This is a genomic window from Streptomyces sp. NPDC055013, assembly GCF_053608645.1.
Genome location: NZ_JBSGVW010000028.1, coordinates 55,599 through 111,984, shown reverse-complemented (window position 1 = coordinate 111,984; position 56,386 = coordinate 55,599). Strand labels below are relative to the sequence as shown.

Annotated in this window: 53 protein-coding genes and 1 riboswitch (2 of these 54 only partly in view); of the genes, 31 read left to right on the top strand and 22 right to left on the bottom strand. The window is 71.8% G+C overall.

Translation table 11 applies throughout. The features are described 5' to 3' along the window. The 3 genes from moaA to ACWGDB_RS29480 all read right to left on the bottom strand — a co-directional run. On the bottom strand, window positions 1–696 hold the 5' portion of the coding sequence (gene moaA / locus ACWGDB_RS29490) for a GTP 3',8-cyclase MoaA (protein ID WP_453825238.1). 294 nt of this gene lie to the left of the window's left edge; 696 of the gene's 990 nt are visible here — the first part of the coding sequence; its start codon is at window positions 694–696; its stop codon lies off the left edge, out of view. A 160-nt stretch (window positions 697–856) separates the two neighbouring features. Beyond that, entirely contained in the window at window positions 857–2,476 is a 1,620-nt protein-coding gene (locus tag ACWGDB_RS29485; RefSeq protein ID WP_453825214.1) for a solute symporter family protein, read from the bottom strand. Further along, the gene (locus ACWGDB_RS29480) at window positions 2,473–2,829 is read right to left on the bottom strand and encodes a DUF485 domain-containing protein (RefSeq protein ID WP_383597487.1); all 357 of its coding nucleotides are present in this window, start codon (window positions 2,827–2,829) and stop codon (window positions 2,473–2,475) included. Before ACWGDB_RS29480 ends, ACWGDB_RS29485 begins: the two co-directional genes overlap by 4 nt. A 384-nt stretch (window positions 2,830–3,213) precedes the next feature. Here ACWGDB_RS29480 and ACWGDB_RS29475 point away from each other — a divergent pair, with 384 nt between their 5' ends. The 3 genes from ACWGDB_RS29475 to ACWGDB_RS29465 all read left to right on the top strand — a co-directional run bounded on the left by ACWGDB_RS29475 (window position 3,214) and on the right by ACWGDB_RS29465 (window position 7,326). Next, window positions 3,214–4,743, top strand: a complete 1,530-nt coding sequence (locus ACWGDB_RS29475) for a S8 family peptidase (RefSeq protein WP_453825213.1) — start codon at window positions 3,214–3,216, stop codon at window positions 4,741–4,743. A gap of 47 nt (window positions 4,744–4,790) precedes the next feature. After that, window positions 4,791–6,218 carry a CoA transferase gene (locus ACWGDB_RS29470; protein ID WP_453825212.1) on the top strand — a complete coding sequence of 476 codons (1,428 nt, stop codon included), beginning with the start codon at window positions 4,791–4,793 and terminating at the stop codon, window positions 6,216–6,218. A gap of 100 nt (window positions 6,219–6,318) precedes the next feature. Continuing rightward, window positions 6,319–7,326, top strand: coding sequence for a CopD family protein (locus tag ACWGDB_RS29465; protein ID WP_453825211.1), 1,008 nt, complete (start codon window positions 6,319–6,321; stop codon window positions 7,324–7,326). A 140-nt stretch (window positions 7,327–7,466) separates the two neighbouring features. On the opposite strand, the gene ACWGDB_RS29460 is transcribed toward ACWGDB_RS29465, so the two are convergent. Beyond that, window positions 7,467–8,177: a VIT1/CCC1 transporter family protein gene (locus ACWGDB_RS29460; protein WP_453825210.1), complete on the bottom strand. Its 711-nt coding sequence runs from the start codon at window positions 8,175–8,177 to the stop codon at window positions 7,467–7,469. Window positions 8,178–8,384: 207 nt separating this feature from the next. On the opposite strand from ACWGDB_RS29460, the gene ACWGDB_RS29455 reads away from it, so the two are divergent. The 3 genes from ACWGDB_RS29455 to ACWGDB_RS29445 all read left to right on the top strand — a co-directional run bounded on the left by ACWGDB_RS29455 (window position 8,385) and on the right by ACWGDB_RS29445 (window position 10,576). Continuing rightward, window positions 8,385–9,419, top strand: a complete 1,035-nt coding sequence (locus tag ACWGDB_RS29455) for a DEDDh family exonuclease (protein ID WP_453825209.1) — start codon at window positions 8,385–8,387, stop codon at window positions 9,417–9,419. Window positions 9,420–9,498: 79 nt separating this feature from the next. After that, window positions 9,499–9,732 carry a hypothetical protein gene (locus tag ACWGDB_RS29450; protein WP_369270173.1) on the top strand — a complete coding sequence of 78 codons (234 nt, stop codon included), beginning with the start codon at window positions 9,499–9,501 and terminating at the stop codon, window positions 9,730–9,732. A gap of 49 nt (window positions 9,733–9,781) precedes the next feature. Next, window positions 9,782–10,576, top strand: coding sequence for an SURF1 family cytochrome oxidase biogenesis protein (locus ACWGDB_RS29445; RefSeq protein WP_453825208.1), 795 nt, complete (start codon window positions 9,782–9,784; stop codon window positions 10,574–10,576). Window positions 10,577–10,784: 208 nt separating this feature from the next. Here the strand turns inward: ACWGDB_RS29445 and ACWGDB_RS29440 are convergent, their stop codons facing one another. Continuing rightward, on the bottom strand, window positions 10,785–12,938 hold the full coding sequence (locus ACWGDB_RS29440) for a carbon starvation CstA family protein (protein WP_453825207.1): 2,154 nt from the start codon (window positions 12,936–12,938) through the stop codon (window positions 10,785–10,787). Between the two features lie 171 nt (window positions 12,939–13,109). On the opposite strand from ACWGDB_RS29440, the gene ACWGDB_RS29435 reads away from it, so the two are divergent. Genes ACWGDB_RS29435 through ACWGDB_RS29415 form a run of 5 tightly spaced genes read left to right on the top strand, consistent with a single transcriptional unit; the run spans window position 13,110 to window position 18,129 of the window. Beyond that, window positions 13,110–14,648, top strand: coding sequence for a sodium:solute symporter family protein (locus tag ACWGDB_RS29435; RefSeq protein ID WP_453825206.1), 1,539 nt, complete (start codon window positions 13,110–13,112; stop codon window positions 14,646–14,648). Further along, a complete protein-coding gene (locus ACWGDB_RS29430; RefSeq protein WP_453825205.1) occupies window positions 14,645–15,238 on the top strand; it encodes a sigma-70 family RNA polymerase sigma factor in 594 nt (197 codons plus the stop codon). Before ACWGDB_RS29435 ends, ACWGDB_RS29430 begins: the two co-directional genes overlap by 4 nt. Then, window positions 15,235–15,546 carry a hypothetical protein gene (locus tag ACWGDB_RS29425; protein ID WP_453825204.1) on the top strand — a complete coding sequence of 104 codons (312 nt, stop codon included), beginning with the start codon at window positions 15,235–15,237 and terminating at the stop codon, window positions 15,544–15,546. Before ACWGDB_RS29430 ends, ACWGDB_RS29425 begins: the two co-directional genes overlap by 4 nt. Window positions 15,547–15,580: 34 nt before the next feature. After that, the gene (locus ACWGDB_RS29420; protein WP_453825203.1) at window positions 15,581–17,368 is read left to right on the top strand and encodes a glycoside hydrolase family 15 protein; all 1,788 of its coding nucleotides are present in this window, start codon (window positions 15,581–15,583) and stop codon (window positions 17,366–17,368) included. Between the two features lie 5 nt (window positions 17,369–17,373). Further along, window positions 17,374–18,129, top strand: coding sequence for an SDR family oxidoreductase (locus ACWGDB_RS29415; RefSeq protein WP_453825202.1), 756 nt, complete (start codon window positions 17,374–17,376; stop codon window positions 18,127–18,129). Here ACWGDB_RS29415 and amaP read toward each other — a convergent pair. Genes amaP through ACWGDB_RS29390 form a run of 5 tightly spaced genes read right to left on the bottom strand, consistent with a single transcriptional unit; the run spans window position 18,126 to window position 20,492 of the window. After that, window positions 18,126–18,713, bottom strand: a complete 588-nt coding sequence (amaP, locus tag ACWGDB_RS29410) for an alkaline shock response membrane anchor protein AmaP (protein ID WP_453825201.1) — start codon at window positions 18,711–18,713, stop codon at window positions 18,126–18,128. The genes ACWGDB_RS29415 and amaP overlap by 4 nt on opposite strands. Continuing rightward, window positions 18,710–19,390, bottom strand: a complete 681-nt coding sequence (locus ACWGDB_RS29405) for a DUF6286 domain-containing protein (protein WP_453825200.1) — start codon at window positions 19,388–19,390, stop codon at window positions 18,710–18,712. Before ACWGDB_RS29405 ends, amaP begins: the two co-directional genes overlap by 4 nt. Next, window positions 19,387–19,770 (bottom strand): Asp23/Gls24 family envelope stress response protein, encoded by a 384-nt coding sequence (locus ACWGDB_RS29400; RefSeq protein WP_453825199.1) that lies wholly within the window; start codon window positions 19,768–19,770, stop codon window positions 19,387–19,389. Before ACWGDB_RS29400 ends, ACWGDB_RS29405 begins: the two co-directional genes overlap by 4 nt. Then, entirely contained in the window at window positions 19,767–19,952 is a 186-nt protein-coding gene (locus ACWGDB_RS29395; RefSeq protein WP_453825198.1) for a hypothetical protein, read from the bottom strand. Before ACWGDB_RS29395 ends, ACWGDB_RS29400 begins: the two co-directional genes overlap by 4 nt. A 60-nt stretch (window positions 19,953–20,012) precedes the next feature. After that, entirely contained in the window at window positions 20,013–20,492 is a 480-nt protein-coding gene (locus tag ACWGDB_RS29390) for an Asp23/Gls24 family envelope stress response protein (protein WP_453825197.1), read from the bottom strand. A gap of 87 nt (window positions 20,493–20,579) precedes the next feature. On the opposite strand from ACWGDB_RS29390, the gene ACWGDB_RS29385 reads away from it, so the two are divergent. Further along, window positions 20,580–21,302, top strand: a complete 723-nt coding sequence (locus ACWGDB_RS29385) for a nucleopolyhedrovirus P10 family protein (protein ID WP_453825196.1) — start codon at window positions 20,580–20,582, stop codon at window positions 21,300–21,302. A 27-nt stretch (window positions 21,303–21,329) separates the two neighbouring features. Here the strand turns inward: ACWGDB_RS29385 and ACWGDB_RS29380 are convergent, their stop codons facing one another. From ACWGDB_RS29380 to ACWGDB_RS29365, 4 genes are all read right to left on the bottom strand, one after another. Beyond that, window positions 21,330–22,133 (bottom strand): enoyl-CoA hydratase/isomerase family protein, encoded by an 804-nt coding sequence (locus ACWGDB_RS29380; protein WP_383597431.1) that lies wholly within the window; start codon window positions 22,131–22,133, stop codon window positions 21,330–21,332. A 132-nt stretch (window positions 22,134–22,265) separates the two neighbouring features. Beyond that, entirely contained in the window at window positions 22,266–22,484 is a 219-nt protein-coding gene (locus ACWGDB_RS29375) for a helix-turn-helix domain-containing protein (RefSeq protein ID WP_019758351.1), read from the bottom strand. 335 nt (window positions 22,485–22,819) lie between these two features. Continuing rightward, a complete protein-coding gene (locus tag ACWGDB_RS29370; protein WP_427841702.1) occupies window positions 22,820–24,418 on the bottom strand; it encodes an ABC-F family ATP-binding cassette domain-containing protein in 1,599 nt (532 codons plus the stop codon). Between the two features lie 91 nt (window positions 24,419–24,509). Further along, window positions 24,510–25,328 (bottom strand): hypothetical protein, encoded by an 819-nt coding sequence (locus ACWGDB_RS29365; RefSeq protein WP_453825195.1) that lies wholly within the window; start codon window positions 25,326–25,328, stop codon window positions 24,510–24,512. Between the two features lie 292 nt (window positions 25,329–25,620). Here ACWGDB_RS29365 and ACWGDB_RS29360 point away from each other — a divergent pair, with 292 nt between their 5' ends. After that, window positions 25,621–26,034: a VOC family protein gene (locus ACWGDB_RS29360; protein WP_453825194.1), complete on the top strand. Its 414-nt coding sequence runs from the start codon at window positions 25,621–25,623 to the stop codon at window positions 26,032–26,034. Between the two features lie 13 nt (window positions 26,035–26,047). Here the strand turns inward: ACWGDB_RS29360 and ACWGDB_RS29355 are convergent, their stop codons facing one another. The 3 genes from ACWGDB_RS29355 to ACWGDB_RS29345 all read right to left on the bottom strand — a co-directional run bounded on the left by ACWGDB_RS29355 (window position 26,048) and on the right by ACWGDB_RS29345 (window position 29,734). Next, complete coding sequence (locus ACWGDB_RS29355; RefSeq protein WP_453825193.1) at window positions 26,048–27,457, bottom strand: hypothetical protein; 1,410 nt, start codon at window positions 27,455–27,457, stop codon at window positions 26,048–26,050. Between the two features lie 182 nt (window positions 27,458–27,639). Beyond that, window positions 27,640–28,767, bottom strand: coding sequence for an alpha/beta hydrolase (locus ACWGDB_RS29350; RefSeq protein ID WP_453825192.1), 1,128 nt, complete (start codon window positions 28,765–28,767; stop codon window positions 27,640–27,642). A gap of 235 nt (window positions 28,768–29,002) precedes the next feature. After that, complete coding sequence (locus tag ACWGDB_RS29345) at window positions 29,003–29,734, bottom strand: class II aldolase/adducin family protein (RefSeq protein WP_453825191.1); 732 nt, start codon at window positions 29,732–29,734, stop codon at window positions 29,003–29,005. A 208-nt stretch (window positions 29,735–29,942) separates the two neighbouring features. On the opposite strand from ACWGDB_RS29345, the gene ACWGDB_RS29340 reads away from it, so the two are divergent. The 16 genes from ACWGDB_RS29340 (at window position 29,943) to cobC (ending at window position 50,081) form a co-directional block, all read left to right on the top strand. Next, entirely contained in the window at window positions 29,943–30,692 is a 750-nt protein-coding gene (locus ACWGDB_RS29340) for a lysozyme (protein ID WP_453825190.1), read from the top strand. Window positions 30,693–30,856: 164 nt separating this feature from the next. Beyond that, the gene (locus ACWGDB_RS29335; RefSeq protein ID WP_453825189.1) at window positions 30,857–32,089 is read left to right on the top strand and encodes an anion permease; all 1,233 of its coding nucleotides are present in this window, start codon (window positions 30,857–30,859) and stop codon (window positions 32,087–32,089) included. A 52-nt stretch (window positions 32,090–32,141) separates the two neighbouring features. Further along, window positions 32,142–32,363 (top strand): hypothetical protein, encoded by a 222-nt coding sequence (locus ACWGDB_RS29330; protein ID WP_328428633.1) that lies wholly within the window; start codon window positions 32,142–32,144, stop codon window positions 32,361–32,363. A gap of 116 nt (window positions 32,364–32,479) precedes the next feature. After that, window positions 32,480–32,620: riboswitch (cobalamin riboswitch) on the top strand. Between the two features lie 102 nt (window positions 32,621–32,722). Continuing rightward, on the top strand, window positions 32,723–33,664 hold the full coding sequence (locus ACWGDB_RS29325; protein WP_453825188.1) for a cobalamin biosynthesis protein: 942 nt from the start codon (window positions 32,723–32,725) through the stop codon (window positions 33,662–33,664). Then, window positions 33,661–35,172 carry a cobyric acid synthase gene (locus ACWGDB_RS29320; RefSeq protein ID WP_453825187.1) on the top strand — a complete coding sequence of 504 codons (1,512 nt, stop codon included), beginning with the start codon at window positions 33,661–33,663 and terminating at the stop codon, window positions 35,170–35,172. The genes ACWGDB_RS29325 and ACWGDB_RS29320 overlap by 4 nt, the downstream gene beginning before the upstream one ends. Next, complete coding sequence (gene cobN, locus ACWGDB_RS29315; protein WP_453825186.1) at window positions 35,169–38,825, top strand: cobaltochelatase subunit CobN; 3,657 nt, start codon at window positions 35,169–35,171, stop codon at window positions 38,823–38,825. Before ACWGDB_RS29320 ends, cobN begins: the two co-directional genes overlap by 4 nt. Further along, on the top strand, window positions 38,822–40,822 hold the full coding sequence (locus ACWGDB_RS29310) for a putative cobaltochelatase (RefSeq protein WP_453825185.1): 2,001 nt from the start codon (window positions 38,822–38,824) through the stop codon (window positions 40,820–40,822). The genes cobN and ACWGDB_RS29310 overlap by 4 nt, the downstream gene beginning before the upstream one ends. After that, complete coding sequence (cobO, locus tag ACWGDB_RS29305) at window positions 40,822–41,421, top strand: cob(I)yrinic acid a,c-diamide adenosyltransferase (RefSeq protein ID WP_453825184.1); 600 nt, start codon at window positions 40,822–40,824, stop codon at window positions 41,419–41,421. Before ACWGDB_RS29310 ends, cobO begins: the two co-directional genes overlap by 1 nt. Window positions 41,422–41,428: 7 nt before the next feature. After that, window positions 41,429–42,925: a cobyrinate a,c-diamide synthase gene (locus tag ACWGDB_RS29300; protein ID WP_453825183.1), complete on the top strand. Its 1,497-nt coding sequence runs from the start codon at window positions 41,429–41,431 to the stop codon at window positions 42,923–42,925. Then, complete coding sequence (gene cobI, locus ACWGDB_RS29295) at window positions 42,910–43,656, top strand: precorrin-2 C(20)-methyltransferase (protein WP_453825182.1); 747 nt, start codon at window positions 42,910–42,912, stop codon at window positions 43,654–43,656. Before ACWGDB_RS29300 ends, cobI begins: the two co-directional genes overlap by 16 nt. 62 nt (window positions 43,657–43,718) lie before the next feature. Further along, on the top strand, window positions 43,719–44,537 hold the full coding sequence (cobM, locus tag ACWGDB_RS29290) for a precorrin-4 C(11)-methyltransferase (protein ID WP_383597386.1): 819 nt from the start codon (window positions 43,719–43,721) through the stop codon (window positions 44,535–44,537). Then, entirely contained in the window at window positions 44,534–45,769 is a 1,236-nt protein-coding gene (gene cbiE / locus ACWGDB_RS29285) for a precorrin-6y C5,15-methyltransferase (decarboxylating) subunit CbiE (RefSeq protein WP_453825181.1), read from the top strand. The genes cobM and cbiE overlap by 4 nt, the downstream gene beginning before the upstream one ends. Further along, on the top strand, window positions 45,766–47,469 hold the full coding sequence (cobJ, locus tag ACWGDB_RS29280; RefSeq protein WP_453825180.1) for a precorrin-3B C(17)-methyltransferase: 1,704 nt from the start codon (window positions 45,766–45,768) through the stop codon (window positions 47,467–47,469). The genes cbiE and cobJ overlap by 4 nt, the downstream gene beginning before the upstream one ends. Next, complete coding sequence (locus tag ACWGDB_RS29275) at window positions 47,466–48,092, top strand: precorrin-8X methylmutase (protein ID WP_453825179.1); 627 nt, start codon at window positions 47,466–47,468, stop codon at window positions 48,090–48,092. The genes cobJ and ACWGDB_RS29275 overlap by 4 nt, the downstream gene beginning before the upstream one ends. Further along, window positions 48,089–49,018, top strand: a complete 930-nt coding sequence (locus ACWGDB_RS29270; RefSeq protein ID WP_453825178.1) for a sirohydrochlorin chelatase — start codon at window positions 48,089–48,091, stop codon at window positions 49,016–49,018. The genes ACWGDB_RS29275 and ACWGDB_RS29270 overlap by 4 nt, the downstream gene beginning before the upstream one ends. Beyond that, on the top strand, window positions 49,008–50,081 hold the full coding sequence (gene cobC, locus ACWGDB_RS29265) for an Rv2231c family pyridoxal phosphate-dependent protein CobC (RefSeq protein WP_453825177.1): 1,074 nt from the start codon (window positions 49,008–49,010) through the stop codon (window positions 50,079–50,081). Before ACWGDB_RS29270 ends, cobC begins: the two co-directional genes overlap by 11 nt. A gap of 36 nt (window positions 50,082–50,117) precedes the next feature. Here cobC and ACWGDB_RS29260 read toward each other — a convergent pair whose 3' ends face one another. Continuing rightward, window positions 50,118–51,035 (bottom strand): SCO1860 family LAETG-anchored protein, encoded by a 918-nt coding sequence (locus ACWGDB_RS29260; RefSeq protein WP_453825176.1) that lies wholly within the window; start codon window positions 51,033–51,035, stop codon window positions 50,118–50,120. 277 nt (window positions 51,036–51,312) lie between these two features. On the opposite strand from ACWGDB_RS29260, the gene ACWGDB_RS29255 reads away from it, so the two are divergent. Next, complete coding sequence (locus ACWGDB_RS29255) at window positions 51,313–51,714, top strand: carboxymuconolactone decarboxylase family protein (RefSeq protein ID WP_453825175.1); 402 nt, start codon at window positions 51,313–51,315, stop codon at window positions 51,712–51,714. On the opposite strand, the gene ACWGDB_RS29250 is transcribed toward ACWGDB_RS29255, so the two are convergent. Genes ACWGDB_RS29250 through ACWGDB_RS29235 form a run of 4 tightly spaced genes read right to left on the bottom strand, consistent with a single transcriptional unit; the run spans window position 51,711 to window position 55,325 of the window. Continuing rightward, the gene (locus ACWGDB_RS29250; protein ID WP_453825174.1) at window positions 51,711–52,802 is read right to left on the bottom strand and encodes an amidohydrolase family protein; all 1,092 of its coding nucleotides are present in this window, start codon (window positions 52,800–52,802) and stop codon (window positions 51,711–51,713) included. The genes ACWGDB_RS29255 and ACWGDB_RS29250 overlap by 4 nt on opposite strands. A gap of 21 nt (window positions 52,803–52,823) precedes the next feature. Next, complete coding sequence (locus tag ACWGDB_RS29245; protein WP_453825173.1) at window positions 52,824–53,633, bottom strand: amino acid ABC transporter ATP-binding protein; 810 nt, start codon at window positions 53,631–53,633, stop codon at window positions 52,824–52,826. Beyond that, a complete protein-coding gene (locus tag ACWGDB_RS29240; protein WP_362378573.1) occupies window positions 53,630–54,472 on the bottom strand; it encodes an amino acid ABC transporter permease in 843 nt (280 codons plus the stop codon). The genes ACWGDB_RS29245 and ACWGDB_RS29240 overlap by 4 nt, the downstream gene beginning before the upstream one ends. A gap of 4 nt (window positions 54,473–54,476) precedes the next feature. Then, the gene (locus tag ACWGDB_RS29235) at window positions 54,477–55,325 is read right to left on the bottom strand and encodes a transporter substrate-binding domain-containing protein (protein ID WP_453825172.1); all 849 of its coding nucleotides are present in this window, start codon (window positions 55,323–55,325) and stop codon (window positions 54,477–54,479) included. A 191-nt stretch (window positions 55,326–55,516) separates the two neighbouring features. Between ACWGDB_RS29235 and ACWGDB_RS29230 the strand changes: the two genes are divergently transcribed. Then, window positions 55,517–56,386 carry the 5' portion of a pyridoxal-phosphate-dependent aminotransferase family protein gene (locus ACWGDB_RS29230; protein WP_453825237.1) on the top strand. The gene runs 231 nt beyond the window's last position, so the window shows 870 of its 1,101 coding nt (coding positions 1–870); it begins with the start codon at window positions 55,517–55,519; the stop codon falls past the right edge of the window.

Genomic DNA, 56,386 nt, shown 5'->3' with positions numbered 1-56,386 from the left:
CGGGGCCGAGCCGCGCTTCGCCTCGCCCTCGGGGGTCAGCTCGAAGCGGGTGCGCAGGGACGTCAGGATGTCCCCGGCGGTGATCATGCCGTCGCGCTTCCAGCCGTGCTGGGCGTCCAGGGGCATCTGCTCGATGAAGCGCAGTTCGTAGTCGTGCTCCACCGCCCAGGCCAGCAGGTCGGGGGCCTCGCCGCCGTTCAGGCCCGGCATCAGGACCGAGTTGACCTTGACGGGGGTCAGGCCCTCCTCGCGGGCGGCGTGCAGGCCCTCGATGACGTCCTTGTGGCGGTCGCGGCGGGTCAGGGTCTTGAAGACGTCCGGGCGGAGGGTGTCCAGGGAGACGTTGACCCGGTCCAGGCCTGCGGTCTTCAGGGCGGCGGCGGTGCGCTTGAGGCCGATGCCGTTGGTGGTCAGCGACATCTGTGGGCGGGGCTCCAGGGCCCCGACCCGCTCGACTATGCCGACCAGTCCGGGGCGCAGCAGGGGCTCGCCGCCGGTGAAGCGGACTTCCTCGATGCCGAGAGAGGTGACGGCGATGTCGATCAGGCGGACGATCTCGTCGTCCGTGAGCAGGTCGGGCTTGGCCAGCCACTGCAGGCCCTCCTCGGGCATGCAGTAGGTGCACCGCAGGTTGCAGCGGTCGGTCAGCGAAACCCTCAGGTCGGTGGCCACTCGGCCGTAGGTGTCGATGAGCACGTGGGCCCCCTCCCTCGTCACGACCAGATTCAACTTCCTTCACCTGCGAGCCTACGTGACCGCACCGACAGCGACACCGGCCCGATCCCACGACGTACGACGCGGCCGCGTCGTAGGGATCTACGACGCGGCCGCTCGCAAGGCGCTCCCGGAGGGCTCGCTAGTGGGCGCCGGTGCCGGTCAGGGACCGGACCTCCAGCTCCGCGTACTTGCCGGCGTCGGGCTCCTCCTTGGACAGGACCGTGCCGAGCCAGCCCATGAGGAAGCCGAACGGGATGGAGATGATGCCCGGGTTCTTCAGCGGGAACCAGGCGAAGTCGACCTCGGGGAACATCGCCTTGGGGTCGCCGGAGACGACGGGCGAGAACAGCACCAGGCCGACGGCGACGATCAGACCGCCGTAGATCGACCACAGCGCGCCCTGGGTGGTGAACCGCTTCCAGAACAGGCTGTAGAGGATCGTCGGCAGGTTGGCGGAGGCCGCGACCGCGAAGGCCAGGGCGACCAGGCCGGCGACGTTCAGGTCGCGGGCGAGGGCGCCGAGCAGGATGGAGACGGCGCCGATGCCGATGGTGGCCAGGCGGGCGGCCCGGATCTCCTCCTTCTCGGTGGCCTGGCCCTTCTTGATCACGTTCGCGTAGATGTCGTGGGCGAACGACGAGGACGAGGCCAGGGTCAGGCCCGCGACGACCGCGAGGATGGTCGCGAAGGCCACCGCCGAGATGGTGGCGAGCAGGATCGCGCCCCAGGCCGAGTCCACGCCGCCGAGATGCAGGGCGAGCAGTGGTGCGGCCGTGTTGCCTGATGGGTTGGACGCGATGATCTCGTCCTGCGAGATGAGCGCGGCGGCGCCGAAGCCGAGGGCGATGGTCATCAGGTAGAAGCCGCCGATGATGCCGATGGCCCAGTTCACGGACTTACGGGCGGCCTTGGCGTTGGGCACCGTGTAGAAGCGGATCAGGATGTGCGGCAGGCCGGCCGTGCCGAGGACCAGGGCGATGCCGAGGGAGATGAAGTCCAGCTTGGAGGTGCCGGTGGCGCCGTACTGCAGGCCGGGCTCCAGGAAGGCGGCGCCCTTGCCGCTGTTCTCGGCGGCCTTGCCCAGCAGGTCCGAGATGTTGAAGTTGAACTTCAGCAGCACCAGGAACGTAATCAGGATCGTGCCACCGATCAGAAGCACGGCCTTGACCATCTGGACCCAGGTGGTGCCCTTCATGCCGCCGATGGAGACGTACACGATCATCAGGACGCCGACGAGACCGACGATGAGGATCTTGCCCGCGTCGGAGGTGATGCCGAGCAGCAGCGAGACCAGGACACCGGCACCGGCCATCTGGGCCAGCAGGTAGAAGATCGACACGACGATCGTGGAGGTGCCGGCCGCCGTGCGCACCGGACGCTGGCGCATGCGGTAGGCGAGGACGTCACCCATCGTGTAGCGGCCGGAGTTCCTGAGCGGTTCGGCCACCAGGAGCAGCGCGACCAGCCAGGCGACCAGGAAGCCGATGGAGTACAGGAAACCGTCGTAGCCGAAGAGGGCGATGGCGCCCGCGATGCCGAGGAAGGACGCGGCGGACATGTAGTCGCCGGAGACGGCGAGGCCGTTCTGGAAGGCGCTGAACGACCGTCCGCCCGCATAGAAGTCGGCGGCGTCCTTGGTCTGGCGGCCCGCCCACACGGTGATGAAAAGGGTCGCGACCACGAAGAGCGCGAACAGGGTGATGATCAGCGGCCGGTGCTCGCTGGCCTCGTTGGCCGCAAGGGTCATCGCGGGGCTCATGCGCCGCCCTCCATACGGGTCTTGATGGCCTCGGCCTTGGGGTCGAGCTTGGCGCTTGCGTGCCGCGCGTACCACCAGGCGATGAGGAACGTGGTGACGAACTGGGCGATACCGAAGACGAACGCGATGTTGATGTTGCCGAACAGCTTGGTGCCCATGAAGTCGCCCGCGTAGTTGGACAGCAGGACGTACAGCAGGTACCAGGCGATGAAGGCGACGGTCAGCGGAAAGGCGAAGGAGCGGTAGGAGCGGCGCAGTTCACCGAACTCCGCGCTCTCGTGCACCTCGACGAACTCCTCGGTGGAAGGGAGTTTGTGTTGCTCTTTCGAGGGGGGCGGTGCGTCGGTGGCCACGGAGTCTCCTCGCGTTGCGGGCGCTGTTGCGACGGTGGACGGGGACGGTTCGGGGATCGGGGACGGATCAGGAGTGGGGGACGGGTCGGGTACGGGCATGACGGCTGTTCCTCGCAGTGACGCGGATCACTTGAACCGGCTGGCGATGCTAGGGCCCCGGCGCGTGATCCAACAGGGGGCTCGATCGTGCTCGCGCCTCCTGTCCAAGGTCACGGCGCCACGCGAGGACCGGTTCAACTCCCCGCACTTCTTTCCGAAGTCGATCGGTCGGATTGCTGGCCAGCAGGTTCGGGGATAGCTTCGCCTCTGCACCACTCGTCATGTACCTGCCTGAGCGCCAACCGGTGTCTCGGGTGGTCTCGTTCCGGATGATGTGGAGATCCCATGGCTCATCTGCGGTCCAGACGCCGACTCGGCCTCGCCGCCCCGCTCGCCCTGTCCCTGACGGCTTCGCTCGGCTTCCTGCCGACGGCGGCATCGGCCGCGGCCGCGCCTCCCGCGCAGCCCGTCGCGCAGGTCACGGACGCGCCCGCGCTGGCCTACGTCGTCAACACCCGCCAGGACCGCCGCACGATCGAGTCGGTGAAGAAGGCGATCGCCACGGCCGGCGGAACGGTCGTGATCGCGTACGAGAAGATCGGCGTGATCGTCGTCCACTCGGCGAACCCCGACTTCGCGAAGGCGATGCGCAAGGTGCGGGGCGTCCAGTCGGCGGGTGCCTCGCGTACGGCCCCCCTGACGGCCGCCGGGACCACGGACGAGGGCCCCGCCCAGCTCATGACGGAGCAGCAGGCGGCGCGGACGCAGAGCGCCGCGGCGGGCGCCGACGAGCCCCTCGAGGCCGACCAGTGGAACCTGCGCGCCATCGGCGCCGACCGGGCGGCGAAGATCAACCCCGGCAGTCGCAGGGTGACCGTCGCCGTGATCGACAACGGCGTCGACGACACCCACCCCGACCTCGCGCCGAACTTCTCCGCCGACCAGTCCGCGAACTGCGCGGGCGGCAAGGCGGACACCAGCCCCGGCGCGTGGCGGCCGTACACCACCACCGACGCCCACGGCACCCATGTGGCGGGCGAGATCGCCGCGCCCCGCAACGGCATCGGCATCGCCGGCGTGGCCCCCGGCGTCAAGGTCTCCGCCATCCAGGTGAGCGACCCGGTCAACGGCCTCTACTACCCCGAAAGCGTCGTCTGCGCCTTCGTGTTCGCCGCCGATCACGGCGTCGAGATCACCAACAACAGCTACTACGTCGACCCGTGGCTCTACAACTGCATGGACGATCCCGACCAGCGGGCCATCGTCGACGCGGTCAACAGGGCCCAGCAGTACGCCCAGAGGAAGGGCACGCTCAACCTGGCGTCGGCGGGCAACTCCAACCACGACCTCGCCTCCGACGCGATCGTCGACAACAGCAGCCCCGACGACTCGACGCCGGTCGAGCGCACCGTCGACCCGCAGGAGTGCTTCGACGTACCGACGCAGCTGCCGGGCATGGTCACGGTCAGCGCGACGGGTGTGCAGAACGTCAAGTCGTACTACTCCACGTACGGTTACGGCGTCATCGACATCGCGGCGCCGGGCGGCGACCGGCTCTACCAGATCCCGGACACCCCGTCGAAGAACGGGCGCATCCTGGCCACCCTCCCGGACGGCAAGTACGGCTTCCTGCAGGGCACGTCGATGGCCTCCCCGCACGCCGCGGGCGTGGCCGCGCTGCTGAAGTCCCGGTACCCGCACGCGAGCGGCGCCCAGTTGCACGCGCTGCTGAAGGCCCAGGCGGACAACCCGGGTTGCCCCGAGTCGTACGACCAGGACGGCGACGGCAAGCAGGACGCGGTGTGCGAGGGCGGCAAGCGGGTCAACGGCTTCTACGGGTTCGGCATCGTCAACGCGCTGGACGCCGTCGACTGAGTCGAAAACGACTCCGTTGACTGAGTCAAATACTGCATAGTGCAGTCATGACTCCGATCAACACTCCGATAAGTTCCGCCTGGTCCGCGGTGGGCGGCGATCCCGCCCTTCTTCCGCGACTGTCGACCGTGGTGCGGGAAGGCGCGTTGCGTGCGCGCCTTCCCGTACGGGAGTTGGCGCGCGCGTGCGTGGGCGCGTGTGCGCTGGCCGCCGCCGAGCTGGCGGCACGGCGGGCCGGGCTCTCCGAGGTGCCCGGGGTGCGGCTGGACGACGGGGCGATCGCCACCGCGTTCGTGAGCGAACGGCATCTGCTGGTCGACGGGCGTGCACCGGTCAACTTCGCCCCGCTGTCACGGTTCTGGCGCACGTCGGACGGCTGGCTCCGCACCCACGCCAACTATCCGCACCACCGGGCCCGGCTGCTGGCCGCGCTCGGGGTGACGCAGGAGGATCCGGACGCCGTCGGGGCGGCGCTCGCCGAGCGTTCCGCGCGCGAGGTGGAGGAAGCCGTGTACGCGGCCGGCGGGCTGGCCGTGGCGCTGCGTACGCCCGAGGAGTGGGCGGCGCACGAGCAGGCGGTCGCGGTGGCGCGGCGGCCGCTGGTCGAGCACGAGCGGTCGGACACGGCACGCGCCGTTGCGCTCCCGTCCCTCGACGGCTCTCCCTTGCTGCCCGCCGCCGGGGTACGCGTACTGGACCTGACACGGGTCATCGCCGGACCGGTCGCCACCCGCACCCTCGCGCTGCTCGGCGCCGACGTCCTGCGCGTGGACGCGCCGCAGCTGCCCGAACTCCCGGACCAACACGCCGACACGGGCTTCGGAAAGCGCTCGGCGACGCTGGACCTGACGACCGACCGGCGCGCCTTGGAGGAACTGCTCGCGACGGCTGACGTCGTCGTCACCGGATACCGGCCGGGCGCCCTGGACCGGTTCGGGCTCTCGGCACGGGCACTGGCCGAGCGGCGGCCGGGGCTGGTCGTGGCGGAGGTGTCGGCCTGGGGGGCGTACGGGCCGTGGGGCGGTCGGCGCGGCTTCGACAGCCTCGTGCAGGTCGCCACCGGGATCGCCGCGACCGAGGGAGGCATGGCCGACGGATCGGCCGGGCAACCCGGAGCGCTGCCCGCGCAGGCCCTCGACCACGGGACGGGATATCTGCTGGCGGCCGCCGTGCTGCGGTCTCTGACCGAGCAGTCGGAGCAGGGGTACGGCCGGTGCGTACGGCTGTCGTTGGCGCGTACGGCGAAGTGGCTCACGACCGGGATCCAGCCGGGCCCGGACGGGACCTTGGCATCGGAGACGGAAGTGTCGGAAGCGTCAGAGGCCTACGGCGCGCCCGATGCCTGGCTCACCGAACGGGACAGCGCGCTCGGGAAGCTGCGGTACGCCCGGTCTCCGGTGTCGTTCGCGGGCGGTCCCGTCGACTGGGCCAGGCCGCCGGGGGCTTGGGGCGCGGATTCGGCGCGGTGGGTCTGAGCGCCGGGGGCCACCGGCGCCGTACTTCCGTACGGAATGCCGCACCACCACTTGTTTTCTGGTGCTTGCCCGACTATGTGATTTTTGTGAAGATCTTGAGGTGACGTTGACAAGACCTTCCTCCGGCGTGTTCGACGGGAGTGCCCCAAGACCCCGCCCCGGCGTCAGCCGGGCCGTGGCCGTTCTCGTCCTGGTCGCGCTGGCGGCGCTGATCCCCCTGCTCGGGCCGTCGGCCGCGCTGCACGGCACCGGCGAGGCCGCCGCGCCCGGCACCGGTGGGATCGGACTGCTGCGGACGGTGCTGTTCGCGGCGCTGTGCGTCCCGTTGGGCGAGCTGTTCGTGAACCGGCTCGCCCGGTCCGTGCCCGGCGCTCCCCCGGCCATGCCCCGCAGTTGGGCGCCCCACGCGGCGGCGGCCGGTTTCGTCGCCGCGCTCGCCCTCGCGTCGGTCGTGTCCACCGGGAACCTCGTGCCGAACAGCCCGGCCGACCTCGACGTGGGCGGCCTCTACGCGACACGCGACGGCAAACTCGCGCTGCTGGAGGTCAACGCCTTCGCCGTGGCCGGGCTGTGCGCCCTCTCACGCCGGCCCGTCACCCAGCTCTGGCCACTGGCCGCGGTCGTGGTCGCCGAGGCGCTGCGCGCGCACCCCACGACCGAGCACAGCCCCCTGCTGGGCTCGGGTCTGACGCTGGTGCACCTGACCTGCGCGACGCTCTGGGTCGGCGGGCTGCTCCATGCCCTGCGAACCCTGCGCGGATGGGGTGTCAGGGAGGCGGGAGCGGCCCTGCTGGGTCTCTACGCGCGCGTGGCGGCCGTGCTGCTCGCCGCCATCACGGCGACAGGGGTGTGGAGTTCGCTGCGCCGGATGCCGCCGGACACGGTTGTGCACCAGCTGACCGAGACGGCGTACGGGCGTGTCCTGCTGGCCAAGGTGATCCTGATGGTGGCCGTGGTCGCGCTCGCCCTGTGGGCACGGATCCGGCTGCGCCGCGCGAGCGACCCGCTGGCCGCCTGCTCGCCCGCGCGGGCGGAGGTCGTCGCCCTGGGCGTGGTGGTCGCCGTGTCGGGACTGCTGACGGCGCTTCCGGTGCCGATCCGCTGGTGACGTTCCGCAGTGAGGGCAGGCTTGTCAGGGCCCCGCGATGAGGGACGGTCCTGACGCAGTGGGCCCCGCGATGAGGGCTGCACGGCGCAGCAGTCGAGGGCACCCCCCAAGCCGTACGCCGCCGCAGGGAGCCGTACGCGCTACACCCCCGCCACGTCCAGCAGCGTCCCGGCCGCGTACGTGACCGCCATGGCAAGGGCCCCGCCCGCCATGTTGCGCAGCACCGCGCGGGGTGGCGCGGCGGCGCCCAGGCGGGCGCTGCTCCAGCCGGTCAGGGCGAGGGCGGCCAGGACGGAGGCGACGGTGACCGCCAGCCGCCAGTCCGCCGGCGGCAGCACCATGGCCAGCAGCGGCAGCAGCGCCCCGGCCGTGAACGCCACAAAGCTCGCCCACGCCGCGTGCCAGGGGTTGGTCAGCCGGTCGGGGTCGATGCCGAGCTCCACGCGCGCGTGTGCCTTCAGCGCGTCCCGTTCCGTCAGCTGGACCGCCGCCTCCGTGGCCACCTCCCGGGACAGCCCGCGCCGTTCCAGCAGTTCCGCCAGTTCCTCCAGCTCCGCCTCCGGCCGCTCCCGCAGTTCTCTCTTCTCCTGGGCCAACGCGGCCTTCTCGGAGTCACGCTGGGTGGAGACCGAGACGTACTCCCCCGCCGCCATCGACATCGACCCGGCGAGCAGCCCGGCCAGCCCGGCCGTGAGCAGGGCCGCACGCTCGTCGGTCGCACCGGCCACGCCGACGACGAGCCCCGCGGTGGAGACGACGCCGTCGTTCGCCCCGAGAACCGCCGCCCGCAACCAGTTCAGCCGCTCGCTCAGCGCGCCGCCGTGGGTCTCGTCATGCGTGGGTTCGGTCATATGCGGAGGATCGCACCGCACGGGACATCGGGAACGTACCGACGCTCCCGGGCCCAGCACGTGCGACCGCCACCGCCGCTCGGGGTCCGCAACACCGCGCGGACGCCGACGGGTTGACGCGCTGACGTTCGTGGCGCTCGAACGGGCAGGCGGGGCAAGGCACCTGACGGCCAGGAGTGTCAGTCCCGGCCCGTATCCTCAGTGACCATGCTCGAAGACCGTGCGACCGCAGCGCCCTCCCCCACAGCATGGCCGACCGCGTACCCCCAGGGATACGCGGTCGTTGACGTGGAGACCACCGGCCTGGCCCGGCACGACCGGATAATCTCCGCGGCGGTGTACCGGCTGGACGCGCGCGGCGAGGTCGAGGACCACTGGTACACGCTGGTCAATCCGGAGCGCGACCCGGGTCCGGTCTGGATCCACGGTCTGACGAGCGAGGCGCTGGAGGGTGCTCCCCTCTTCACGGACATCGCCGAGGAGTTCTCGGCCCGGCTGGACGGCCGGGTCCTCGTCGCGCACAACGCCGTCTTCGACTGGCAGATGATCGCGCGGGAGTACGCGCGCGCGGAGCGCCGGGCCCCGGTGCAGCAGCGGCTGTGCACCATCGCGCTGTCGAAGGAGCTGGCCCTGCCGCTGCCCAACCACAAGCTGGAGTCGCTGGCCGCGCACTTCGGCGTCGTACAGCAGCGGGCGCACCATGCGCTGGACGACGCGCGGGTGCTGGCGGAGGCGTTCCGGCCGAGCCTGCGGGCCGCCGCGGCGGGCAGTGTGCGGCTGCCGCTGCAGGAGTGCCTGCCGCTGACCGAGTGGCGGGACACCGCGACGGCGGCCCCGCGGATCGGTCAGCAGGCGGGCGCACAGGGCGGCCACGGCGGCGGCAGCGGGTACACCGGCTACAGCAGTTATCAGCCGACCAGCTGGCGACCGTCCCGCAAGAGGCCCGCCTGTCCCTATCCCAACCCGGGTCGCTACGAGGACGGCAAGCGGCTCAGGCAGGGCATGCGGGTCGCCTTCTCCGGAGACACGTCCGTCGAGCGCGACCTGCTGGAGGACCGTGCGATCGAGGCCGGGCTGCATGTGTCGACGAGCGTGTCCCGGCTGACCAGCCTGCTCGTCACGAACGACCCGGACGCGGGCACGTCCAAGGTCGTCAAGGCCCGCCAGTACGGGACGCCGGTGATCGACGAGGCGGCGTTCGGACAACTTCTGCGGGACGTGGAACCGGCGTCGGAGCGGTGACCGTACGGACGGGTGATTGCCGCGCGACTCGCCCGGAGCCCCCTCGCCCGGGCCGCGGGGACGGCTCACCCTGTGGCGCATGGCGACATGTGAAGTGTGCGGAAACGACTACGGCATGACCTTCGAGGTGCACGCGCAGGGCGCGGTGCACGTCTTCGACTGCTTCTCCTGTGCGATCCACCGCATGGCACCCATCTGTGAGCACTGCCGTGTGCAGGTCATCGGGCAGGGTGTCGAGGTCGAGGGTCACTGGTACTGCGGCGCCCACTGCGCCCGCGCGGAAGGTAAGGCGGGAATCGTCGACAAGGTGTGACCCGGTACCCGCCTGAACCCACCCCACGACCGAGTTGTACGGTCGTGGGGTGTACCGCTTCCTGTTGTCCCGGCAGTGGGTGATCCTCACGCTGGTCGCCCTGCTGCTCATCCCCACGATGATCAGGCTGGGCATCTGGCAGATGCACCGCTACGAGGAGCGCAGCGCCCGTAATCAGCTGGTCGCCGACGCCCTGGGTGCCAAGCCGCTGCCCGTGGAGAAGCTGACCTCTCCGGGGCACACGGTGACCTCCAAGGAGCGGTACCGCACGGTGACCGCGCAGGGCGACTTCGACACCGACCGGGAGGTCGTGGTCAGGCGGCGCGTCAACTCCGACGAAGAGGTCGGCTTCCACATCCTCACGCCCTTCGTCCTGACGGACGGCAAGGTGCTGCTGGTCAACCGCGGCTGGATCCCCGCGGACGGGCCCAGCCAGACGGCGTTCCCCAAGGTCCCTGCGCCGCCGAGCGGCCGTGTCACCGTGACCGGGCGGCTGATGCCCGACGAGACGACCGAGGCCAGCGGGATCAAGAACCTCAAGGGGCTTCCCGACCGGCAGGTCATGCTGATCAGCAGTGGTCAGGAGGCTCGGCGTCTCGACGCCTCGGTGCTCGGGGGGTACGTCGTGCAGACGGCTCCCGAGCCGACGGGGGACGCTCCGGAGCTGATCGGCAAGCCGGGCAACGAGAACGCTCCGCTGAACTACGCGTATGCCCTGCAGTGGTGGCTGTTCGCTGCCGGGGTTCCCGTCGGGTGGCTGGTGCTGGCTCGTCGGGAGGCTCGTGAGCGGCGGGCTGCGGAGACGGAGAAGTCGGCGGCGGAGACGGAGCCGGTGAGTGTCTAGTACCGGGCATCGGCGGGGGGCTTTGCGCCCACCCGCCCTTCCCGGATCGGACTTCCGGGCGGCTGCGGCCCCGCTCCCCTCACCGGCGTCCACCTGACCTGCGTCTAGCAGCAGCGTCCCTGTCTGTGGTCCTCCCGGTGCTGGCGGCTCAGTAGTTCCGTCAGTTCGTGGACGTACCAGCGCACCGCCCTCGCCCAGCGTGCCGCCCTCACGACCGGGCCCCCACGAGAGGCTCGCCCGTCTGCTCGGGCACGTCGAGGCGGGACTCGACGTACGGGGCCTCCGTGGTCGGCAGGGTGCCCGGCGTGCGGATCGCTCGGACGCAGACCACTGTCGCGTTGACGATCACGATCGCGACGAGGAGCAGGAACAGGGCGATCAGTACGCCGTCGACCGTGGAGTTGGTGACGACGGTGTGCATGTCGTCGAGGGTCTTGGCGGGGGGCAGGACCTGGCCGGAGGCGATGCCGTCGGCGTACTTGGTGCGCTGGGCGAAGAAGCCGATCTTGGGGTCGTCGGAGAAGATCTTCTGCCAGCCCGCGGTGAAGGTGATCGCGACGACCCAGGCGAGGGGGACACCCGTCACCCAGGCCCAGCGCAGCCGGCCGGACTTGATCAGGACCGTGGTGCAGACCGTCAGTGCCACGGCGGCGAGGAGCTGGTTGGCGATGCCGAACAGCGGGAAGAGCTGGTTGATCCCGCCGAGCGGGTCGGTGGCGCCGGTGTAGAGGAAGTAGCCCCAGGCCGCCACGACGAGGCCGCTGCACAGCCAGATGCCGGGCTTCCAGTTGACCCGGCCGATCGGCTTCCAGACGTTGCCGAGCATGTCCTGGAGCATGAAGCGCCCGACGCGGGTGCCGGCGTCGACCGTGGTCAGGATGAACAGCGCCTCGAACATGATCGCGAAGTGGTACCAGAAGGCCTTCATCGCGGCACCGCCGAAGACGCCGGAGAAGATCTCCGACATGCCGACCGCGAGGGTCGGGGCGCCGCCCGAGCGCGCGATCAGGGTCTGTTCCTCGACGGCCCTGGCCGCCTGGGTCAGCTGGTCGGGGGAGATGGTGAAGCCGAGGCCCGCCACGGCCTGGGACGCCGACTCGGCCGTCGTACCGAGGAGGCCGGCGGGGGCGTTCATGGCGTAGTACAGGCCGGGCTCCAGGGTGGCCGCCGCGATCAGCGCCATGATCGCGACGAACGACTCCATCAGCATCGCGCCGTAGCCGATCAGCCGGACCTGGGACTCCTTCCGGATCAGCTTCGGCGTCGTCCCCGAGGCGACCAGCGCGTGGAATCCGGAGAGCGCGCCACACGCGATGGTGATGAACAGGAACGGGAAGAGGGATCCCGCGAAGACCGGGCCCGCGCCGGTGGCGGCGAAGTCGCTCACGGCCTCCGCGCGCATCACGGGCGCGGCGACCACGACCCCGACCGCGAGCAGCGCGATGGTGCCGATCTTCATGAAGGTGGAGAGGTAGTCGCGCGGCGCGAGCAGCATCCAGACGGGCAGTACGGAGGCGACGAAGCCGTAGCCGACCAGGCACAGCACGAGGGTCGTCGGGCTGAGGGTGAAGGCGCCGGCCAGCGAGGACTCCTGGATCCAGCTGCCGCCGACGATCGCGAGCAGCAGCAGTGCCACGCCGATCAGACTGGTCTCGACGACCCGGCCCGGGCGGATGCGGTGCAGCCAGAAGCCCATGAACAGGGCGATCGGGATGGTCATGGCCACGGAGAAGGTGCCCCACGGCGAGTGGGCGAGGGCGTTGACCACGACCAGGGCCAGCACACCCAGCAGGATGATCATGATGGCGAACACCGCGACCAGGGCCGCCGCGCCGCCCACCCGGCCGATCTCCTCGCGGGCCATCTGCCCCAGCGACTTGCCGTCCCGCCGCATCGACAGGAACAGCACGACCATGTCCTGGACCGCCCCGGCGAAGATCACCCCGGCGACGATCCAGAGGGTGCCGGGCAGATAGCCCATCTGGGCCGCGAGCACCGGGCCGACCAGCGGGCCGGCGCCCGCGATCGCGGCGAAGTGGTGGCCGAGGAGCACCCTGCGGTCGGTCGGCTGGAAGTCGACGCCGTCCTCCAGGCGTTCGGCGGGGGTCGCCCGGCGGTCGTCCGGCCGCAGGACGCGGCGGGCGACCCAGCGGGAGTAGAAGCGGTAGGCGATGGCGTACGAGCCGAGCGCGGCGACCACCAGCCAGACCGCGGAGATCTCCTCGCCCCGGGCCAGCGCGAGGACGCCCCAGGCGACGGCGCCGACGAGGGAGACGGTGGCCCACAGCAGGATCGATCTCGGTGCTATTCGGTACTTTTCCGGCGCCTGACGGCCTTTTTCGGGCAGGGCTGAGCTCGGCATGGCGGCTCCTGGGACGAGTGACGGGATCGAAAGTCTGTGCAAGAGTTGCCCACCCGCCGGAGATGGTTGACAGCGAATTCCCAGGAGATTTCCCGGCGGTTCCCTGTCATCCGTTCCGGCCACTCGCGCAACTCCCTCGCGAGGGCACAGGCACACCAAGGACGGTGACCCATGGCCGATGGCGCCATGACCGCGACGTTTCTCGCCGTGATCGGCGGGGCGTCGCTGCTCGCCGTCACCGCGCGGCGCCTGCACCCGAGCGAGAGGTTGCCGTCCCTGGAGGGCTGGGCGCTGGCCGACCGCAGCCTCGGCCCGGTGTGGACCTGGCTGCTGCTGGGCGGCACGATCTTCACCGCGTACACCTTCGCCGCCATCCCGGGCCTGGCCTACGGCAACGGCGCGCCCGCCTTCTTCGCGGTGCCGTACACGGTGATCGTCTGCCCGCTGGCCTTCGTGCTGCTGAGCCGCCTGTGGTCCGTGGCCCGCCGGCACGGCTATGTCACCGCGGCCGACTTCGTGCGCGGCCGTTACGGGTCGCCGGCGCTGGCCCTGGTGGTCGCACTGACCGGGATCCTCGCGACGATGCCGTATCTGGCGCTGCAACTGCTCGGGATAAGGGCGGTGCTGACGGCCGGGGGCGTGTATCCGCGGGGTGCGGCCGGGGATCTGGTGATGGTGGCGCTCTTCGCGGGACTGGCCGTCGCCACCTACCGCCACGGGCTGCGTGCTCCGACCGTCATCTCCGCGCTCAAGGCCGTGGCCGTCTTCGTCTCACTGACCGCGGTGACCTGGCTGGTCCTCGACCGGCTCGGCGGGCCGGGCGCCGTCTTCGACGGTGCGGCCGAGCGTCTCGGCGGCCCGGCGCTGCTCCTCACCCCCGAGCAGCAGCCCGCCTACGCCACCCTCGCCCTCGGCTCCGCGCTCGCCCTGCTGATGTACCCGCACGTGCTCACCGCAGGGTTCGCCGCCGACGGCCCGCGCACGCTGCGCAAGGTGTCCGTGGCGCTGCCCGCCTGGACCGGCCTGCTCGCCCTGTTCGGCTTCCTCGGCATCGCGGCCCTCGCGACGGGGGTGCGCGCCCCGGCGGGCGGTGCCGAGGCGGCCGTACCGATGCTGGTGGACCGGCTGATGCCGGCTCCGCTGGCCGGGCTGGTGTTCGGGGCGATCACGGTGGGGGCGCTGGTGCCGGCGGCGGTGATGTCGATCGCGGCCGCCACGAGCTTCGTACGCAATGTGTACGTCGAGTACGTCCATCCGACGGCCACGCCCAAGCGGCAGGTGCGCATCGCCAAGGCGGTGTCGCTCACCGCGAAGCTGGGCGCGGTGGCGTTCGTGTTCGGGCTGCGCGACCAGGACGCCATCAACCTCCAGCTCCTCGGCGGGGTCTGGATCCTGCAGATCTTCCCGGCCGTCGCGGTCGGCCTGTTCACCCGGCGGCTGCATCCGCGGGCGCTGCTCGCCGGGTGGGGCGTCGGCATGGTGGCCGGGACCTTCATGGTCGTACGGGAGGGGTTCTCGTCGGTCGTGCCCCTCGGTACCGGGCCGGAGATCTACGCCGGGCTCGCCGCCCTGTTCCTCAACCTGACCGTCGCTCTGGCCGCAACCGCGGTGCTGAGCCGCCTCGGCGTCCCACGCGGCACCGATCTGACCGACCTGCCGTCGCGCCTGAGCCTCAGGCGGCGCCCCGAGACGGGAGCGACCAACCCGTGAGACAGCATCGAGACGCGCTGCGCGGAAAGGCGCCTGCGCCGGGTGGCGCCGCCGCCGTACCGGCCGTGCCCCTCACCCCCGCGGTGAGCGACCCCGCGGAACTGGAGCGCGAGGCCGGTCTGGCCCGCCTGTTCGAACTGCACTACTCCTCGATGCTGCGCCTGGCCGTGCTGCTCGGGGCCGACGATCCGGAGAACGTCGTCGCGGAGGCCTACTACCAGATCTACCGGAAGTGGCGGCGCCTGCGGGACACCGAGGCCGCGGAGGCGTATCTGCGCTCCACCGTGTGCAATCTGACGCGGATGCGGATACGGCACCTCCAAGTGGCGCGCAGACATGTCGAGAAGCCCGTCGAGGAGGTCATCGCCTCCGCCGAGAGCACCGCACTTCTGCATGACGACCAGCGGGTGCTGATCGACGCGCTCCAGCAGTTGCCGGCCCGCCAGCGCGAGGCGCTGGTGCTGCGGCACTGGCTCGGCCTGAAGGAGAGCGAGATCGCCTCGGCGATGGGGATCTCCTGCGGATCCGTCAAGACCCATACGGCGCGCGGCCTCGCCGCCCTGACCCATGCGATGGAGGCCCGGCGATGACGCATCGAGACGCGACTCCGGCGCGCGGCACCGATCCGGACCGCACGGAGCGGGAGCTGCGCGAGGCCCTGTCCGCGCTCGCCGACGGGGTGCAGGCGGCGCCCGACGCCTACCGCACCGCACGCGGCGAGTGGCTGCGCCGGGAACGCAGGCGGCGGCTGGTCCTCGCCGTGCTGATCGCGGTCGTGTTCGCCCTGGCCACCCTGATCGGGCTGTGGGTGCTCAACCAGGCCCCGGCCGATCCGGGCGTGATCTTCTCCGGCACCGGCTCCCCGGCAGCCGGATCACTCCCGCGGTCCCACCCCTGATTGGCCCATCGGCCCTTGGGGAACCCGCACTTGCGTGCCCCAGCGAATCGAGGACTACGCCCTCATCGGCGACGAGCAGACGGCCGCCCTGGTCGGCAGGGACGGTTCCGTCGACTGGCTGTGCCTGCCCCGCTTCGACTCGGGTGCCTGCTTCGCCAAGCTCCTCGGCGACAAGGACAACGGCCACTGGCGCATCGCCCCCAAACACGCCAAGGGCCCCTGCACCCGCCGCGCCTACCGCCGGGACACCCTGGTGCTGGACACCGAGTGGGAGACCGACGAGGGCGCGATCCGCGTCACGGACCTGATGCCCCAACGCGACCGTGCGCCCGACGTCGTACGCATCGTGGAGGGCCTCAGCGGCCGCGTCACCGTACGCAGCACCCTGCGGCTGCGCTTCGACTACGGCTCGGTCGTGCCCTGGGTACGCGAGTCCGACGGGCACCGGGTGGCCGTCGCCGGCCCGGACTCGGCGTGGCTGCGCAGCGAACCCGAGGTGCGCACCTGGGGCAGGAACTTCGGTACGCACTCGGAGTTCACGGTCGAGAAGGGCGAGAAGGTCGCGTTCGTCCTCACCTGGCACCCCTCGCACGAGCCGCGCCCGCCGCTCATAGACCCGTACGAGGCGTTGCGCAGCAGCGTGCGGGACTGGCGGAAGTGGGTGGGGCACTGCCGCTATGACGGGCCGTACCGCGACGCCGTCGTGCGCTCCCTGATCACTCTCAAGGCCCTCACCTACCGGCCGACCGGCGGCATCGTCGCCGCCCCCACCACCTCGCTCCCCGAGGAGATCGGCGGCGTCCGCAACTGGGACTACCGCCACTGCTGGCTGCGCGACTCCACCCTCACCCTGAACGTGGGCCTGTCGGCGGGCTACCGGGAGGAGGCGGAGGCCTGGCGCGACTGGCTGCTGCGCGCGGTCGCCGGCGACCCGGCCGACCTGCAGATCATGTACGGCCTGGCGGGCGAGCGGCGGCTGCCCGAGTTCGAGGTGCCGTGGCTGTCCGGCTTCGCCGGCTCCGGTCCCGTACGCGTCGGCAATCTGGCCGTGAACCAGCTCCAGTTGGACGTGTACGGCGAGGTGATGGACACGCTGGCGCTGGCCCGGGAGGCGGGACTGCCCACCAAGCCGCACATCTGGGCGATTCAGGCCGCCCTCGTCGACTGGCTGCGCACGGCGTGGCGGCAGCCCGACGAGGGGCTGTGGGAGGTGCGCGGCGGCCGTCGGCACTTCGTGCACTCGAAGGTGATGGTGTGGGTGGCCGCGGACCGGGCGGTGCGCAGCCTGGAGAAGAACCCGAAGCTGGACGGCGACCTCGACGGCTGGCGCGAGTTTCGCGACGAGGTGCACCGCGAGGTGTGCGAGAAGGGCTACGACGCCGAGCGGAACACCTTCACGCAGTCCTACGGCTCCTCCGAACTCGACGCCGCTCTGCTGCTGATCCCACGCGTGGGCTTCCTGCCACCCGACGACCCGCGCGTCGTCGGCACCATCGACGCGATCCGCGCCGAGCTCAGCCATCAGGGCCTGCTGCGCCGCTACAGCACCGACGGGATCACGGTCGACGGGCTGCCGGGCGGCGAGGGCACCTTCCTGGCCTGCTCCTTCTGGCTGGCGGAGGCGCTGCACATGACCGGTCGTACGCAGGAGGCACGCGAGCTGTTCGACCGGCTCGTCGGGCTCGCCAACGACGTGGGTCTGCTGGCCGAGGAGTACGACCCGGTGGCCGGCCGCCAGCTGGGCAACTTCCCGCAGGCCTTCAGCCACATCGGCCTGGTCAACACCGCCCTCGCCCTGTTCGGGGACGACGGGGCAGGATAGGGGCCATGGATCTTGGACTGAAGGACCGGGTGTACGTCGTCACGGGAGCCACGCGCGGACTGGGCAACGCGGCGGCGGGTGAGCTGGTGGCCGACGGGGCGAAGGTCGTCGTGACCGGCAGGGACGAGGAGCGGGTCGCCGCCGCGGTGGCCGAGCTGGGGCCGAACGCCGTGGGGGTGGCGGTGGACAACGCCGAAGCGGATGCCGCGGCGCGTCTGATCGCTGCCGCGCGGGATGCCTTCGGCGGGTTCGACGGCGTCCTCATCAGCGTGGGCGGGCCGCCGGCCGGGTTCGTCGCGGACAACACGGACGAGCAGTGGCAGGCCGCGTTCGAGTCGGTGTTCCTGGGGGCGGTGCGGCTGGCCAGGACGGCGGCGGCGGAACTCGAAGAGGGCGGTGTCATCGGGTTCGTGCTGTCGGCGTCGGTGCACGAGCCGCTGCCGGGGCTGACCATCTCGAACGGGCTGCGGCCGGGGCTCGCCGGGTTCGCCAAGTCTCTTGCGGACGAATTGGGGCCGCGGGGCATTCGGGTCGTGGGATTGCTGCCGTCACGGATCGACACGGACCGCGTGCGCGAGCTGGACGGCCTGTCGGCGGACCCGGAGGCCACTCGGGTTGCCAACGAGTCGCGGATTCCGTTGCGTCGGTACGGGACCCCGGACGAGTTCGGGCGTGCGGCGGCCTTCTTGCTGTCTCCGGCCGCGTCCTACCTGACGGGGATCATGCTGCCGGTGGACGGCGGAATGCGGCACGGGTTCTAACTCACCCTTTCCGCACCGTGTTTGACGCCCCGCAGGCGCACCTCCGCCGGCAGTGACGCTAGGCCCGCCGAATTGCGGGCGTGGCCCAGCGCCTGGGTGGTGAGGTCGTTCAAGGCCGTCCCCGGATCCACGTGCGGTTCAAGGCGGAGGCGCACCCGGGTCTCGGGGGTGGTGCGCCTGCCCGTCAACCGGACGCGGGCCCGCTCGACGCCCTCCAGACCCGTCGCCTCGTCGGCGAGGACGCTCTCCAGGGCCCGGCCCCGCAACAGTGCGCCCTCGCCGTCGCCGGTGTCCACCAGGACCTCGGCGAGGCGGTGCCTCCGCAGGACCGAGGTCAGCCACCACAGGGCGAGCAGCACCAGGACGGCCAGGGCGGCGATCACTACGGGCCACCACCAGCCGTCGTCCCGCCAGCGCGTGCGTTCGGCGTCGCTGAGCAGCACGTCGTGCCGGCTGTCATGGATCCACCAGGACGGGGGATCCAGCCCGAGCCCGACCGCCAGTACGGACCCGCCGATCACGAGCAGCACCAGCCCGACGAGCCCGATCAGCACCCGGTTGACCACCCTGAGCACGGCCCTCACCCCTTCCGTCCGGGCCGCCGTACATGCACCGACAGCGACGGCGGGCGGGACAGCCCGAGGCCCCTGATCGCGTCGGCGAGGGTGGCGTCCAGGTCGGCGCGTACGTCGTCCAGTTCACGGAAGTGCGACATGGCGCGGACGTCGGCCCGGGACCTGCGCACCCGTACCCGTACCGACTGGACGCCGGAGACCTCCATCGCCCGGTCGCGCAGGACCAGGGCGGCGAGGTCGCGGTGGAGTCCGGCGCGGACGTCGGGGTGGGTGCGCCGCATCGGCAGTACGGACCGCAGGCCCGGCGTGATGGCCAGGACGAACAGCCAGAGGCCGAGCACGGCGGCGACGCCCGCGCCGACGAGCACCCAGATGTCGTCGAGGGGGCGCTCGGCGAGCTGCTGGGCCAGTTCCCGGCGCCAGCGCATCGCGGGCCGGTCGGCGCGCACGGAGGCGATGTCGTAGAGGAACATGCCGGCGACGAACAGGAGCACGAGCGCCGTGATCGCGGCCGGGATCCGTCGCGCCGACCAGAAGCGGCGTTCGCGGCCGCCCTTCTCGTCGACCGGGGGCGGGGGGTCGTAGTCCGCCGCCGACGCCGACTGGTCGAGGGTGGCGGGTCCGGCGTCCTTCTCGATGACCGGCAGCCTCTGTGTGGTGCCCTCGGAACCCTGGGACTCGCTCATCGCGTCCTCCCCTGCGCCGCGCCCGGTCGGGGCGCCGGGTGCAGCCGCTCCACGTGCACGGCGACCTCCGGCACTTCCATGCCCACCAACGCGCCTACCCGCTCGATGACGTGCCGACGCACGGTCGCGCACCGGGAGCCGATGTCCGTGGGGTAGTCGAGTTCGAGGTGGACGAGGACCCGCGCGGTCCCATGGCGTACGACGACGTTGGCATGCGGCCGGGCGGCGTCCTTGGCGAGGTCCCCCACGGCCTCGCGGGCAGCCTGGGAGGCGACCTTCGCCACGACCCGGTCGGCGATCCTGGTCGCCCCGCGTTCGCCCGGACGGACGGTGGCAAGGGGTGTGCCGACTTCACCGGCCCCCGTGCTCACCGGCGTCACCGCCGCCGTTCGTCACGACGCCGGAAGAAGTCACCGAGCTCGTACTCCCCCTCCAGGAACCGCCCGACGACGAAGCCGACGGCGCCCAGCCCCGCCACCAGCAGGAAGGCGCCGAATCCGCCGAAGTATCCGGCGAAGGCCAGTGCCATGCCGGCGATCATGCCGACCACGGCCATGCTCATGCTGCGCTCCTCAGCTCCTCAGCCGCTCCCCGGCCACTGCGTTGCCGGGTCGCCGGCGCCTCACTGGATCCGACGCTCCTCTTCCTCTTCCTCTTCCTCCGGAAGCTTCACATCGCTCACCGCGATGTTGACCTCGACGACTTCGAGCCCGGTCATCCGCTCGACGGCGTTGATCACGTTCTCGCGCACGTCCCGGGCCACGTCGGAGATCGACACGCCGTACTCGACGACGATCTCCAGGTCGAGCGCGGCCTGTACCTCGCCGACCTCGACCTTCACCCCACGCGACACCGATTTCGTCGTGCCGCCCGGCACCCGGTCGCGCACGGCCCCGAAGGTCCGCGAGATACCGCTGCCCATGGCGTGCACACCGTCCACATCGCGTGCGGCCATCCCGGCGATCTTCTCCACGACGCCGTCCGCGATGGTGGTCCGGCCACGGGCACCGGGTTCTCCCCCACCGCGCCGGGTCACCTGGCTCTTGCGGGTGCTGAGGGCCTCGCCCTCCGTCCGCCGGTTCTGCTCCGTCGTCTCACTCATGGCCGTTCGTCCTTTTCGGTCGTCGTCCCTTGACCACCGTAAGCACGGTTACGCGATTGCGCCCCAGGGATGCGGCAGGCTGGAGGAATGACGACGACGAACAGGTGGACGCAGGCGGTCCGGCAGCAGCTGGGGCTCGGCAGGCTGCTGCCCCTGGGCGGCGCGCGCGACGGCGCGTGGATCTCCGAGAAGGCGGCCGAGGCGGTGCTGCGGCACGCGGCCGAGGACATGCGCGGGGTACGGCTGGACGAGCTCCGGATCGGGCTCACCGACCCGCAGGACGCGCAGGAGGCAGCCGTACCGCCGCCGCCGAGCGCGCTGCCACCGGGCCCCCTGCGGGTGACGGCGGACTTCGCGGCGGCGGCGGCCGAGGCACTGCCCACGACGGCGGAACGGCTGCGTGGACTGCTGGCGACGGCAGCCACGGAGCGTCTCGGCCTGACGGTGACCGAGGTGGATCTGCGGGTGACGGCTCTGCTCGACGAGAACGCCGGACCCGCTCCCGTGCACCGGCCCGAGCCGACGCGGGCCGCGGAGCCCGCAAGCCCCGACGAGGAGCGCGTCGCCGCCGCGGCCCTGGCGGTTCCGGGGGTGATCCGACTGACGGGCACCCTGGGCGGGTTGAACCGTGCGGTGCACATCGAGGAACGGCAGGACGAGGCCGCCCTGCCGCGCCGCCACGTGCGCGTGGAGATTGCCGTGCGCGCGGACCGCCGGGCGGTGGAGGTGGCCCGGGAGGTCCGCGAGTGGGTGGGAGAGGCGCTGGCGGATCGTCCGACGGTGGCGGTGCTGGTCACAGCCGTCAGCTGATCGGCGCATGGTTGATCAGCGCATGACTCAGTCGCCGAGGCCGGCCAGATCCCGCAGCCGGCGCGCCTGCGCGGCCCGCTCGGCACCGCGCTGCTCGTCGTAGGTCCGGTCCACGGCACCACGAAGCAGCGCCTTGGTCTCGACCACGGCATCCCGCGGCGCGGCGACGATCGCCGCCGCCAGATCCCGTACGGCGTCGTCGAGTTGGTCCGCGGGCACGGCGAGGTTGGCCAGCCCGCTGCTGACGGCCTCCTCGGCCAGCACGAAGCGGCCCGTCACGCAGATCTCCAGCGCACGGCCGTATCCGACCAGCCCGACCAGCGGGTGCGTACCCGTCAAGTCCGGCACCAGCCCGAGGCTGGTCTCACGCATGGCGAACTGCACGTCGTCCGCAACGACGCGCACGTCACAGGCGAGCGCGAGCTGGAAGCCCGCCCCGATGGCATGCCCCTGTACGGCGGCGATGGACACGACGTCGTTGCGCCGCCACCAGGTGAAGCCCTCCTGGAACTCGGCGATGGCGGCGTCGAGTTCACCGTCGCTGCTGCGCGCGAGCTCGATGAACGAGGGCTCGCCCTCGATCCCGTCGGGCGTGAACATCTGCCGGTCGAGCCCCGCGGAGAAGGACTTGCCCTCACCGCGCAGCACGACGACCCGCACGCTGCCCGGCACGGCCCGCCCGGCCTCGGCGAGCGTCCGCCACATGGCGGGGCTCTGCGCATTGCGCTTGGTCGGGTTCGACAGCGTCACCGTGGCGATCGCGCCGTCGACGGTGAGCCGTACGCCGTTCTTGTCGAGCAGGGGAGCGAGGTCCTGGTCGGGCGAAGCCATGGGGTGCCTCCGATGAGTGCCGTCATCATGGGATGCCCGGAAGGGCACCCCCTAAGTGACTGCACAGTAACCACCCGGCCGATCAGACGACCGACCGGGTGGCCACCATCGAAGCCGATGGGCCGCCCGGTGTCAGCCGGCCGCCTTCTTGCCTCGCGTCGCGCCGCCACGCCCACGAAGCGTGACGCCCGACTCGCTGAGCATCCGGTGTACGAAGCCATACGAGCGGCCGGTTTCCTCGGCCAGTGCCCGAATGCTCGCACCGGAGTCGTACTTCTTCTTCAGGTCTGCCGCGAGCTTGTCGCGCGCGGCGCCGGTTACCCGGCTGCCCTTCTTCAGAGTCTCGGCCACCCGTGCCTCCTCATGGGAAGTGCGCTCTGGTCTCCTCATGATCACCCCTCCGGGGCTTCATGGCCACCCATTCGGCAAGGTCCGTGAGACATGGTTGTGACGACAGGAGCACATCCCCACATGCGGAATCTGCGATTCCGGAGAATGTTGTCCGTACGGCCGAACGGGTTCTTTTACGAACTCCCAGGTCAGCGTCGTGAGACGGCCGAGCCCTTGTCGATAAAGGACTCGGCCGGGAAATCGATGTAGTACACACCTCGGTACGAGGAGATCTCACACAGATGATGGATCACCGATAGGCCGAATGATCCATACGCCGTTGATCACGCATTCGATCAAGCCAGGGCGACGAGATCCGCGTAGTCGGCGCCCCACAGGTCCTCGACACCGTCCGGCAGCAGAATGATCCGCTCCGGCTGCAGCGCCTCGACGGCGCCCTCGTCGTGGGTGACGAGCACGACCGCGCCCTTGTAGGTGCGCAGCGCGCCGAGGATCTCCTCGCGGCTGGCCGGGTCGAGGTTGTTGGTCGGCTCGTCGAGGAGCAGGACGTTCGCCGACGACACCACGAGGGTGGCGAGGGCGAGGCGGGTCTTCTCACCACCGGAGAGGACACTGGCGGGCTTGTCTACGTCGTCGCCGGAGAACAGGAACGAGCCGAGCACCTTGCGGACCTCGACGAGGTCCATGTCGGGGGCGGCGGAGCGCATGTTCTCCAGGACGGTGCGGTCGGCGTCCAGGGTCTCGTGCTCCTGGGCGTAGTAGCCGACCTTGAGGCCGTGGCCGGGGATGACGGCGCCGGTGTCCGGCTGCTCGACACCGGCGAGAAGCCTCAACAGGGTTGTCTTTCCTGCGCCGTTGAGACCGAGGATGACCACCCTCGATCCCTTGTCGATGGCCAGGTCGACGTCGGTGAAGATCTCCAGCGAGCCGTACGACTTCGACAGGCCCTCCGCGGTCAGCGGGGTCTTGCCGCAGGGCGCGGGCTCGGGGAAGCGGAGCTTGGCGACCTTGTCCTGCATGCGCACCGCTTCGAGGCCGGCGAGCAGCTTGTCGGCGCGCTTGGCCATGTTCTGCGCGGCGACCGTCTTGGTCGCCTTGGCGCGCATCTTGTCGGCCTGCGAGTGCAGGGCGGCGGCCTTCTTCTCGGCGTTCTGCCGCTCGCGCTTGCGGCGCTTCTCGTCGGCCTCGCGCTGCTGCTGGTAGAGCTTCCAGCCCATGTTGTAGATGTCGATCTGGGCGCGGTTGGCGTCCAGGTAGAACACCTTGTTGACGACCGTGTCGACCAGCTCGACGTCGTGGGAGATCACGATGAAGCCGCCGCGGTACGTCTTCAGGTAGTCGCGCAGCCAGACGATCGAGTCGGCGTCGAGGTGGTTCGTCGGCTCGTCGAGCAGCAGGGTGTCCGCGTCCGAGAACAGGATGCGGGCGAGCTCGATACGGCGGCGCTGACCGCCGGAGAGGGTGTGCAGCGGCTGGCCGAGCACCCGGTCGGGCAGGTTCAGCGCGGCGGCGATGGTGGCGGCCTCGGCCTCGGCGGAGTACCCGCCCTTGGTGAGGAACTCCGTCTCCTGGCGCTCGTACTGCCGGAGGGCCTTCTCGCGGGTGGCGCCCTGGCCGTTGGCGATGCGCTGTTCGTTGTCGCGCATCTTGCGGATCAGGACGTCCAGGCCGCGCGCGGAGAGGATGCGGTCGCGGGCGAGGACGTCGAGGTCGCCGGTGCGGGGGTCCTGCGGGAGGTAGCCGACCTCGCCGGAACGGGTGATGGTGCCGCCGGCGGGGATGCCCTGGCCGGCGAGGCACTTGGTGAGGGTGGTCTTGCCGGCGCCGTTGCGGCCGACGAGGCCGATGCGGTCGCCCTTGGCGACGCGGAAGGTCGCGGACTCGATGAGGATGCGCGCACCGGCGCGCAGCTCGATACCGGAGGCGGAGATCACGGACAGACTCCAGGGCAAGGTGGGTGGCGGGATGGGCGGCTGAGGACGTTCCCGCCGTCTAATGCGCGAGGAGAATGGCCATGAGGCCAGTCTAACGGGGCGGTGCAACCACTTTTTCTGGGTTCACGTGTTCGGGCCGCGGCACGGTGCCCCTCTCGCGGACTTCGTTGCCGAGCGGTCGGCGGTGCGGGGTGATCTGCCCCAGGTCGTCCACGGCGATGACCTGCGCGGTCGGGACCGGGCCGGTGCAGGGCTGGGTGAGGAGGAGCGTCTTGCCGTGATGTACGGCACGTGCGGGCTCGAAGGCACAGCCCTCGTGGGCGGGCAGCACCCAGCGCAGGTCGCCGTCGGCGACGCGGTACGCGGCGACGCGGTGCGGAGTGACGACGGCGAGCATGCCGCGGCCGAGGGCATGCAGGACGCCGGTGCCGCCGTGGGCCGGCAGCCACTCGCCGGCCGCGGGCAGGGCGCGGTGCCAGCGCACCGAGCGGCCGTCGGTGGCGGTGACCATGCCGTCGTCCCAGAGCGTGATCACCTCCCCGCGCGCGTGGAGCGACCCGAGCGGGCGGCGGCCTTCGCGGGCGTAGCGCCATAGCGGGGCGCCGGTGACGGGGTGGTGGGCCTCGAGAGCCGCTCCACGCGTGCGGAGGGGCGCCGGTGGCGGTGGCGGCCGCTGCGGGGTGGTGTCGGGGCGCACGCGCGCGTGGGCGGCAGCGTGGACGGTGAGGTGGTCGCCGTAGGGGGCGGGGCGGGCGTGGTGGGCGATCGCGAGGAGCGGGAGCGCGAGGAGGAGCGCGAGAACCGTCGGCAGCAGGCGGGAGCGGGTGGCTGTGGCGGGCTCGGGGACGGTGGCTGCGGGAGCCGCGGTCGCTTCGCTGCCTTCGGCCGCCTCGACCGGCTGAGTGGCCACCACACCCCCTGGTCTCATCGGCCCGGTCTCGTCGGCCAGGTCTCGTCCGGCCGTGCCTGAGCCCGCTTCCCACGGATCAGGCGCAGCAGCGTAGCCATGCCCGGGGCCATTGGCGGGTGTCTGCCGTCGGGACACGGCGCGGGCGCTCGGGCCTTCGCCCGCTTGGCCGCTTCGGTTCGCGGGCCGTTGTCAGTGGTCGCTGCAAGACTGGGCAGCGGTCGGTTTTCCGGCGGTCGACAGCGATGGACCACGGAACTGGATCACGGCGATGGGTCACGAAGGAGTGATCGGTATGGCAGGCACGAGCGGTGGGCGTCCGAGCATCTACCCCACGCTGCTGTACGCGGACGCGAAGGCGGCGATCAAGCAGCTCACGGAGGCCTTCGGGTTCACGGCGCCGGCCGTGTACGAGGGCGAGGACGGCTCGGTGGCGCACGCCGAGCTGACGCAGGGCAACGGCGCGGTGATGCTCGGTTCCAAGGGCACCGGCAGCGCCTTCGACAAGGTGATGAAGGACGCCGGCACGACCGGGGTGTACGTCGTCGTGGACGACGTCGACGCACACCACCGGCGGGCCGTGGAGCAGGGCGCGGAGATTTTGATGCCCCCGACGGACCAGGACTACGGCTCGCGGGACTACATGGCCCGGGACATCGAGGGCAATGTGTGGAGCTTCGGCACCTACGCCCCCGAGATCAAGGGCTGAGCGCCGGTCCGGCTCAGCTCCCCCCGGTGTGCACCTGGAAGGCGGCGCGGCGTACGGCCTTGGCGAGGGCGGGGTCGGGGTGTGCGGCGGCGAGCGCGACCAGGACCTGCACGGTGCGGGGGTGGCCGACGGCGCGCACCTCGTCGAGGAGCGCGGGCACGGTCGGCTGCACGGAGGACTCCAGGTGCCGTACCAGCATCGGGGCCTCGCCGTGGTCGGCGACGGCGGCGGCGGTGTCGACCCACAGCCAGGTGGCCTCGTCGCGGGTGAGCACCTCGTGGGCGTCCTCGGGGTCGATGCCGTCGTGCTCGGCCAGCCACAGCAGGGCGTACGGGCGCAGGGTCGGCTGGTCGAGGACGGCACGCACGTCGGGCTCGGCGGGGGCGCCGACGACGCGCAGCGCCTCGAAGGCGAGGCCGCGCAGGAGGGCGTCGTCGCCGCGGGCGGCGCCGAGGAGTTCGGTGACGGCGCTGCCCACGGGGCGGGCGGCGAGCCAGGCGCGGTATTCGTCGCGGGCGGCGTTCGGGCGGAGCTGGGCGCAGCCGCGGAGCATGGCTTCGGCGGACTGCTCGATGTTCCCGGCGGGGCTCTGCGCGGCGACGCAGATCTGCTCCAGCTTGACCCAGACCGCCCAGCTGCCGAGCGGGGTGAGCGTGGCCTGGCCGTCGCCGCAGGTGAGGGCGCCGACGGAGGCGAGGGCGTGCAGGGCCCAGTCGAGGAGCGGGGCGAGAGCCGTGTCCTCGGCGGCCGTGGCTTCGACGACCGGCGCGGGCTGGGGCTGGGGCCCGTAAGGGATCTCGCACCTCTCGGTGCGCAGCTCGGTGACGCGCTGCTCCAGCAGGTCCAGGAGCTGCTCCACCGGGACGGGCCCGGCGGACAGCTGGAGGAACGAGAGCACCTGGGGCAGGGCCGAGACGACGTCGGCCACGGTGCCGTGCTCGTGCTCCTCGGGTTCCGGGTGGGCGAGCGACCAGGCGTCGAAGAGGGCGACCCAGCCGCGCAGCACGGCGCTGTCGTCACGGTCCCAGGCACGCAGCCGCCAGCCGGGGCGGGCGCTGTCGCCGTGCACCTCGACGAGTCCGGCCAGGCGGGCGGTGTCCCAGTCGGCGCGGACCTGAGTCACGGTCAGGCCGAGGTCGCGGGCCGCGCGTTCGGCCGTCGCCTCGGAGAGGGTGCCTTTGCCGTCGGGGCTGGCACTGTCGCGGCCGGGGCGCAGCGCGGTGTCGGCCCAGTGGGCGACGCGGGCCGCGGCGGCCAGACCGGAGCGAGCCATTCTGGCCAGCTCCGCCCGGGCCGGTGTGCCCTCCGGGGGGCGGGGCGCGGGGCGGCGGGGGCGCCGCTGGTTCACAGCTCGTGGGGCGGCGGCCAGGGGTCGCGGGCGGACGAGTCGGAGCCTGGAGTCGCGCGGGATACGGGACGTCACGGGTGCAGTCTTCCGGTTGACGGTCCGAAAACCCAAACGGAATGTCACGAGGGGCTACGGGGATGGCCAACGCACGGGGTCCTGAGAGCGGCAAGGGGCCGAATACAGGCCACTGGTACGGGGTTAAATGGAATCTGCGGGACCCGTGTGGGAGGGGTGGGCCGAGAGGCGTCGCACCGACGTCACATCAGCGGTGTCAGGAAGCGGCGCAGCGACTCCTCGTAGAACTCTGGGTCGGCGTTCCACATGGCCGCGTGGGGTGCGCGGTCGACGGTCTGGAGGGCCACCAGGTCGGGGCGGGCGTCGGCCAGCCGGCGGGAGAGGCTCCAGGGGGCCACCCGGTCGTCGGGTCCGTGGAAGATCAGGGTCGGCACGGTGAGGTCGTCGCGGTTGCCGTTGCCGTTGGCGCGGTCGGCGTTCAGGCCGGTGCGGCCCTGTGCCGCGCGGACCGCGAGCGGCAGCAGCACGCTCGGCGTGTGGCGGGCCGACGCGAGGGCGCGCAGGGTGGCCTCCCAGCTCAGGACCGGGGAGTCCAGGACGAGGCCCGAGACACGGTCGCGGAGCCCGGAGTGCGCGGCGGCGCGCAGCGCCATCGTGCCGCCGGTGGACCAGCCGAGCAGGACGAGTTGCTTGGCGCCGTACCGCACGGCGTAGCGCATCGCGGCGTCCAGGTCGCGCCACTCGGTCTCGCCGAGGTGGTTCAGGCCGTCCGGCGGGCGGGGCGCGCCGAGGTCGCCCCGGTAGGCGAGGGCGAGGACCGGGAAGTGGCGGCCGCTGAGGAACTCCATGACGTTCATGGCCTGTTCGCGGGTGGTGCCGAGGCCGTGCACCGCGATGACCCAGGTGTCCCGGGCGCCGGGGACGAACCAGGCGGGCAGGGCGCCGAGTTCGCCGGGGATGTCGACGTCGGCGTGCTCCAGGCCGAGGGCGTCGCTCGGGTTGCCGACGTACACGTTCGGCGTGAGCCAGACGTTGTCGCCGGGTTCCAGGGTGCCGTGGGTGACGCGCTCCAGGCGGCGGACGACGGTGTCGGCGGAGTGCTTCGCCGCGGTGAGGACGGGGCCGACGACCGCGTGCGAGCCGTCGCCGGAGAGCCCGTAGGTGCCGGGGCGCAGGGAGGCCAGGTCGCGGGTGAGCGCGATCTGGCCGGCGGCCGTGGCGTGCACGGTGAGGCGGGGTTCGGTGGGCAGGGGCCTGCCGGGGGGCGCCGTCAGCGCGACGCCACTGGCGAACCGCCCGGCGGCGACGCTTGCGGCGCCGGCGGCCAGAGCCACGGTGACGGCAGCGGCCGTCGCTTTGACAGTGCGCACCCCTCCAGTGTCCGGGCGGATGGGGGTGGCGGCCAGTGGGAGGTCACTGCCGTGGGCTGTGCGGGGTCACTGCCGTGGGCTTGCGGGGTGTGCGGCGTCGGCGCGGGCCTGCTGGGGGCTGCCGCCCCCAGACCCCAGCTGTCGGCCTGAACGGCCTCGTCCTCAAACGCCGGACGGGCTGAGATGCCCGGACCGGCGTCGGATTGCAGCCGTGGGCACCCGCACCCGCAAAACGTCACCCCTGCTGCCCGTACCCCCGCAGCCGCTCCACCACCTCCCCCAGCTGCCCCTCCGACAGCAGCGTCGGGGACAGGCCCGGCACCGAGGATGCCGTGAGCCACAGGCGGGACATCCACTCGAGCTGGGCCGTGCGGTCGTAGGCCTGGTCCAGGGTCGTGCCGTAGGCCATCGTGCCGTGGTTCTGGAGGAGGCAGGCGGTGCGGTCGGTGAGGGCCTGGAGCATGTTCTCGGCCAACTCCTGGGTGCCGTACGTCGCATAGGGGGCAACTCGGACGGGGCCGCCGAGGGCTGCGGCCATGTAGTGGATCAGCGGGAGCTCGGGCACCAGGGTCGAGACGGCCGTCGCGTGGACCGCGTGGGTGTGGACGACGGCGCCGGCGTCCGTGGCCCTGTAGACGGCGAGGTGCATGGGCAGCTCGCTCGTCGGCACCAGCGTGCCCAGCACCTGCCTGCCGGCCAGGTCGACCCCGGTCACGTCCTCCGGCGCCAGGCGGTCGTAGGGCACTCCCGACGGCGTGACCAGCACGGTGTCGTCGACCCGCACCGAGAGGTTCCCGGACGTGCCGACGACCAGGCCGTCGGAGACGGTTCGGCGGGCCGTCGCCACGAGGGCCTCCCAGGCCTCCACCTCCTCGGGGCGGGCACTGCGACCCCACGACTCCCCCACTTCCTGTGCGCCCTCCCGCACGTCCCGCGCACCCCGCTGGTCCCGCCGCTCCTCAGCCATGCGGCGATCCTGCCAGGCGGGGCGGCGGCACGGCATCAAGTCGCCGCCGGGCCGAGGCACTTTAGAGGAGGAGGACCGGCGTCCGGCAGGTCGCATACCGGGACATAGCCCCTCACCCGTCAGCTTGGCCTGGGATCGATCAGGATTCAACGATCTTCCCGTAGCCTCTGGCTGATTTGTCGTGCACGTCGCCATTCCGGGGGGAAATATGGCCCGTGATCGCAAACCGTCCCGTCACCGCTCCCGCTTCCTGGCGGTATCCGTCGCAGCGCTCACGCTCGGCGGAACCGCATTGGCCGAGATACCGGCCGCGGCGGCCGGCAAGCCCAGGGGCCATGACGTCTCTTCCCACCAGAAGAACGTCAACTGGCAGAGCTCGAAGAGCAAGGGCGCCAAGTTCGTCTACGTCAAGGCGACCGAGTCCCACACCTACCGCAACCCCTACTTCGGCCAGCAGTACAACGGCTCCCGCAGCGCTGGCCTGATCCGCGGCGCCTACCACTTCGCACTGCCGGACAAGTCGTCGGGCAGGACACAGGCCGCGCACTTCGTGCGCAACGGCGGCGGCTGGCGGTCCGACGGCTGGACCCTGCCACCCGCCCTCGACATCGAGTACAACCCGTACAGCAAGCACAAGTGCTACGGGCTGAGCAAGGCCAAGATGGTCAGCTGGATCCAGTCCTTCAGCAACGAGGTGAAGCGACTGACCGGCCGCCGCCCGGTGATCTACACGACCACGCACTGGTGGAACAACTGCACCGGCGGCAGCCGCGCCTTCGCGTCGAACCACGCGCTGTGGATAGCCCGCTACGACTCCTCCAGCGCGGGGGCACTGCCGGCCGGATGGCGGTTCTGGACCATCTGGCAGTACGACAACGGCAGCGGCAGCCTGCCGGGTGACCAAAATCTCTTCAACGGGTCCATGAGCCAGCTGAAAAAGTTTGCCCGAGGCTACTGACCTTGCGGCGCCTGGGCCGCGCGATGGCCGATAGAGAGGGGCCTCGTCCACCGGACGATTAACCCCCTCACCCGGACACCGTGCGGCTCACCCCAGTTCACCTTCCGTTCACTCAGGTTACCTACGTTCGACCGGCCAATGACCTCGAACGATTGCCTGGGTAAATGGAAAACTTCTCGCTGATCCTCGCGATTGTGGTCGTAACCGCACTCGCGTTCGATTTCACGAACGGTTTCCACGACACCGCCAACGCGATGGCCACCACCATCTCGACCGGTGCGCTCAAGCCCAAGGTCGCGGTGGCCATGTCCGCCGCGCTGAACCTTGTCGGCGCCTTCCTCTCCGTGGAGGTCGCCAACACGATCTCCAAAGGTCTCGTCGACGAGACCGGCATCCGTCCCGAGGTCATCTTCGCCGCGTTGGTCGGCGCGATCCTCTGGAATCTGCTGACCTGGCTGGTGGGCCTGCCCTCCAGCTCCTCGCACGCCCTGATGGGCGGTCTGATCGGCGCCACCATCGCCTCGGCCGGCGTCGGCGCGGTCCACGGCGACGCGCTCGTCACCAAGGTGCTGATCCCGGCGATCGCCGCCCCGCTGGTCGCGGGAATCGCCGCGCTGCTGGCCACCCGCCTGACCTACTCGCTCGGCAAGAAGGCCGACGGCGAGTCCGCCAAGAAGGGCTACCGCGCCGGCCAGATCGCCTCGGCCGGCCTGGTCTCCCTGGCCCACGGCACCAACGACGCGCAGAAGACCATGGGCATCATCACCCTCGCCCTGGTCGCCGGCGGCACCCTCGCGCCCGACTCCGACCCGCCCATGTGGGTCATCCTCTCCGCGGGCGTGGCCATCGCGCTCGGCACCTACCTCGGTGGCTGGCGCATCATCCGCACCATGGGCAAGGGCCTGACCGACCTTCAGCCGCAGCAGGGCTTCGCCGCCCAGACCAGCGCGGCCACCGTCATCCTGGCCTCCTCCCACCTCGGCTTCTCCCTGTCCACCACGCACTCCGTCTCCGGCGCGGTGATGGGCGCGGGCCTCGGCCGCAAGGGCGGCGTGGTCCGCTGGTCGACGGCGACCCGCATGTTCGTCGCCTGGGGCCTGACCCTCCCGGCCGCCGCACTGGTCGGCGCGATCGCGGAGTACGTGACGGGCTTCGGTGCCTGGGGCACGGCCGTCGTCGCGGTCTTCCTGGTCGCCTCCAGCGCCGCGATCTGGAAGATCTCCCGCCGCGAGGTCATCGACCACACCAACGTCAACGAGTCCGACGAGCCGGCCGGCGTGGTGACCACGGCCATGGCCGCCGTTACCCCGCCGCCCGCGGGCACGGCGACCGAGGAGCTCACGGCCACCATCCCGGCCCAGTCCTCGGAGCCGAAGCCTTCGAAGGCCTCCGTCTGACGCACCCGGTCATTCCAGTCACTCCCCCTCACTCACTCAAGAAAGCAGAAGCATGAAGATCGACTGGGCGGCACTCGGCTCCGTCTTCGGCGTCAGCCTCGTGGTGACCGTGGCCCTGGTGGGTCTGTTCACCCTCGGCATCGCGGGCCTGTCGCGACGCGAACGGGCCGTGGCGCAGGGCGACTCGGCCTCTCTCGCGGTCACGGGCGCGTACGCGTGCTTCGCGGCATGCGCGGCGGCAGTGGCGTACGGCATCTATCTGATCGTGGCCTGACGCACGACGCGCACCACCTGAAACACCCGAGGTGCGGGACGGATCACCGTCCCGCACCTCACTGCTGTGTGGGCCTTCGCACACTCTCCCTTCGCAGGTCAACGGCAAGTTGACGGCCGTTCCAACCCCGTGGTGGACTGCCGGAGCCATGTGCGGCGGCAGGAGAGGAAGCCGGTGTGAATCCGGCGCGGTCCCGCCACTGTCACCGGGGTAGATAGCCCCCGGGAGCCAGGAACTCTCACCGCCGATCTCGTCGAACCAGGGCGCGGACACCCTGAGTGAGGACATAACGCGATGCTCGCCTGCCGATCGACATGCAGAACCGGACCCTCGTCTGACTCGACGATCGGCTGACCCCGATGCGTGCCGATCGCGTCTTCGCGTACGGCGCCGCCGCCGGACTTCTCGGTGATCTGCTGCTCGGCGATCCTCGCCGGGGGCATCCGGTCGCCGTGTTCGGGCGGACCGCCGCCGCCGTGGAACGGGTCCTGTGGCGCGACCACCGCGCTTTCGGTGCGGTGCACACCGCTGTGTGCGCCGGTGGCGCCGTGGCGCTCGGTGCCGCCGCGGCTCGTCTCGCACGTACGTCCCCCGCCACCTCCGTCGCGCTGACCGGCGCCGCCACCTGGGCGGTCGTCGGGGGGACTTCGCTCGCCCGGGAGGCCCGGGTGATCGGGCAGGCACTGCAAGCGGGGGACGTCGAGGCGGCACGTGCCCGGCTGCCGCATCTGTGCGGGCGGGATCCGCAGGCACTGGACGCGGACGGGATCGCGCGGGCGGTCGTGGAGTCCGTCGCCGAGAACACCTCCGACGCGGTCGTGGGGGCGCTGGTGTGGGGCGCCGTGGCAGGCGTTCCCGGGCTGGTCGGGTTCCGGGCGGTGAACACGCTCGACGCCATGGTGGGGCACAAGTCGCCCAGGTACCGGCGCTACGGCTGGGCTTCGGCGAGGCTCGACGACGTGGCGGGGTGGCCGGGATCCCGGCTGACCGCCGTACTCGCCGCCGTCGCCGGGGGTGACCCCCGTGGGGCGGTACGAGCGTGGCGCGCCGATGCCGCCCAGCACCCGAGCCCCAACGCGGGGCCCGTGGAGGCCTCCTTCGCGGGGGCGCTCGGGGTCCGGCTGGGCGGGACGCTGTCGTACGGCGGACGGGTCGAGCACCGGCCCGTGCTGAACGGGGACGGGCGGGCCGTCGGCACGCAGGACATCGAACGGGCCGTACGGCTGTCGCAGCGCGTCGGCTGGCTGGCGCTCGGCGTCTGTGTCGCCGCGCGCCGCATCGCGAAGGGGCGTACCTCATGACGGGCGGTGGTCTCCTCGTCGCCGGCACGACGTCCGACGCCGGCAAAAGCGTCGTCACCGCCGGGATCTGCCGGTGGCTGGTGCGGCAGGGAGTGAAGGTCGCGCCGTTCAAGGCGCAGAACATGTCCCTCAACTCGTTCGTCACGCGTGAGGGCGCCGAGATCGGGCGGGCGCAGGCCATGCAGGCACAGGCGTGCCGGGTCGAGCCGACCGCGCTGATGAATCCCGTGCTGCTCAAGCCCGGTGGGGAGCAGAGCAGTCAGGTCGTGCTGCTGGGCAAGCCGGTGGGTGAGCTGAGCGCACGCGGCTATCACGGCGGGCGGCAGCAGCAGTTGCTGGGGACCGTGCTCGACTGTCTCGCCGAGTTGCGGGGCACGTATGACGCGGTGATCTGTGAGGGGGCCGGCTCTCCGGCCGAGATCAATCTGCGGCGGACCGACATCGTCAACATGGGGATCGCCCGCAACGCCGGGCTGCCCGTGCTGGTGGTGGGTGACATCGACCGCGGGGGCGTGTTCGCCTCCTTCTTCGGGACGGTCGCCCTCCTCTCGCCCGAGGATCAGGCGCTCGTCGCCGGATTCCTGGTGAACAAGTTCCGCGGCGACGTCAGCCTCCTGGAGCCGGGGATCGACATGCTGCACGGCCTCACCGGACGGCACACCTACGGCATCCTCCCCTTCCAGCACGGCCTGGGCATCGACGAGGAGGACGGGCTGCGGGTGTCCCTGCGCGGGACCGTCCGGGAGTCGAACGTCGCTCCGCCTCTCGGCGAGGACGTGCTGCGGATCGCCGTCTGTGCCGTGCCGCTCATGTCCAACTTCACCGACGTCGACGCCCTGGCCGCCGAACCCGGCGTCGTCGTGCGGTTCGTGGACCGGCCTGAGGAGCTGGCGGACGCCGATCTCGTCATCGTCCCGGGGACCCGGGGGACGGTCCGGGCGCTGGAGTGGCTGCGGGAGCGGGGGCTCGCGGAGGCCCTGAAGCGCAGGGTCGCCGAAGGCCGGCCCGTCCTCGGCATCTGCGGCGGCTTCCAGGTCCTCGGCGAGCACATCGAGGACGAGGTCGAGAGCCGGCGGGGCCATGTCGAGGGGCTCGGTGTGTTGCCCGTGCGGGTGCGGTTCGCCCGCGAGAAGACCCTCACCCGGCCGGAGGGAGAGGCCCTCGGCGCGCACGTCGCGGGGTACGAGATCCACCACGGGGTCGCCGAGATCCATGGCGGGGAAGCCTTCCTCGACGGCTGCCGGGTCGGCCAGACCTGGGGCACGCACTGGCACGGTTCGCTGGAGTCGGACGGTTTCCGGCGGGCCTTCCTGCGCGAGGTGGCCGCCGCCGCGGGCCGCCGCTTCGTGCCGGCCCCCGACACGTCGTTCGCCGCGCTGCGCGAGGAACAGCTCGACCGGCTCGGCGACCTGATCGAACAGCACGCTGACACGGACGCGCTCCGTCGGCTCATCGAGTCGGGCGCGCCGCAAGGACTGCCTTTCATTCCACCGGGAGCGCCCGCATGAGCACTGTGTTGTTGTTGTCGACCGCCGACACGGACCTGTTGGCGGCCAGGGCCGCTTCCGGTGCCTCGTACCGGATCGGCAATCCGACCCGCGTGGACGTCACCGAGGAACTGCCCGCGCTCATCGAGGGCTCGGACATCGCCGTCGTACGTCTGCTGGGCGGCAAGCGGGCCTGGGAGGACGGGCTCGCCGCGCTGAAGGCCTCGGGCATCCCGACGGTGCTGCTCGGCGGCGAGGCCGTCCCGGACGCGGAGTTGATGGCCGAGTCGTCCGTCCCGGCCGGTGTGGTGGCCGAGGCGCTGAGGTATCTCGTCGAGGGCGGGCCCGCCAACCTCACCGAACTCGCGCGGTTCCTCTCCGACACCGTGCTGCTGACGGGCGAGGGGTTCGTCGAGCCGCAGAAGATGCCGGAGTTCGGCGTCCATGGTGAGCGTGCCCTCGTCGACGGCCGTCCGACCGTCGGCGTGCTCTTCTACCGGGCCCACGAACTCAGCGGCAACACCGCCTTCGTGGACACCCTGTGCGACGCGATCGAGGCCCGGGGCGCCAACGCTCTTCCGGTGTACTGCGGTTCGCTGCGGGGGGCGGACGCGGAGCTGTACGAGATCCTAGGCAAGGCCGACGCCCTGGTCGCCACCGTCCTCGCGGCCGGCGGCACGCACGCCTCGCAGGCGTCGGCGGGCGGTGACGAGGAGGCGTGGGACATCGGCCGGCTCGCCGAGCTCGACGTGCCGGTGCTGCAAGGCCTCTGCCTGACCTCCTCGCGAGCCGCGTGGGACGAGTCCGACGCCGCCCTGTCCCCCATGGACGCGGCGATGCAGGTCGCGATCCCGGAGTTCGACGGACGGCTCGTGACCGTGCCGTTCTCCTTCAAGGAGCAGGGTCCCGACGACGTGCCCGTGTACGTCGCCGACCCGGAGCGGGCCGGGCGCGTCGCCGGGATCGCGGTACGGCACGCCCAGTTGAAGCACATGGCGAACGGCGAGAAGAAGCTCGCGCTCGTCTTCACCGCCTACCCGACCAAGCACTCGCGCGTCGGCAACGCGGTCGGTCTCGACACGCCCGCCTCGGCGGTGCGGGTGCTGGACGCGCTCAGGGACGCCGGGTACGGCCTCACCGACTACCCGGACAACGGCGACGAGCTGATCCACCGGCTCATCAACGCCGGTGGCCACGACGTCGAGTGGCTCACCGAGGAGCAGCTGGCCGCCGCACCCGCGCGCGTGCCGCTGGCCGACTACCGGGCCTGGTTCGACAAGCTCGACCCGGAGCTCAGGGACGGCATGCTGGAGGCCTGGGGCGAGCCGCCGGGGTCGCTGTACGTGGACGGGGACGACATCGTCCTCGCGTCGCTGCAGTTCGGGAACGTCGTCGTGATGATCCAGCCGCCGCGCGGCTTCGGCGAGAACCCGATCGCGATCTACCACGACCCCGACATGCCGCCGTCGCACCACTACATGGCCGCGTACAGGTGGCTGGACAACAGCTTCGGCGCCGACGCGATCGTGCACATGGGCAAGCACGGCACGATGGAGTGGCTGCCCGGCAAGGGGCTGGGGCTCAGCGGCGGGTGCGCCCCGGACGCGGTCCTCGGGGACCTGCCGCTGATCTACCCGTTCATCGTCAACGACCCCGGCGAGGGCACCCAGGCCAAGCGGCGCGGGCACGCCACCGTCGTCGACCACCTGGTGCCGCCGATGGCACGGGCCGACACCTACGGCGACCTGGCCAAGCTGGAGCAGCTGCTCGACGAGTACGCACTCGTCTCCGACCTGGACCCGGCCAAGGCGCCGGCGGTCCGCGCGCAGATCTGGACGCTGGTCAAGGCGGCCGAGCTGCATCACGACCTGCATGTCGACGACCAGCCGGACGACGCCGACTTCGACGAGTTCGTCATGCACATCGACGGCTATCTGTGCGAGATCAAGGACGTGCAGATCCGCGACGGGCTGCACATCCTCGGCGGCGGTCCGGTCGACGAGGCGCGGGTCAACCTCGTGCTGGCCGTGCTGCGCGCCTCGCAGGTGTGGGGCGGGCAGGCCAATGCCCTGCCGGGCCTGAGGGCCTCGCTGGCCGTTCACTTCGGGCTCGACGAGAAGGAGCTGCTGGGCGAACCGGGCGCGCCGTTGAAGGTGCCGGTGGAGCTGTCGGATCTGGTCGACGGCCCCTCACGCACGGCCGCCGACGCGATCGACCTGCTGGAGCAGCTGTGCCGGCGGATCGCGGAGGGGATGGAGGAGCGCGACTGGGCGGTCACGGAGAGCCGTGCGCTGATCCGCGACGTCCTCGGCACCGAACTCCCCGACGCCGTCGCCGTGTTGGAGTTCGCCTGCAACGAGGTCGTGCCGCGTCTCGCCCGTACGACGGACGAGATCGGCCACATCCTCAAGGCGCTCGACGGCGGCTACGTCCCGGCGGGGCCGTCCGGTTCACCGACGCGCGGGCTCGTCAACGTCCTGCCGACGGGACGCAACTTCTACTCCGTCGACCCCAAGGCCATTCCGTCCAGGCTGAGCTGGGAGGTCGGGCAGTCGCTCGCCGACTCGCTGGTCGCGCGGTACCTCCAGGACACCGGCGACTACCCGAAGTCGGTCGGCCTGACCGTCTGGGGCACGTCCGCGATGCGCACCCAGGGCGACGACATCGCCGAGATCCTCGCGCTGCTGGGCTGCCGCCCGGTCTGGGACGACGCCTCACGCCGGGTGACCGGCTTCGAGATCATCGGCCTGGAGGAGCTCGGACGGCCGCGCATCGACGTCACGGTGCGTATCTCCGGCTTCTTCCGGGACGCGTTCCCGCACGTGGTGGGGCTGATCGACGACGCGGTCCGCAAGGTCGCCGAGCTGGACGAGCCCGCCGACCGCAACTACGTGCGTGCGCACGCCGACGAGGACACCGCCGAGCACGGCGACCGGCGGCGCGCGACGGCCCGTATCTTCGGCTCGAAGCCGGGCGCCTACGGGGCCGGCCTGCTGCCGCTGATCGACGCCCGCAACTGGCGCTCCGACGCCGACCTCGCCGAGGTGTACGCCGTCTGGGGCGGCTACGCCTACGGGCGCGGGCTCGACGGGCGGGCGGCGCGCGGCGACATGGAGACCGCGTTCAAGCGGATCGCCGTCGCCGCGAAGAACGTCGACACCCGCGAGCACGACCTCGTCGACGCCGACGACTACTTCCAGTACCACGGCGGCATGGTCGCCATGGTGCGGCACCTGACGGGCGCGAACCCCGAGGCGTACGTGGGTGACAGCGCCGTACCGGACCAGGTGAAGACGCGGACGCTGGGCGAGGAGACGCACCGCGTGTTCCGCGCCCGGGTGGTCAACCCGCGCTGGATGGCGGCCATGCGCCGGCACGGCTACAAGGGCGCCTTCGAGATGGCTGCCACCGTGGACTACCTCTTCGGGTACGACGCCACGGCGGGCGTGGTCGACGACTGGATGTACGAGAAGCTCAGTGCCGAGTACGTCTTCGACCCGGAGAACCGGGACTTCATGAAGAAGTCCAACCCGTGGGCGCTGCGCGGCGTCACCGAGCGGCTCCTGGAGGCCGCCGACCGCGGGCTGTGGGCCGAGCCGGACGCCGAGACGCTGGAGCGGCTGCGCGCCACCTACCTGGAGCTCGAAGGCGACTTGGAGGGCGACGACCAGTGACCACCCCCTTCCCCTTTACGGCCGTTGTCGGCCAGGACGACCTACGGCTCGCGCTGCTGCTGAACGCCGTGTCCCCGGCGGTCGGCGGTGTGCTGGTGCGCGGCGAGAAGGGCACCGCCAAGTCGACGGCGGTACGCGCGCTGTCGGCGCTGATGCCGGAGGTTCCGGTGGTCGCCGGGTGCCGTTTCTCCTGCGACCCGGGCGCCCCCGACCCCGCGTGCCCCGACGGACCGCACGAGGCGGGTGCCGGCTCGCGGCGCCCCGCCCGCATGGTGGAACTCCCCGTCGGTGCCTCCGAGGACCGGCTGGTCGGCGCGCTGGACATCGAGCGTGCGCTGGCCGAGGGCGTGAAGGCCTTCGAACCCGGACTGCTCGCGGACGCACACCGCGGAATCCTGTACGTCGACGAGGTCAACCTCCTGCACGACCACCTCGTCGACCTGCTCCTGGACGCGGCGGCGATGGGTGCGTCGTATGTGGAGCGCGAGGGTGTCTCCGTACGGCATGCGGCGCGTTTCCTGCTCGTCGGGACCATGAACCCCGAAGAGGGCGAACTGCGGCCGCAGTTGCTCGACCGGTTCGGACTGACCGTCGAGGTCGCCGCCTCGCGGGAACCCGAGCAGCGGGTGGAGGTCGTGCGGCGGCGGCTCGCGTACGACGACGATCCGGGCGGGTTCGCGGCCCGGTGGGCGGACGATGAGGCAGCGGTGCGTCAACGCATCGTCGCCGCACGGGAGTTGCTGCCCTCGGTGCGGCTCGGCGACGGGGCGCTGCGGCAGATCGCGGCGACCTGCGCGGCCTTCGAGGTGGACGGCATGCGGGCCGACATCGTGATGGCCCGGACGGCCACCGCGCTGGCCGCGTGGGCCGGGCGCACCGAGGTGCTGGCCGAGGACGTCCGGCAGGCGGCGCTGCTGGCGCTGCCGCACCGTCGCCGCCGCAACCCCTTCGACGCGCCGGGGCTGGACGAGGACAAGCTCGACGACACGCTGGAGGAGTTCTCCGGTGACGACGAGAGCGACGAGGATCCCGATCCCGACGGGCCCGGCGGGGGTGGCGGGGGTGGCGGGGAGCCGCCGTCCGAGCCCGACGGACCGCAGGGCGCGGACTCCGGCGCGCGGCCCGAGGCCGGCGAGGACGGGGAGCCGCAGGCTGCCGGGGCCGGGGAGCAGACTCCCGCGCGGGCGTCCGAGCCCTTCCGGACGAAGGTGCTGAGCGTGCCCGGCATCGGTGAAGGTGCCGCCGGGCGGCGTTCGCGGGCGCGGACCGAGCATGGGCGCACGACCGGCGCGCGGCGGCCCCGAGGCACGCTCACCAAGCTGCACCTGGCGGCCACCGTGCAGGCGGCGGCGCCGCATCAGCGGGCGCGTGGGCGGTCCGGGCGGGGACTCGTCGTGCGGCGGGACGATCTGCGGCAGGCCGTTCGGGAAGGGCGCGAGGGGAACCTCGTGCTGTTCGTCGTGGACGCCTCCGGGTCGATGGCGGCCCGGCAGCGGATGAGCGCCGTGAAGGGCGCTGTCCTGTCGCTGTTGCTGGACGCGTACCAGCGGAGGGACAAGGTGGGGCTGGTGACGTTCCGGGGTACGGCGGGCGATGTCGCGCTGCCGCCCACGTCGTCGGTGGATGCCGCCGCGGCCCGGCTGGAGTCGTTGCCGACCGGTGGGCGAACGCCGCTCGCGGCCGGGCTGCTGAGGGCGCACGAGGTGCTGCGGGTGGAGCGGCTGCGGGATCCGGCCCGGCGGGCGCTGGTCGTGCTGGTGACCGACGGGCGGGCCACGGGCGGTCCCGAGCCGGTCGCGCTCGCGGGGCGCGCGGCCCGGCTGTTCGCGGCCGAGGGTGTCGCGTCCGTGGTCGTCGACTGTGAGTCCGGGCCCGTGCGGCTGGGGCTGGCGGGGCAGCTCGCGGGTGAACTCGGCGGTACGGCGGTGACGTTGGACGAGCTGCGCGCGGAGTCCATCGCCGGCCTGGTCAAGGACGTACAGAGGAGGGCCGCGTAATGCCGCAGGGACAGCCGAGTGTCGTGCCGGACGACGGACTGACGACTCGTCAGCGTCGTAACCGGCCTCTGGTGGTCGTGCACACGGGGATCGGCAAGGGCAAGTCGACCGCTGCCTTCGGGCTTGCCCTGCGCGCCTGGAATCAGGGGTGGCCCATCGGGGTGTTCCAGTTCGTCAAGTCGGCGAAGTGGAAGGTCGGCGAGGAGAACGCGCTGCGGGTGCTGGGAGCGTCCGGACAGGGCGGGACCGTGGACTGGCACAAGATGGGCGAAGGGTGGTCCTGGGTTCAGCGGGACGCCCAGATGGACAACGAGGAGAAGGCCCGGGAGGGCTGGGAGCAGGTCAAGCGGGACCTGGCCGCCGAGACGTACAAGCTGTACGTGCTCGACGAGTTCGCCTACCCCATGCACTGGGGGTGGGTGGACACCGACGAGGTCGTCTCCGTGCTGCGTGACCGGCCGGGGACCCAGCACGTGGTCATCACCGGGCGGAACGCGCCCGAGAAGCTGGTCGGCCTCGCCGACCTCGTGACGGACATGTCCAAGGTCAAGCACCCCATGGACGCGGGCCAGAAGGGCCAGAGAGGCATCGAGTGGTGATCGCGTGATGTCCTCCTCCGTCCCTCGGCTGGTCATTGCCGCGCCTTCGTCCGGCAGCGGCAAGACCACCGTCGCCACAGGGCTGATGGCCGCGTTCGCCGCGCGGGGGCTTGCCGTGTCCCCGCACAAGGTCGGGCCGGACTACATCGATCCCGGGTATCACGCGCTCGCGACCGGGCGGGTGGGGCGGAATCTGGACGCGTACCTGTGCGGGCCGGAGTTGGTCGGTCCGTTGTTCCTGCATGGGGCGCGCGGGTGTGACATCGCCGTCGTCGAAGGGGTCATGGGGCTGTACGACGGGGCCGCCGGGGAGGGTGAACTGGCGTCCACCGCGCAGGTGGCGAAGTTGCTGCGGGCGCCGGTGGTGCTCGTCGTCGACGCGTCGTCGCAGTCGCGGTCCGTGGCGGCGCTGGTGCACGGGTTCGCGTCCTGGGATCCGGAGGTGCGCATCGGGGGCGTGATTCTGAACAAGGTCGCTTCGGATCGGCACGAGTCGTTGCTGCGGGAGGCGTTGGACTCGGCCGGGGTGCCGGTGTTGGGGGTGCTGCGGCGGGTCGCTCAGGTGGACACACCGTCGCGGCACCTGGGGCTGGTGCCGGTCGCCGAGCGGCGTGGGGAGGCCGTGGAGGCGGTTGCGGCGATGGCGGCGCAGGTCGAGCGTGGGTGTGATCTGGAGGGGTTGCTGGGGCTGGCACGGGGTGCGGGCGCGTTGTCCTGTGCAGCTTGGGATGCGGCCGAGGTCTTGGCTTCTTCGCCCCATCCGCCCCTTCCCGTCCCGAGCCTGGGGGCTGCGCCCCCAGACCCCCCTTTCGGCCCTGAAAGGGCCTCGTCCTCAAACGCCGGACGGGCTGAAATGCCTGGGCCGGCGTCGAAACCCGCCGCCGCCTTCGGGGCTCCGGAAAGGCCGGTCGTCGCCGTTGCCGGAGGGTCCGCGTTCACCTTCTCCTACGCCGAGCACGCCGAACTGCTCACCGCCGCCGGTGCCGAAGTCGTCCCCTTCGACCCGCTGCGGGACGGGCAGTTGCCCGACGGCACCCGGGGCCTGGTCATCGGTGGCGGGTTTCCCGAGGTGTACGCCGCTGGGCTGTCCGCCAACAAACCGCTGCGCAAGGCCGTTGCCGCCCTCGCGGAGAGCGGTGCTCCGGTGGCCGCAGAGTGTGCGGGGTTGCTCTATCTGAGCCGGGAGCTGGACGGGCAGCCCATGTGCGGTGTGCTCGACGTGACCGCGCGGATGAGCGAGCGGCTGACGCTGGGGTATCGGGACGCGGTCGCCGTGAGTGACAGTGTGCTGGCGGCGGCCGGGACGCGGATGCGGGCGCACGAGTTTCACCGGACCGTCGTCGAGCCCGGCTCGGGGACGGCTCCCGCCTGGGGGGTCAGGACCCCTCCGCGGCGGGTCGAAGGTTTCGTACAGCAGGGCGTGCACGCGAGTTATCTGCACACGCACTGGGCCGCACAGCCCGGTGTCGCCCGTCGGTTCGTGGAGAGGTGCCGGACGTCATGAGCAACAGCAGGTTGATCGGAGTCGGGGTCGGTCCCGGCGATCCGGAGCTGGTGACCGTCAAGGGCGTCAACGCTCTGCGCGAGGCCGACGTGGTCGTCGTACCCGTCATGGACACCGGTGAGCGCGGGCGGGCCGAGGCCACGGTGCTGCACTACGTGCCCGAGGAGAAGGTCGTGCGGGTGGTGTTCGCGCTCAACGAGCGGACCGATCGTGCTCGGCGCGAGGCCGCCTGGGACGCGGCGGGTGAGCGGGTCGCCGAGCTGCTCAAGCAGCATGGCGCCGTCGCGTTCGCCACCATCGGCGATCCCAATGTGTACTCCACGTTCACCTATCTCGCGCAGACCATCGGCGAGTCGGTGCCCGGCACCGTCGTCGAGACCGTCCCCGGCATCACCGCCATGCAGGACCTCGCCGCGAGGTCGGGCGCGGTTCTCACCGAGGGGACCGAGCCGCTCACGCTCGTGCCCGTGACCGCGGGGGCGACGGTGCTCAAGGAGGCTCTCAGCGGGCCCGGGACCGTCGTCGCCTACAAGTTCGGCCGGCAGGCGGGTGAGGTCGCCGAGGCGCTGCGGGAGACCGGGCGGCTCGAGGACGCGGTGTGGGGGTCGGCGCTGGGGCTGACGGAGGAGTCGATCCGGCCGGCCGCCGACCTCGACGGCTCCCCCCTGCCCTACCTCTCGACCCTCATCGCACCCGCCCGGCGCGACGGCGGGCGGGGCGGCAAGCTCTGACGCCGGTTCCACGCCCCGCACAGCAACCCCCGCCGACCCCTGTAGGAGAGGACCGAATTCCCATGGCCGATGCCCCCACCGGCAAGGTGACCTTCGTCGGTGCCGGCCCCGGTGCCGCCGATCTGCTGACATTCCGTGCCGCGCGTGCCATCGCCGAGGCCGACGTCGTGATCTGGGCGGCCAGCCTGGTTCAGGCGGAGGTCCTCCAGCACGCGCGCGAGGACGCCGAGATCCTCGACTCGGCGACCATGTCCCTCGAGGACGTCGTCGCCGTGTACGAGCGGGCCCGCGCCGACGGCCTCAAGGTCGCCCGGATCCACTCCGGTGACCCCGCCCTCTGGGGCGGTACGCAGGAGCAGCTCGACCGGTGTGCCGTAATCGGCGTCGGAACCGAGGTCGTGCCCGGGGTCTCCGCCTTCTCCGCCGTCGCCGCGCTCGCCGGGCGCGAGCTGACCATCCCCGAGGTCGCGCAGTCCGTCGTCCTCACCCGGCTCGGCGGCGGCAAGACGCCGATGCCGCCCGGGGAGGAGGTCAGGGAGTTCGCGAAGCACGGCACCACCATGGCGATCTTCCTGTCGGCCGCCCGCAGTGGGCAGCTCGTACGGGAGTTGCTGGAGGGCGGGTATCCGACGTCCACGCCGGTCGTCGTCGCCTACCAGGCGACCTGGCCCGAGGAACTCGTGGTCAAGTGCACGATCGAGACGCTGGAGGAGACCGTCAAGGAGCACAAGCTCTGGAAGCACACCCTGTTCCTGGTCGGCCCCGCCCTCGACGCGCACGGCACGCGCTCGCACCTCTACCACCCCGGTCACTTCCACGGGTACCGCAAGGCGGACCCGCAGGCGCGCAGGGCGCTGCGTGAGCGGGGAGCCAGTACGTGATCACCGTCGTCGGCACCGGGACGGGAGCGCCGGTTCCCGAGGACGTCCTCGCCGGGGCCGAGCTGGTCGTCGGCGGGCGGCGGCATCTGGACGCCGTACACCTGCCCGGCGAGGCGGAGCGGGTCGTGCTCGGGGCGTTGGCACCCGCCCTCGACACGATCGCGCAGTACGTCGAGAAGGAGCGGCCCGTGGTGGTGCTCGCCTCGGGCGACCCGGGGTTCCTCGGGATCGTGCGGGCGCTGGCCGAGCGGTTCGGGTCGGAGCGGCTGGATGTGCGTGCCGGGGTGTCCTCGGTGGCCGCCGCGTTCGCGCGGGTCGGGCTGCCGTGGGACGACGCGGTGGTGGTGAGCGCACACGGGCGTGAGCCGCGTACGGCGGTGAACGTGTGCCGGGCGCATCCCAAGGTGGCGGTGCTGACCGGGCCGGGCGCGGGGCCGGCCGAGCTGGGCGCCGCGCTGCGGCACACCGGGCGGGTTCTGGTCGTCGCCTCCGCGCTGGGCGATCCTCGGCGCGAGCGCGTGGAGCGGGTGACGCCCGCCGAGGCCGCGGCCCGCGACTGGGGTTCAGCGGTGAGCGTCGTGCTGTGCCTGGACCCCGAGCGGTCCGTCGGCGCGGTGCGTACGGTGGCCGGTCCTGCGCCGGGGCCCGCCGGATGGGCCCTGGACGAGACGGACTTCGCGCACCGCGACTCGATGATCACCAAGTTCGAGGTGCGGGCGCTGGCCCTGGCCCGGCTGGGCCCGCGGCTCGGCGACCTGGTGTGGGACATCGGCGCGGGCTCCGGCTCGGTGGCCGTGGAGTGCGCCCGGCTCGGCGCGGCGGCCGTCGCCGTCGAGAAGGCACGGGACGGTGTGGAGCGGATCCGCGCCAACGCCGCCGCGCACGGCGTCGACGTGCACGTGGTGCACGGGGCGGCGCCCACCGTCCTGTCCGACCTCGACGATCCGGACGCGGTGTTCATCGGGGGCGGGGGGCGCGAGCTGCCCGCCATCGTCACCGCGTGCGCACGTCGGGCGCGGCGGACCGTCGTCGTCGCCATGGCCGCCCTCGACCGGGTGCCCGCCGCTCGCGAGGCGCTCACCGGTGCCGGGTTCTCCTGCGACGGAGTGCTGCTGCAGTCGTCGCGGCTCGCCCCGCTGCCGGGGGACGTGACCCGGCTCGCGGCCACCAATCCCGTATTTCTGCTGTGGGGCGTCAGAAACCCCGTGTACCGAGAGGGAGTTGCCCAGTGATCGGCCTCATTTCCGCCACCGCGGCGGGGACGGCTGCGCGGGACCGGCTGGTCGCGGCGTGGCCGGACCGGGTGCGCGTGTACGACGGTCCCGTCGGGGACGCCGTACGGCGGGCGTTCGCCGAGTGCGAGCAGCTCGTCTGTTTCCTGGCGACAGGGGCCGTCGTACGGCTCGTCGCGCCACTGCTGGCCGGCAAGGCGACCGACCCGGGTGTGGTGTGCGTCGACGAGGGCGGGCGGTTCGCCGTGTCGCTGGTCGGCGGGCACGGCGGCGGAGCCAATGAACTCGCCCGGCAGGTCGGGGAGTTGCTGGGGGCCCAGCCCGTGGTGACGACGGCGACCGATGCCGTGGGGGTGCCCGGTCTGGACACGCTCGGGCTGCCGGTGGAGGGCGATGTCGCCGGGGTCTCGCGGGCGCTGCTCGACGGGGAGCCGGTGGCGCTGCGGGCCGAGGTGGCCTGGCCGTTGCCGCCGCTGCGGGTCGGCGCCGAGGGGGCGTACGTCGTCCGCGTGACGGACCGGCTCGTCGAGCGCGTCGCCGAGCGCGAGGTCGTGCTGCGCCCGCCGTCCCTGATCGTCGGCGTCGGTGCCTCCAAGGGCGCCCCCGTCGACGAGGTGCTCGGGCTGATCGAGAGCACGCTCCGCGAGGCCGGCCTCTCCCCCAAGTCCCTCGCCGAACTCGCCACCGTCGACGCCAAGGCCGACGAGCCCGGCATCGTGGCGGCCGCCGAGCGGCTCGGGGTGCCGGTGGTGACCCACTCCGCCGAGCAGCTCGCGGGCGTCGAGGTCCCCAACCCCTCCGACGCGCCCCTCGCCGCCGTCGGCACGCCCTCGGTCGCCGAGGCCGCCGCTCTGGTGCGCGGTGGTGAACTCCTCGTGCCGAAGCGGAAGTCCGAGCGCGCCGACGGGCGGCCCGCGATGGCGACCTGTGCCGTGGTACGGCGTCCGGGGCGCGGGCGGCTCGCGGTCGTCGGGCTCGGGCCGGGCGCGCGGGACCTGCTGACGCCCCGCGCGAAGGCCGAGCTCCGGCGTGCCTCCGTGCTGGTCGGGCTCGACCAGTACGTCGACCAGATCCGGGACCTGCTGCGGCCCGGCACCCGGGTCCTGGAGTCGGGGCTCGGCGCCGAGGAGGAACGGGCGCGCACGGCCGTCGAGGAGGCCCGTAAGGGGCAGGCGGTCGCGCTGATCGGCAGCGGGGACGCGGGCGTATACGCGATGGCCTCCCCCGCGCTCGCCGAGGCGTCCGACGACATCGACGTGATCGGCGTGCCGGGTGTGACCGCCGCCCTCGCCGCCGCCGCGATCCTGGGCGCCCCGCTCGGCCACGACCATGTGTCCATCAGCCTCTCCGACCTGCACACGCCGTGGGAGGTCATCGAACGGCGGGTGCGGGCCGCCGCCGGGGCGGACATCGTGGTCACCTTCTACAACCCCCGTTCCCGGGGCAGGGACTGGCAGCTGCCCAAGGCCCTCGCGATCCTCGCCGAGCACCGGAAGCCGACGACGCCGGTCGGTGTCGTACGGAACGCGTCGCGGCCGGACGAGTCCAGTCGGGTCACGACACTGGGCGCCCTCGACCCGGCGACGGTCGACATGATGACGGTCGTGACCGTCGGCAACACGGCGACCCGGGACATCGCGGGTCGCATGGTGACGCCGCGCGGCTACCGCTGGCAGGCATCGCAGGAGGGAGCGGAGTGAACCGCGTCGTCCATCCGATCGAGGAGGAGTCCTACCGGCGGCTGCGCGCCCGCCTGGACACCTCGCACTTCCCGCCACTGACCCGGGCCGTGGTGGAACGGGTCATCCACTCCGCCGCCGACCTCGACTACGCCACCGATCTCGTCCTGGACGAGGGTTCCCTCCAGAAGGCGCACGCCGCCCTGCACGCCGGGGCGCCCGTCGTCGTGGACGTCGAGATGGTGGCGGCCGGGATCACCCGGCGGGAGACCGTCTGCCGGCTCAGGGACGCGGTGGCCGGTCCCGGGCTGACGCGTTCGGCGCACGCGATACGGCTCGCCCACGAGCAGGTCGGCCCCGGCGCGCTCTGGGTGATCGGCAACGCGCCGACCGCGCTGGAGGAGCTGCTGACCCTGGACGCCGCCCCGGCGCTCGTCATCGGGCTGCCCGTCGGCTTCGTCGGCGCGGTCGAGTCCAAGGCCGCGCTCCGCGAGAGCGGGCTGCCCGCCGTGAGCAACGTGTCCGAGAAGGGCGGTTCGGCGGTCGCCTCCGCCGCGCTCAACGCCCTGCTGTACCACCCCCTTTCACACCCCGATTCGCATTCTGATTCGCACCCCGATTCGCATTCCGAGGAGAAATCGTGACCACCCCGCCGCCCGCCCTGCTCATCGCCGGTCACGGCACCCGGGACGAGGCCGGAGCCGAAGCGTTCCGCGACTTCGTGCGGGAGCTGGGGCGCCGCCACCCCGAACTGCCCGTCGCGGGCGGCTTCATCGAGCTCTCCCCGCCGCCGCTGGGCGAGGCCGTCACCGAACTGGTCGAGCGGGGCGTACGCCGCTTCGCCGCCGTGCCGCTGATGCTGGTGTCCGCCGGGCACGCCAAGGGCGACATCCCGGCCGCACTGGCCCGCGAGAAGGAACGGCACCCCGGGATCTCGTACACGTACGGCCGCCCGCTGGGCCCGCACCCGTCGCTGCTGTCCGTCCTGGAGCGGCGGCTGGACGAGGCCCTCGGCACCGAGGGCCGCACGCCCGGGGACCGGGCCGACGTCACCGTGCTGCTGGTCGGACGCGGCTCGACCGACCCGGACGCCAACGCCGAGGTGCACAAGGCGGCGCGGCTGCTGTGGGAGGGGCGCGGATACGCGGGCGTGGAAACGGCGTTCGTGTCGCTGGCGGCGCCGGACGTGCCGAGCGGGCTCGACCGGTGCGTGCAGCTGGGGGCGCGGAAGATCGTCGTGCTGCCCTACTTCCTCTTCACGGGCATCCTGCCGGACCGGGTGCGGCACCAGACGGAGGGCTGGGCGGCGGCCCACCCGGAGATCGAGGTGCGCTCCGCGGACGTCATCGGTCCGGAGCCGGAGCTGCTCGATCTGGTGATGGAGCGCTACGAGGAGGCCCTGAAGGGCGATCTGCGGATGAACTGCGACTCGTGCGTGTACCGCATCGCGCTGCCCGGCTTCGAGGACAAGGTCGGCATGCCGCAGCAGCCGCACTTCCACCCGGACGACGACGGCCACGACCACGGTCACCACCACCATCACCACGGCGCCCATTCGCATGCCCACTGAGACACCCGGGCCGGCGCACGACCTGCGGCACCACGGCGACGCCGAGGTCCGTGACGCCGGCGCGGCGCTCGTCGACCTGGCCGTGAACGTCCGCGCGGACACGCCACCGGTCTGGCTGCGCGAGCGCATCGCCGAGTCACTGGGCTCCCTCGCGGCCTACCCCGACGGGCGGGCCGCGCGGGCGGCGGTGGCGGCGCGGCACGGGCTGCCGGCCGAGCGGGTGCTGCTGACGGCGGGGGCGGCGGAGGCGTTCGTGCTGCTGGCACGGGCGTTGAAGGTGGTCCGGCCGGTCGTCGTTCATCCCCAGTTCACGGAGCCGGAGGCGGCGCTGCGGGACGCGGGCCACACCGTCGACCGGGTGCTGCTGCGCGAGGAGGACGGCTTCCGCCTCGACCCGGCTCTCGTCCCCGAGGACGCCGACCTGGTCGTCGTCGGCAACCCGACGAACCCCACGTCGGTCCTGCATCCGGCCGCGTCCATCGCCGGACTCGCGCGTCCCGGGCGGACGTTGGTGGTGGACGAGGCGTTCATGGACGCGGTGCCGGGCGAGCGGGAGGCGCTGGCCGGGCGGACGGACGTGCCGGGCCTGGTGGTGCTGCGCAGCCTCACCAAGACGTGGGGGCTGGCCGGACTGCGGATCGGCTATGTCCTGGCCGCCCCGGAGACCATCGCCGAGTTGGAGCGCGCCCAGCCCCTGTGGCCGGTCTCCACGCCCGCGCTCGCCGCCGCCGAGGCGTGCGTGTCACCGCAGGCACTGGCGGAAGCGGCCCACGCGGCTCACCGCATCGCCTCCGACCGCGCCCATCTCGTCGCCGGCCTCGGCGAGTTCGCGTCGGCGGGACTCCGGGTAGTCGAGCCCGCCGAGGGTTCCTTCGTCCTCGTACGACTGCCGAGAGCCACCGCCGTACGACAGCACCTGCGCGGCCTCGGGTTCGCCGTCCGGCGCGGGGACACCTTCCCCGGGCTCGGCGAGGAGTGGCTGCGGCTGGCGGTGCGGGACCGGGTGACGGTCAGCCGTTTCCTGCGGGCGCTGGAACGGGCGATTGCTCTCGCGCGTGGCTGAGCCGGGCCGGCACCCGCTCCAGCGTGCCGAAATCGGTCAGCTCCGGCCGCGCCGCGCCAGCGCCACCGCTCCCCCGCCCGCGACGAGGAGCGCTACCGCGCCGCCCGCGATGTACGGCGTCATGGAGTTGCCGCCGGTCTCGGCGAGGCCCTCGTCGGCGGCCTCGCCCTGGGGCTTCACGTCGCCGGCCGGCTCGGTGCTCGGGTCGGTGCTCGGGGCGGCCTCCTCCGCGGGCGCGGCCGGGGTCTCGCAGGTCGCCTCGGCCAGGGTCAGGGTGCCCTCGACCTCGGCGACGTTCAGCTTCAACGGGTTGACGGACACCTTGAGTTCGAGGGCGGTGGCGGCGGCCGTGTCCGAGGTGCTCTCCGTCCTGGAGTAGTCCAGCCGCACGTCACCGACGCCCGGCACCTGGACGTTCGTGGTGCCGCCGGCGGTCAGCGTGACCTTCTTGCCCAGCACGGTGACGTCGCCCAGCAGGTTGGACGAGGCCGTCGGCTTCTTGCCGGCCTCGCAGGTCGCCTTGGAGGTGACCTGGCCGACCTCGATGAGCGAGAGCAGCGGCAGGCCGGGGACGTGGACCTTGGCGTGGGCGAGGTTGGTGTACCCCTCGGCCCTGCCGCCCTCGACCGTGGCCTTCGACGAGGCGGCCTCGGCGCTCAGCACGTTGAACGGCTTTCCGCCGTCCACGCCGTTCAGCTCGGCCGTCAGCGTTGCCTTCTCGGCGCTCCTCGGCGCCTGTACCTCGTTGAGGGAGACCGCGAGCGGGACGTTCACGGTCTTGTTGAGCAGGGAGACGTCGAGCCCCGTACGGAGCACGACGGCGCTCGCGCGGCCCTCGTCGCCGGTCGCGTGCGCGGGGCCCGCGGCCAGAACCAGGGGTCCGGCGGTGAGGGCGGTGGCCGTCGCGACGGTGGCGAGACGGCGTGCGGGCAGGCGGAAGTTCTTGCCGTTCAAGGTGGGGACCCCCAGAGAGGACTTGCTCGGGACCCGGCAAGAATTGCGTACTGAGAGTGAAGAGTCAGCAATCCGCCAGGACTTCACTCCAACGTGACTCTCCCGTGAATGCTTTCGATTCCCTGGGCACGGATGTTCCTCGAAGTCACCCCCGTACCCCCTTCTGTGCGAGCGCTCGCGTGAACACGTGGGCGCGGGCGAGGGAGCGGGCGTCGACACCGAACTACCCGTCGTTACGCTGCGTCAACCGGCTGCCCGAAACGAAGGGAAGCAGAAGATGGCCGACCACGACGAGGAGCGGGACTACGCCGCCGCGCTCCGCACGGCCGAGCGGCTGCTCGGCATGCCGTTGGAGCGCTTCCTCGAACCAGGTGCGGGAGAGCCCGCCAACGCGGCGGACTTCAAGCGCCTCGCCACGGTCCACACCTTCGGCGACGCCTGGCCCCGGACCGATGTCCTCGACACCCGCACCCGGGCCCTGGTCTCCGTGACGATCGCCGCGACCCTGGGCACCCTCGAACCGCTGCGCGGCCAGCTGCGCATCGCCCTCACCAACGGGGTCACCCAGGAGGAGATCGTCGAGGCGTTCATCCACATCGAGGCTTACGCAGGTGCCGCGCGCGCCTTCGACAGCTACCGGGTCGCCCGCGAGGTCTTCGCCGAGACGGCGAGCGGCTAGCCGACCACGTGCCCGTTCAGCACCACCCGACGAGGTGCCGCCAGCACGCGTACGTCGTCCCGCGGGTCGGACTCGTAGACGACGAGGTCGGCCGCCGCGCCCTCCTCCAGGCCCGGGCGGCCGAGCCAGGTGCGGGCCGACCAGGTGGTCGCGGCCAGGGCCTCGACCGCGGGGATGCCGGCGGTGACGAGTTCCGCGACCTCGGCGGCGACCAGGCCGTGCGGCAGGGTGCCGCCCGCGTCCGTGCCGACGAAGACGGGGATGCCGGCGTCGTATGCGGAGCGGACCGTGTCATAACGGCGTTCGTGGAGCCGGCGCATGTGGGCCGACCAGCGGGGGTACCGGGACTCGCCGCCGTCGGCCAGCTTCGGGAAGGTCGCGATGTTCACCAGGGTGGGGACGATGGCCACCCCGCGCTCGGCGAACAGGGGGATCAGGTCCTCCGTGAGACCCGTGGCGTGCTCGATGCAGTCGATGCCCGACTCGACCAGGTCGCGCAGCGAGGACTCGGCGAAGCAGTGCGCCGTCACGCGGGCGCCCAGCCGGTGGGCCTCCGCGATGCCCGCCTCGACCGCCTCGCGCGGCCAGGTGGGCGCGAGGTCCCCGAGGTCGCGGTCGATCCAGTCGCCGACCAGCTTGACCCAGCCGTCGCCGCGCCGGGCCTCCTGGGCGACGTAGGCGACCAGGTCCTCCGGCTCGATCTCGTGGGCGTAGCCGCGGATGTAGCGGCGGGTGCGGGCGATGTGCCGGCCGGCCCGGATGATCTTCGGCAGGTCCTCGCGATCGTCGACCCAGCGGGTGTCGGAGGGCGAACCGGCGTCGCGGATCAGCAGGGTGCCCGCCTCGCGGTCGGTCAGTGCCTGCTTCTCCGCGATGTCGTCGTCGACCGGGCCGTGGGCGCCGAGGCCCACATGGCAGTGCGCGTCGACCAGGCCGGGGAGGGCCCAGCCCTCGACGGTCCGCACGTCGCGTGCGCCCACGGGACGGTCGTAGGAGATCCGGCCGTCGACGACCCACAGCTCGTCCCGGACGTCGTCCGGTCCGACGAGGACCCGGCCCTTCACGTGCAGCACCGCGCGTTCGCTCATGCCCTGCACTTTAGTGAGCGGCTAGTCGCCCTTCCCGATCTGGTCGGAGGTCTCCTCCTCCACCTCGGCCATCGCCGGGTCGAGGAGACGGGAGAGGAAGTGGCGGGTGCGTTCGTGCTGCGGGTCGCCGATGACCTGGTCGGGGGTGCCGTCCTCGACGATCACTCCGCCGTCCATGAAGACGACCCGGTCGGCGACCTCTCGCGCGAAGGTCATCTCGTGGGTGACGACCATCATCGTCATGCCCTCGTCTGCGAGCATGCGCATGACGGCGAGGACATCCCCCACCAGCTCGGGGTCCAGCGCCGACGTCGGCTCGTCGAACAGCATCACCGCGGGGCCCATCGCGAGGGCGCGGGCGATGGCGACGCGCTGCTGCTGGCCGCCGGAGAGGGAGGACGGGTACGCCGTCGCCTTCTCCGACAGGCCGACCCGCTCCAGGTTCTCGGCGGCGACCTTCGCGGCCGCGGCCTTGTCCCGCTTGAGGACCCGGCGCTGCGGCAGCGTGAGGTTCTCGGTCACGGTGAGGTGCGGGAACAGGTTGAACTGCTGGAAGACCATGCCGATACGGCGGCGTACGGCGTCGATGTCGACGTCTTCGTCGGTGAGCTCGGCACCGCCGACGAAGACCTGGCCCTTGGTGGGCTCCTCCAGCAGGTTCACGCAGCGCAGGAGCGTCGACTTGCCCGAGCCGGACGGGCCGATGACGCACACGACCTCGCCCTGGTCGATCTGCAGGTCGATGCCGCGCAGCACCTCGTTGTCGCCGAAGGACTTGTGCAGGCCGCGGACTTCGATCTCCGGGCCGGCCTTGAGAAGGCTCTCGCTCATTTCACGGCCTCCTGGGCCTTCGCCTCCATGCGGCGTACGACGAAGCCGAGCGGGATCGTGACCAGCAGATAGCACAGGCCCGCGACCAGGATCGGCGTGGAGTTGGCGGTCTGGCTGGCCAGGTCACGGCCGAACTTGGACAGTTCCCGCTCCTCCAGCGTCACACCGAGGAACAGCACCAGCGAGGAGTCCTTGAAGAGCAGGACGAGTTCGTTGGTCAGCGGCGGCAGGATGATCCGGAAGGCCTGCGGGATGATGATCGAGATCATGGCGCGGGCGGGCGAGAAGCCGAGCGAGCGCGCCGCTTCCATCTGTCCCTTGGGCACCGCCTGGATGCCCGCGCGGATCGTCTCCGCCATGTACGCGGCCGCCACCAGGCCGAGCGCGAGCGCGACCTTGCCGTAGGTGCCGCCCGGGATCTCCGTGCCCGGGAAGGCCAGCGGCACGGCGACACCGATGAAGATGAAGATCAGCAGGGCGGGCAGCCCGCGGAAGATCTCGATGTAGATCCCGGCGAGCCAGCGGTACGGCCCCACCGACGACAGCCGCATCAGCGCGATCACCATGCCGAGGACCAGTCCGACGACGAAGCCGGACAGGGTGTAGAGCACGGTGTTCTTCAACGCGAGCGTGATGACGTCCGGGAACATCTGCTCGGCGATGTCGCCCTGCGCGAACTGGTTCTGCAGGCGCCCCCAGTCGGCCGCGACCGCGAAGGCGATCACGGCCGCGACGAAGACGACGTACTGGATGCCGCGCGACAGGCTGCGCTTCTGGCGCCGGGTCAGGCCCTTCTTCCTGGGCTGCTTCGGCTGCAGTTGTACGTCTGTGTCGGCCATGGGGTCAGGCGGCGGGCGAGGCAGAGGCGGCGGACTCGTCGTATGGGCCGATCCACTGCTCGTACAGCTTCTTGTACGTGCCGTCGGCCTTGGCGTCCGCGATGGCCTTGTTGATGGCCTCGCGGAGCTTGGTGTTGCCCTTCTTCACCGTGAAGCCGTACTGCTCACCGGTGTTGATCTGCTCGGCGACGTCGAAGGCGGCGGCGTTGGCCTTGTCCTTCAGCCAGCCCTGGACGACCGGGTAGTCGATGACGACCGCTTCGACCTGGCCGGTGCGCAGGCCGTTGAGGACGGCGTCGGAGGACTCGAAGGAGACCGGGTCCAGGCCCTTGCTCTTGGCGTAGTCCTCGCCGGTCGTCTGCGCCTGGGCGCCGACCTTCCTGCCCTTGAGGTCCGCGAACGAGGAGATCCCGCTCTTCTTGTCGACGAGGACGGCCTGGGTGGCCTCGAAGTACGGGTCCGAGAAGTCGACGTTCTTCTTGCGCTCCTCGGTGATGGTCATGCCGGCGGCGGCGAGGTCGCAGCTGCCTGCGTTGAGGGAGCCACCGGTCTTGAAGTTCTCGAAGGGCTGGTCGACGATCGTCTGCTGCACGCCGAGGTCGTCCGCGACCAGGTCGATGAGGGCGACGTCGAAGCCCTGCACCTTGCCGTCGATCTCCGACTGGAAGGGCGGGTAGGGCAGGTGGGTGCAGGTGGTGAGCTGGCCCGCCTTGACGACTTCGACACCGCCGGCGGCCGTCTTCGTCCCACTGCCGCCACTGTCGTCGGAGGAGCAGCCGGCCACGAGCACCAGCCCGGCCGTCGCGGTGGTGGCGGCCAGAATGCGGGTCCGGCGCCCGAAGGTCGTCTTCACGGGGAGCCTCCTGTGAGGGAACTGTAGCTTCCGATTATAAGGAGAGGTTTGAGGTCCTCAAACACAACTGATGGTTAGGGGGCTGTTTGACCTAAGAAGTCGGGAGCCGGCTGGGGTGTTGGGGCCCCGGTTACCCTCGTCACGTCCATCTGCGGACCCGAGAGAGCTGAGAGAGCGACGTGAGCCCCGCCGTGAACCACCCCTTCCTGGACCTGGCCCCGCTGAGCGCCGCGCGATTCGCCGCGATCGAGGACCGGGTGGCCCGGCTGCTCGGGACCGGGCAGGATGTCGTGATCATGCAGGGCGAGGCGCTGCTGCCGTTGGAGGGGGCGATCCGGGGGACGGCCGGGCCCGGTACGACCGCGCTGAACGTGATCACCGGGCCGTACGGGCAGACCTTCGGGGACTGGCTGCGGGACTGCGGCGCGACCGTGATCGATCTGGCGGTGCCCTTCCACACGGCGGTCACGGCCGATCAGGTCCGGTCGGCCTTCACCGAGCACCCCAAGATCGACTTCGTGTCCCTGGTGCACGCGGAGGCGGCCACCGGCAACACCAATCCCGTCGCCGAGATCGGTGAGGTCGTGCGGGCGCACGGGGCGCTGTTCTACCTGGACGCGGTGGCGTCGATCGGCGCCGAGCCGGTGCTGCCGGACGCCTGGGGCGTCGACCTGTGTGTGATCGGGGCGCAGAAGGCGATGGGCGGTCCTGCCGGGGTGTCGGCGGTGTCCGTGAGCGAGCGGGCGTGGGCCCGGATGTCGGCGAATCCGCGGGCACCGCGGCGGTCGTATCTGTCGCTGCTGGACTGGAAGCAGCGGTGGATCGACGGGGGCCGGAAGGCCTTGCTGCACGCGCCGGCCCAGCTGGAGATGCTGGCGCTGGAGGCTTGCGTGGAGCGGATCGAGGCGGACGGGCTGGATGCGGTGATGGCCCGGCACCGGGCCGCCGCGCTGTCCACCCGTGCCGGGGCGGTGGCGCTGGGCGGGGGCCTGGAGCCGTATGTGCACGACGTCGGGGACGCGGCGCCGGTCGCCACGACGCTTCGGGTGCCCGAGGGGGTG

Coding starts and splice junctions, on each gene's coding strand:
- ACWGDB_RS29485 (WP_453825214.1), bottom strand. CDS start 2,476: ATGAGCCCCGCGATGACCCTTGCGGCCAACGAGGCCAGCGAGCACCGG.
- ACWGDB_RS29475 (WP_453825213.1), top strand. CDS start 3,214: ATGGCTCATCTGCGGTCCAGACGCCGACTCGGCCTCGCCGCCCCGCTC.
- ACWGDB_RS29470 (WP_453825212.1), top strand. CDS start 4,791: ATGACTCCGATCAACACTCCGATAAGTTCCGCCTGGTCCGCGGTGGGC.
- ACWGDB_RS29460 (WP_453825210.1), bottom strand. CDS start 8,177: ATGACCGAACCCACGCATGACGAGACCCACGGCGGCGCGCTGAGCGAG.
- ACWGDB_RS29455 (WP_453825209.1), top strand. CDS start 8,385: ATGCTCGAAGACCGTGCGACCGCAGCGCCCTCCCCCACAGCATGGCCG.
- ACWGDB_RS29450 (WP_369270173.1), top strand. CDS start 9,499: ATGGCGACATGTGAAGTGTGCGGAAACGACTACGGCATGACCTTCGAG.
- ACWGDB_RS29440 (WP_453825207.1), bottom strand. CDS start 12,938: ATGCCGAGCTCAGCCCTGCCCGAAAAAGGCCGTCAGGCGCCGGAAAAG.
- ACWGDB_RS29435 (WP_453825206.1), top strand. CDS start 13,110: ATGGCCGATGGCGCCATGACCGCGACGTTTCTCGCCGTGATCGGCGGG.
- ACWGDB_RS29425 (WP_453825204.1), top strand. CDS start 15,235: ATGACGCATCGAGACGCGACTCCGGCGCGCGGCACCGATCCGGACCGC.
- ACWGDB_RS29415 (WP_453825202.1), top strand. CDS start 17,374: ATGGATCTTGGACTGAAGGACCGGGTGTACGTCGTCACGGGAGCCACG.
- ACWGDB_RS29405 (WP_453825200.1), bottom strand. CDS start 19,390: ATGAGCGAGTCCCAGGGTTCCGAGGGCACCACACAGAGGCTGCCGGTC.
- ACWGDB_RS29395 (WP_453825198.1), bottom strand. CDS start 19,952: ATGAGCATGGCCGTGGTCGGCATGATCGCCGGCATGGCACTGGCCTTC.
- ACWGDB_RS29390 (WP_453825197.1), bottom strand. CDS start 20,492: ATGAGTGAGACGACGGAGCAGAACCGGCGGACGGAGGGCGAGGCCCTC.
- ACWGDB_RS29385 (WP_453825196.1), top strand. CDS start 20,580: ATGACGACGACGAACAGGTGGACGCAGGCGGTCCGGCAGCAGCTGGGG.
- ACWGDB_RS29380 (WP_383597431.1), bottom strand. CDS start 22,133: ATGGCTTCGCCCGACCAGGACCTCGCTCCCCTGCTCGACAAGAACGGC.
- ACWGDB_RS29360 (WP_453825194.1), top strand. CDS start 25,621: ATGGCAGGCACGAGCGGTGGGCGTCCGAGCATCTACCCCACGCTGCTG.
- ACWGDB_RS29345 (WP_453825191.1), bottom strand. CDS start 29,734: ATGGCTGAGGAGCGGCGGGACCAGCGGGGTGCGCGGGACGTGCGGGAG.
- ACWGDB_RS29340 (WP_453825190.1), top strand. CDS start 29,943: ATGGCCCGTGATCGCAAACCGTCCCGTCACCGCTCCCGCTTCCTGGCG.
- ACWGDB_RS29335 (WP_453825189.1), top strand. CDS start 30,857: ATGGAAAACTTCTCGCTGATCCTCGCGATTGTGGTCGTAACCGCACTC.
- ACWGDB_RS29330 (WP_328428633.1), top strand. CDS start 32,142: ATGAAGATCGACTGGGCGGCACTCGGCTCCGTCTTCGGCGTCAGCCTC.
- ACWGDB_RS29325 (WP_453825188.1), top strand. CDS start 32,723: ATGCGTGCCGATCGCGTCTTCGCGTACGGCGCCGCCGCCGGACTTCTC.
- ACWGDB_RS29320 (WP_453825187.1), top strand. CDS start 33,661: ATGACGGGCGGTGGTCTCCTCGTCGCCGGCACGACGTCCGACGCCGGC.
- cobN (WP_453825186.1), top strand. CDS start 35,169: ATGAGCACTGTGTTGTTGTTGTCGACCGCCGACACGGACCTGTTGGCG.
- cobO (WP_453825184.1), top strand. CDS start 40,822: ATGCCGCAGGGACAGCCGAGTGTCGTGCCGGACGACGGACTGACGACT.
- ACWGDB_RS29300 (WP_453825183.1), top strand. CDS start 41,429: ATGTCCTCCTCCGTCCCTCGGCTGGTCATTGCCGCGCCTTCGTCCGGC.
- cobM (WP_383597386.1), top strand. CDS start 43,719: ATGGCCGATGCCCCCACCGGCAAGGTGACCTTCGTCGGTGCCGGCCCC.
- cobC (WP_453825177.1), top strand. CDS start 49,008: ATGCCCACTGAGACACCCGGGCCGGCGCACGACCTGCGGCACCACGGC.
- ACWGDB_RS29255 (WP_453825175.1), top strand. CDS start 51,313: ATGGCCGACCACGACGAGGAGCGGGACTACGCCGCCGCGCTCCGCACG.
- ACWGDB_RS29250 (WP_453825174.1), bottom strand. CDS start 52,802: ATGAGCGAACGCGCGGTGCTGCACGTGAAGGGCCGGGTCCTCGTCGGA.
- ACWGDB_RS29245 (WP_453825173.1), bottom strand. CDS start 53,633: ATGAGCGAGAGCCTTCTCAAGGCCGGCCCGGAGATCGAAGTCCGCGGC.
- ACWGDB_RS29240 (WP_362378573.1), bottom strand. CDS start 54,472: ATGGCCGACACAGACGTACAACTGCAGCCGAAGCAGCCCAGGAAGAAG.